Genomic DNA, 56285 nt, shown 5'->3' with positions numbered 1-56285 from the left:
ATAGATACTGCCTACGTTATTGACTGGCTCGCAACCAACCAACCGCATGTTGCTGTTACCATCGGCGAATCAAAACCGAAGTCGCCAGTGCCTAAAGGCCAGTTCGATATCATTTTTGTGCCGGTGGTCGGCTTTGACAGAGAAAACTTTCGTCTGGGAATGGGTGGCGGCTGGTACGACCGCTGGCTTGCGACTCAGCCACAAGCCCAAAAAATCGGTCTAGCCTACGCCTGGGCAGAGCTCGGAGTTCTCCCCCACGAACCTCACGACGTAGAGTTGGATCTAGTTGTAAGCGGTGAAGAAGCTATTGTTGCTGACGCCACTTCTCGATGAGCGCAGCTGTTGATGAATCATAGCTAGTCGTTGTTCCCTCGCTCAAGTGCGAGGCGATATCTTTAGCCAGGACTTTGCCGAGTTCGACCCCCCATTGATCGAAACTGTCTATACCCCATATGGCACCTTGCACAAAAATCTTGTGTTCATAGAGGGAGATTAGTTGGCCAAGTGAGTTGGGTGTCAGTTTTGGAATCAGTATGGTGTTACTGGGGCGATTGCCGGAGAAGGTTTTGTGTGGCACAAGCTCTGCTGGTACTCCCTCGGCGCGGACTTCATCGGCAGTTTTACCGAAAGCAAGTGCCTGAGCCTGCGCGAACATATTTGCCATTAGTTTATGGTGGTGTGTGCCGCGGCCATCGGGGTCGTTCAGTGACTTAGCGAAGCCAATAAAATCGCAAGGGATGAGCCTCGTTCCTTGATGGATAAGCTGATAAAATGCGTGCTGGCCGTTTGTGCCTGGTTCTCCCCATATGATGGGACCTGTTACGTAAGTGACGGGGCTGCCGTCTTTGCGCGTGCTTTTGCCATTACTTTCCATATTGCCTTGTTGGAAATAGGCTGGGAAGCGGTATAGATACTGGTCGTATGGCAGAATGGCTTCCGTTTCTGCCCCATGAAAGTTAGTATTCCATATGCCTATCATCGCAAGAATGACCGGGAGGTTTTGCTCGAGCGGTGCCGTTCGAAAGTGTTCATCCATAGTATAAAAACCACGCAGCAGGTCGTCGAAGTTATCTGGACCAATGGCGAGCATAATACTGAGGCCAATAGCGCTTGTTAGGCTGTAGCGGCCGCCAACCCAGTCCCAAAACTCAAACATGTTGGCAGGGTCTATACCAAATTTCTTGACTTCATCAGTGTTGGTGCTTAGTGCCACAAAATGCTTCTGCACTGCATCGCTGCTGCCGAGTTTTTCTACCAGCCAGCCGCGAGCGCTCGCAGCATTTGTCATTGTTTCGTCAGTGGTGAAAGTTTTGCTGGCAATAATGAAAAGTGTTTCTGCTGGGTCGAGCCCTTGTAGTGTTTGTTCTATGTGTGTTCCGTCTATGTTTGAAACAAAATGCATATGAAGGTTGCTATCGCTGTAAAATTTCAGCGCCTCGGTGACCATAACGGGGCCAAGGTCTGAGCCACCTATACCGATATTTACTATATGGCGAATGCGTTTGCCGGTGTGTCCTTTCCATTCACCGCTTCGAACCGCCACGCTAAACTCTCTCATATGTTGAAGAACGCGGCGGATTTCTGGCATGACATCTTGGCCGTCGACGTACACGGGGACGTTTGATTGGTTGCGGAGCGCGGTGTGCAGGACGGCACGATTCTCTGTGGTATTGATTTTCTCGCTGGCGAACATGGCATCACGCAGCTCCTCTACCTGGCATTGCTGCGCTAGCTCAAAAAGCATGGTCATCGTATGGTCGGTAACGTAGTTTTTGGAGTAATCTAGATAGATATCTCCAGCTTGTTTGGCGAGTCGCTGGCCGCGCGTCGGGTCTGCTGTAAACAGCACGCGTAGGCTGTCCTGGAGGCCTGCATACTGTTCAGTCAGCTTCTGCCAAGCGGCTGTTTTGGTTGGATCTTGAGAATTGGTCATGCTTACTACTATAACCTCAGTTTGGCATAAGTTCCACCGATAATCCTTATTTTTTCCACAATGGGCAAAGCAAACGAGCGAAGCCTCCATGGGCGGCGAGCTTTACAACTCAGCGTTTAATCTGTGCTCGGGTTACTACTGGGTTGCTTGCTTAACAGCGGCGATGTCAGCGGCAAATTGTGCCTTGAGGGCGCCCAGACCATCAAAATCCAGTGGGGGTCGGATGAAGCGACCGAGTTGGAATGAGAGCGTTTGGCCGTAGATATCCTGGTTAAAGTCTAGGATATGAATTTCCAAAACCCGTTTTGTTTCGTGCAGCACAATTCTTGGCCCCAGGTAAAGTGCGCCCCTGTAAAACTGCGATCCCAGGTGAACGGAGCAGGCGTAAACACCTTCTTGCTCGACATGCTTTAAAATGTCAGCGTCAAAATTAGCCGTAGGGAACCCCAGCGTCCGACCATATTGGTTGCCGCGCAAAACAATGCCGGAATAGTTATCGGGCTGCTTCATACTAGGTACGATTGACAATATACCCCTTGGCGGCAAGGAGTTCGGCCATGAGGATGGCACCACCGGCCGCACCGCGAACGGTGTTGTGTGCGAGGGCGACAAACTGCCAGTCATGCTCGCTAATCTGGCGGAGGCGACCCATACTGACGCCCATGCCGTTTTCGTAATCGCGGTCGAGTTTTGTTTGTGGTCGGCTAGTATCCTCGAAGTACTGGATGAGCTGTTTTGGCGCTGAAGGCAGGCCGAGCGCAGTCAGGGGACTGCGAAACTTTGTTACGGCTTTGACAATGTCTTCTTTCGTAGGCGAACCATCGAAAACTACTTGAACTGATGCCATGTGGCCATCGCTAACTGGGACACGGATACATGTCGCATTAATCACCGGGCTTGTGGCAAGCTCAATCTTATCCTTCGTTAACGAGCCCCAAATTTTCATTGGTTCTTTCTCGGACTTTTCTTCTTCGCCCCCAATGAAGGGAATGACGTTGTCTACCATATCTGGCCACGTTGCAAAGGTCTTGCCAGCACCGGAAATGGCCTGGAGGCTAGTGACACCGACTCCTACTGGCTGGAACGAGCTAAGCGCGGTTAAGACAGTTACATAGGACTGAATGGAGCAGTTTGGCTTAACGGCAATGAAGCCGGTTGACCAGGCGTGGTTTTTCCGCTGAGCGTCTATCAGTGCAGCGTGCTCGGGATTGACCTCTGGCATTATCATCGGTACGTCATGCGTCCAACGGTGGGCGGAGTTGTTTGAGATGACCGCCACTCCTGCTGCTGCGTAGGCTACCTCTATGCGCCGAATGTCTTCTTTTTCCATGTCGAGTGCGCAAAAAACGACATCGACGGCTTGGGTAATTTGTAAAATATCGGCTTCAACTGCAAGTACTTCCAGCTCGGCAATCTCTGTTGGGATAGAAGTGCTCATAGCCCAACGATTGCCGACGGCTTCGCTGTAGGTCCTTCCGGCAGAACGTGGTGAGGCTGCGACGGTCGTCACATGGAACCACGGGTGATTTTCGAGTAGGGAAATAAACCGTTGACCCACCATACCGGTTGCGCCGAGCACGGCTGCTCGGTAAGTATTCATGAGTGATCTCCTTTCTGGCTACCGTACAGCTCATCGTGAATACACTGCAAGGCTACGGCGTCGTCTGTATCACGTACAACCATGGTTATGTTTAGCTCGGATGACCCCTGAGCAATGGCAATGACATTCACGCCGCCACGACCTAGTGCACTAAAAATATGTCCTGCCATACCCATGTGGTGCCGCATGCCCGTACCAACAACTGCTATCAGTGATACGCCTGTCTGGTATTCTACAAAATCTATCCGCTTAGCCCGAACTTCGGTGGCAAATGTTTGGCGCAATGCGCGAGTCGCAGCTTTACCGGCCGATTTTTCAACGACGAGCGTAATGTTGTTTTCTGAAGATGCCTGCGATATAAACAGTATGTTTACCCGTGCAGCGGCAAGAGTGTCGAATACCCTTGCAGCAGTCCCATAGACGCCACGCATACCTTTTCCCTGTATGGTAATCATGGCTAGGTTCTTCATGAGTGAAACGGCTTTGGCGCCAGTTGTATCTTGGTCGCCAGCTGGCGTGATTTGCGTGCCCGGGTGGCTTGGGTTCATGGTATTTTTTATAACAATGGGTATGCCGAGTTCGGCTGTTGGGGTCATGGTGCGTGGGTGGATAACTTTTGCTCCAAAGTAGGAGAGTTCGGAGGCTTCTTCGTAGGACATACGTTCTATGGAGCGAGCATCCGGCACCGTGCGTGGGTCGCTTGTCATGACGCCATCGACATCAGTCCAGATCCAGACTTCCTCAGCGTCTAAGCAGTAGCCTAAGATGGTTGCCGAAAAATCGGAACCACCCCGCCCAAGTGTGGTGGTGACACCGTCGCGTGTTGCGCCTATAAAACCCGTCACGACGGGGACAGTCCCGGCTTCAATAAGAGGCAACAACAGCTTCTGCGCTTTCTTTTTGGATGGTAGTAGTTGAGGCTGTGCATCATTGAAGTTATCGTCTGTTAGCAAAAAATCGGTCGCGTTTACGGCTACCGCTGGGACACCTTGGTTATTAAGCGCCGCTGCAACCAAGTGAATAGACAGGCGCTCACCAAAAGATAGTATTAGGTCGCGTCCGCGTGGCGTGAGCTCCCCTAGGGCGGTCACGCTTTTTAGTATGTTGCCGAGTATGACGATTTTTGAATTAATAATTTCTCGCAGATCTGCTTCGGCCGATGGTTCAAGCTCCAGCCCGGTGATAGCTTCATCGTGTGCGGCCTTGAGAGCAGCTAGTTTTGTTGCAATGACGCGCTTGCGGTTACCTGTTACCGCGAGCCGAGCCATGTCTTCAAGCTGATTCGTGATTTGTGTCATTGCAGAAGTAACAACGGCGGGATGGCGATCCCGGTACCGAGCGACTAGTTTTGCCACTTCTCGAATACGTTCAGCACTCCCCACAGAAGTACCGCCAAACTTCATCACGATCATTGGTCGGCTCCAGCGCGGCTGAGTCGAACATAGTCATCTATCATGGCATTTACAGTTGGTTGTACTCCCGCGCCTGGACCGGTCACTGTGTATATACCGTCGCTGAGGTTTGGGCCAAGACCAATCACCAGACCGTTTCCAGCTGCGCTGAGTGGTGCAAAACTAGCAAAAAGCGGGTTGTCACTGAGTGCGCGAAAACCAGCGACCAATTTCCAACTATCGATGACCTTTTCAAAACCGCCGAAACGCTCAACTTTTTGCGGAGCGTTCGCTACTGGGTAGAATGAAACGATGAAGCGGTGAGGCTCAGTAGCGGAAACAGCGGCGTTGATATCTTCGTCGGAAAGGGAAAACGCAAGATCGTCTGAGCTGATTACACTCTCGCCAAGTTTCAAGAAGTTATAAATGATGGACATTTTTTTTGGAATATCTCCCTCAGCCTCACCGCGGAGCACCGCTTGCGGTGAGTCGGCGCCCGGTTCTGCGAACCCTGCAGCGACGGCGTTAGAAACGGCTTCCTCAAGTGGCAACGGCGTGCCAGCTACAGGCGCAACCTCACTCATTATGGCAGTGAGTGTACCGTTGAGAACGGCATGCATTTCGGTAATATTTGCCTGGTCTATGTTGTACTGTTCGGCGAGTCGAAGCATACGCGTACCGCCACCCACGCTTGCGGTGATGCCAAATCGGCTGAAGTTGTCTGAGGCGATTTTGAGATCTGAGAAGAAATGTGAGAGGGCTGCTTTTTCGGCAGTCACGGCAAGCTTGCCTTTTTGCAGTATGGTCGATGTGTAGCCATGGGCTAGTTTGCCATCACCTCCAGAGGGTATGGCCAAAAAAAGCACATCTGGTAAATCCGCGTCTGCAAACACTAGGGAAGGGTTGAGCACGCCGTCGGCGTCCATTATGCCGTTTGCTTCTACAATCATTGCCGGTCGCGGTTGCAGGCCGAGTCTTTTTGCCACATGCGGTTGTCCAATCTGGCGTTCGAGCTCACGGCCAATGTTTCCTTGTCCAATTAAACCCCACGTCCTGACGGATTCTGACATTTTCTCTCCTCTCTAAAACTGATACTTACTTTATATTAGCAAATGGCTAGCGTCTGTACTACAATCAAGCCTATGAATCAACAATATGCCTCTAAGAATATTATCATTGTCGAGGATAACACGGCGCTTGCTGAAATATACAAAACTCGACTCGAGCTGCTGGGTTACACCTGTTATGTCGCCTACAATGGCATAACCGGCCTATATTTTATACAGAAAGAAATGCCTGACCTAGTTTTACTAGATCTTATGATCCCTGATATATCCGGCGGACAGGTGCTAGCAACTATGCGTGCCAGCGAATGGGGTAAAAATATCCCCGTCTATGTCATATCGAATCTCAATGAAACGGAAGCACCCAAAGACTTACGCGACCTTGGTATTTCCGGCTACAGCGTGAAGGCGATGATGACGGAAGACACTGTCGACAAAATAGTAAACAGTATCCTTCGCCCCGAAGTTCAGCCGGTACCTCCAAGCCCAACAGATGTACCGCCAGCTGGCTCAACGCTGGCCGATGTCCCCTTTCACGAAGCCCCGCAAGTTTAAGCGGCAAGCTCCTCTTCTAATTCTCCCCAAAGCGTTTCCAACTCCGACAGCTCAACAAGCCCTTTTTCCATAAGGAGGCGTATAGCCGGCTTAGCGTATCGATTGTACTTTAGCACACTTCTATAGAGCTCCTCAGATTGTTTCTCGTCAAGGTCTACGACGTACTGCATTCCATCACTGGATGGTGTTCTTGCGTCGTATATATTATCGCCAGTGTAGCCGATTCTATTTAACATACGACCAACAAAGAAGGGGATAACTTGTTTTACTACCATCAACTTGTCGTGTTTTTCGGCCGATAGCGGAGCTACATCGAGCTTAAGTTGACCCCACGAACCAAGCATCTGGCTAGCTAGCTGACCTGTTTGACTAGTAACAAATATTTTATGGCCATCAAAAGAGTTTTGAGCGCTCTGTGGTCCGAAAAGGTGATGAACATGTAGCAGTTCTTCGTAGCCATCAAGATGTTTTTTGAACAGTTTTTCCGGGTATTCTTTGACTGAGCACATTTCAACTAGTAGTGGCTTCTGTGCTTTCTTTGTTAATTCTGGCTTAAGACGTCTTATGAGGCCACTAAGCGCAGCCACAGGAACGGCGAGGATAAGAGCATCACTTTGCTCGGCTAACTCTGCTAGGCTGGCTGGTCTAACAATACCACCTAGTCCTTTAATAGCATCTTGGCTTGGGTCGTAACCGATAACTTCTTGATAATCACCTAGCATCTTTTGACATATGAAGCGCCCCATTGCTCCTAAGCCGATAACGCCTACAGTTTCTATTTGCGGTAAATGTTCTGCCATACGGTTTCCTTTTCCTTTGCATATAAAAACCGCCTCTTGCGTGAGGCGGTTGTGGTTATTCTGGTTGTTTCTTATGTGCGCAACGAGCTATAAACCGCCTCGGGGGAGTCGGAATAATAATATGCTGCATTGTTTGCGCATTTGCTCATGATCGAAAGAATAACACAATAAATATATACGATCAAGAACACTTTGCTTACTTGTTGTAAAGTGACTTATGCGCAGTTGGCTAAAAAGCATACTATGCAATGATTTTGTTTTATAAATTAACAGGGGTAAATATGTATGTTATATAAATCACAACGGCAAAACTGCCTAAATTGTTTGTGCAGAAAAAACGTATGATATAATAACTATTAGTGTTTTGAGGTGCGTTGCGAGAGGCCTCAAGCCGTTGAAAACAGTGTGAAGTTTTGAGAGGTATGAATAAACCAGCAGTTGCTGGTTTATTTTTCAGGTCGTATTATGACAAGGCACCGCACTTGCAACGTCCTCTAAGGTGTAGAAATCGTACATTTTCGAGTATAATCATGACATATTGGGGATTGGCCAAGCGGTAAGGCACTGGGTTCTGGTCCCAGGATCGGGGGTTCGAATCCCTCATCCCCAGCCATGTTTATTGCGATAAATGATGGACTCTGGTTAATTGTGGGTGACTTTTTACGATATGCGGAGTGCGTTTAGCTCATCTATCTGGAACAAATAAACCAAGCATATGTCTTGCACGGTATACTGCTTTGTATGCTTCAACTGTGTCGCCGTATTTGAGTAAAAGAATTGCTTTTTCAATCTCACCTTTAGCCTCAGCCTCTTTTTCATGCCCTGCAAGATCACTGGCTAAATGTTGGTTGGTATCATCTAATCCTGTTTGGACTACTTTGTCAGTTAGAATCATACGACCATGCTCCTTCTTACTATAATGTGCTGATTATACCATCTCTAGTGAGACCACACCCGTGATGTGGAATTGTCGGTTTTCCTGGAATACATCCACTAGCCCCAGCCAATATAATCACACTGTATAGATGGTATGTTTTAGGCAATTTGAAAAAAATCACATCACTGTATACTCCGCGACATGTTGATATGAGCAAGGTGAGTATCAGTAAAAACGCCAGGTAATCACCGCAATATGCGGGTATTCGAGACTAAAATACGCCACCTTTGCGGTGTTGTGGTAAAATTAGGGCACGTATGAAACTACAGAAACGACAAAGTGACCTACTGAATGTTCTGTTTATGCTGCCAGCGAGCACGGCAAAAGTATTAGAGATGATGACAGAAATAGGCTTCGCTGTATCTGACGATACGATCCAGCGAGATGTTAAAGCTCTGACGGTAGCAGGCCTAGTAGCCAGCGAAGGTGCTGGCCCTAGTCGCCAACATTCTCTTACAACACTAGGACGGCTTCATATAGAACGTTCGGCAGATGCAATCGATGCGTATTTAAGAGACGATGCAAGGCAGTCGGTTCGTTATCTGCTTGACGCACCAGAAATGACTGCGCGATACATCGGCGAGGGCGTTTTTGGTAATGCCGAAAGGATGATCGTAACAAAGTATCAACATTTTCTGGAATCTCTGGACAGCACCCTGTTAGCAAGATGGCGCCAGAAATGGCTTATAGAGTTTGCTTGGAAATCTAGCTCCATCGAAGGCAATACATACTCGGAGCTAGAGACAGAAACATTATTGCTAGACAGGGTAGAAGCTGCTGGCAAAACTCACCAAGAAGCCGTGATGATTGTAAACCATCAAAAAGCCTATGACTTCATACTTGGGAACAGGGAAAGCTTCAAAACAATATCACGCCCGCTGATACTCAGGCTCCATGAGCTACTAGTCCAAGATCTCGATGTATCGTATGGCTTGCGTACAGCAGCCGTTCGTATTAGCGGATCAAAATACATCCCCCTTACTCACAGTGCGCAAATCGACGAGAACTTCGATAAGGTAATCAGCGCCGTCAACTCCATGGAACAACCACTCGATAAGGCACTTGCAATTTTACTGCTTATATCCTATCTGCAGCCTTTTGCCGACGGCAATAAAAGAACCGCACGGGTGCTCGCAAACGCAATTCTTGAAAGCAACGAATATCCACCGATCACCCTTGGCAGTATCGAGCCGACACGCTACCGACGTGCTTGTATCGCGTTCTATGAGATGAACGACATAAGTCTCATGAAACAAATCGTCAAAGATTCGTACGGAGTGCTTCTTGATATAGAGTAAACTAGCCGGTTGCTTCATTCCCTTAAGGTTCTGCAACAGTAACTTTACCCTTGAAGTGGATGAAGCCCAATTTCTTTGGTTTCTGACAATTGAGCACGAAATCTGAAAATAAAGGGTTCAAAGCGTCGGACTTACCCCCAGCCATGCAAAAAGACTGGTCTTCTTGACCCGGCTTTTTGCATATTAGAGATTATGGGCTCGAATTTCTGACCTTAAGGATCGGGGTGAGAATTGCCGGTGGCAATTCGCAAGGGAGTCAACTCTTGCAAACTAGTTTTGCAAAGAAGTTGCGACAGGCCTGCTGAAAGTAGGTCGAATCCCTCATCCCCAGCCAGTTTTGTTTTATTAATCACAGACGCATTAACGCAGCCGGAGTATACTGAGTTTATGAAATACTTTGTAAAAAACATTGGAAAGCTAACCACCGAAAATTCAGATTACCGTCGTGTAATCCACACCACGCATTACACACAGCTAGTTCTTATGAGCCTACCTCCTGGCACAGAAATTGGTAATGAGATTCACGGACTCGATCAATTTATAAGGGTCGAGAGTGGTAAAGCGAAAGTTGTGTTAAACAACGGTGAAAATGAATATGAGCTGAAGGATGATTGGGCGATTATTATTCCAGCAGGCACCTACCACAATGTTACCAATACGGGCGATGTCGAGCTAAAACTTTACACGCTTTATTCGCCACCCAATCACCTTAAGGACACTATTCAGCCTACGAAGGCCGATGAAGTTGAAGATAAATTTGACGGCAAAACAACGGCATAGGATCTATGAATTATTCCGAACAAAGTGTGGAATAGTTCTATCCCTCATCCCTAGCCAAGCATAAGTATTATGTTATTAATCGCTATATGTAACCGCTCACTACCTCTTGCCTCATCAAAGCATTCGGGCTAAACTTTAGTTTAGGACGAATCAAAACAAACACATATGACTCGAAAACTTTCAGACGATGTTATTACCGCACGGATGGTAGAGCTCCGTAACCTTCGGAAGCTACATGCGCATGATCGCATACAGATCGCCGAATTGAAAGCTGAGAACAAGGAGCTCCGCCAGCTGCTCAACCAAGCACTTGAGCAAAACAAGACTCAGGCAATTCAGATAGCAGAGCTTCAAACCATGGTATTTGGCAAGAAGAAACGGCCACCGACTGGAACGGCAGTTCCAGTGCAGCCCGAGATCCAGAAATTGCCCCGCACCAAAGCCTCCTACCGTCGGCCAATTCCACCCGCTACAGCCATTATGAATGAGGTAGTCATCCCCTACCTGAACTCTGTCTCTGCGGTGGCGAGTTAAGAAACGTCACAACCCATGATCGCTATGAAGAGGATATCCCTTCGCCTGAATTAACTCCAAACTACTCTTCACGCCTCGTGACAAAGTATCTCGTGCAGCGTGGTGTTTGTGCCGCTTGCGGCAAAGCCACCAGTGGCAAAGCACTTGGCGGCCAAGTGGTGACGCTTGGGCCTAATTCCAAGCTGCTTATCTGTCACCTGATCAGCGCACTCGGTATGAGCTATACACAGGTAACACAGTTGCTACATAGTTTGTACGGCCTTGCCGTATCTGACGGAGAAGTAGCCAGTATCCTTCAGAAACAACACGAGCGGTGGCGTCAGGCTCTTGGCCAACTCAAAGCTGACATTCGCGCCGCACCAGCCATCCATGTTGATGAAACGCCGTGGGCAATCCAACAGAATGACGGCTATGGCTACGCATGGTGCCTTAGCGATGCCAGCAGTGAAAAGGTTTGCTATTCACTAGAGAACAGTCGTGGTGTAACCCACGCCCGTAATCTCATTGGTGAACAGTTTACGGGTGTCCGTATTTCTGATGACTACGCCGTATACCGTAGTCTCCCCGGACAGCAACAGCTATGCTGGGCTCACTTGTACCGTTGCATTCGGGATCTGCGCTACAACGACAACCTACCCGAAGAACAGTTACCTGACGTAACTTGGTGGTACGAGCAGTTCGCGAGTATCTACCAGGATCTGAGACAATGCCTCGCAAAAACCTATGATCCTGCAGCCAGGACAAAGCAAAGCAATGTGTTTTGGCAACGGCTTCAACCGTTATTGCAGACTAATGCCACCGAGCCAGTAAAACTCACCAAGCTGAAAGCTCAGCTTACCAGAGCAGGACAAGCAAAGTTGTTTGCCTGTCTCATCTACAACACGCCCTGTGACAATAACCGAGCTGAACGCGACCTAAGGCAACTTGTACTAAAGCGCAAACGCTCTTTCGGTAGCCAAACAGAAAAGGGTGCCCGAGCACTCGCTACCATCTTATCTTTGTGCACCACTACGTGGCGCACTAACCCTACGGGTTACTTTAAGGCACTTGCTACTTTGGGGTAGTGAGCAGCTACCGCTATATTAGTTGACCTGACCCGTACTTTTATGTTATTATCATCTAATGTTTATTAGAAAATCAATTGCAGAATCTCCTGGTCGACGACTAGCTACACCTAGAAATGCAGCAGTACTTGCATCAAGTTTATTACTATCAGGGGCGCTGGCTTCATGCAGCAGCTCATCCGAAAGCCCACAAATGACTGCTATCTCAGAGTATAAGCATCCGTTCTTCACTGCTAACGGTAATAAGTTATACCTGAATATCAGTGCTACTGGAGCAAGGGTGTTGAGTATTATCACATCAAATCATGAAGTTGAAGGTAGCGCAACTCTTACTACTGAACATAAAATCGGACCGTTTACAGTAAACAATCAATGGACTGAAGACATCTCCGGCACACAGCAAGTGGTCATGATTAGTGAGAAAGGCAATGTTAATCCCTCATTTGCTTCATTATTCTGCGACAAAGATCATAATATTGTCGCCGACAAAACGACATTCGTATATCAGGGCGAAATAATAGCAATACCTGATATGATTATCGGCGATAATTGTTCCAGACAGTTGCTTTCAGTTAATAGCATCGATGTAGCTACAAACAGTTACCCAGTCACTTCCTAACAAAAGTTCGAAGTACGTCTACGACGGGCAGCTTAATAAGAAATACATATTGAGTTTACCAATAAAGTTCTAGACCTGGTATCTCAAGTCAAGCTTTAGGTGGGTGGTACGGAGTATCACTACTCCATACTGCGTAAGCAGTGTTGAGAATCTTTCTAGCCACCACAATGGTGGCGGCTTTGTTGCGTTTGCCCTCAGCTCGTTTCTTGTTGAATGCAACTTTGTACTGGTTGTCGTAGCGCTGAGCCACACTCGCCGCAATGTAGAGGTTACGCCGTAAATACGGCGAGCCTCGTTTCGTGAGTTTGGTATTGCGCTGCAAACTGTAGCCACTCTGCCGGACGCGTGGGTCGAGGCCGGCAAATGCCACTAGTGCCTTCGGCCCATGAAATCTAGTAATATCTCCAATCTCAGCAATCAGGGTAGTGGCAATGGTTTCACCAATGCCCGGGATCGTCATGAGTAGTTGGTGGAGATGGTCATCAGTCGTACTTCTGGCTCTCGTTCGGAAGACGGCTACCGCCGTCTCCAAGCGTACCTGGCAGTCATGTAGTTCCTCTAGTAACGCAGTCTCCTCCGGTAATCTGGTGGCAAGTCGTTGCTGCGTGAGGTCTAGTATCTGGGAAAATCTCGTCAAGCGCATGCTAGTACGCAGGATTGGTTTGTTGGGATGGAACAAATCTTCAGTGACACGAGTTCCTTCACCTTGTTGAGCGAGCTTAGCAATGACCCAGGCGTCAGACGGATCGGTCTTCATCTTCCGGACGGTAGCGCGGGTAAATTGCTTAGTAATAATCGGGTTAAGCAGGCGAAATGGGATACCCAGATCAAGGCACACCCGGGCGAGTGTTAGGTGGTATTCAGCGGTTGACTCACTAGCTACCAGAAGCCGTCGGTAGCGGCTCCGCAGGTCCGCCAGGACAGTAGTAATTGCTGCCTGGTTGTTTCGTATCTCAAAGCGTTCTTTTACGTTCGTACTGGCATCTATCCGGGCGCCGAATAAACTGTCTTTACCTACGTCAAAACCGACTACTTGCATAGTAATCCTCCTACAGTGTTACGTTCATCTGTTAAAGAAAGAAGAGAAAAGGAAAAGAGAAGAAAGCGGAGATGCATTGCAGTCCCCTCCGGCGTTGGCGTACAATAGGCTTGTGTGTTATTTGAGTAGCATCACTCAACCTGGTATAGATTGACACACCAACAGAGGAGACCAGACGCTAGAACAGTGGATGAAATGGCTGTCGCCATTTCTCCAAACTTCATCAGGCTGGATCTCCTCTTTTAGTTTAGACCCGTAGGTCTAGGGGGTATGATACAAACTTCGTCACAGATACCCAGTCAAGAAGAAACACCCTACGGCTGCAGGGTGTTTCTTCTTGACTCTGCGACTGTTGGGATACGAGGCTCCGAAGTTTTGCGGAGCAAAACGTATTGGGAGGTTCGGCGTAGCGCAGTGTAGAAAAATGAGCTTGTTCATTTTGCAAACAAGTGGAGAAGGTTTTAGCCGCTATCCCTCATCCCCAGCCAGGATATAAGTACTTGAATCCTACACGCTCCTTCGCTACTAGCTCGGAACTTTGATACAATAACCTAAATGAAAAAAATAGAAACAATTCAAATAACGAGGCAACAGTCGTATGCGCTCAGTGCACAAATGATACTGTTCTTGTTCATTGGCGCTGCAATTTTTCAAGGTATAGTGGGTGAGACGTCGCAGAGCTTTGGTTTTGAGGCTCTAGCCGTTTACCTGATTACTCTAGTTATTCATGAGCTACTACATGGCCTCGGGTTTTTACTGGGTGGCGCTTGGCCAAGGTTTGGGATTGGTATTGCGGGCATTATACCTGTCGCCTATGCAACTTCAGACCAAAAATTACCTGTCAAAAATATGCTCCTTGTAGCATATTTACCCTTCGTGGTACTATCGGTAGTCTTTATCGTCTTAAGCATATTATTTCCTGCTTACCAGAATCTTTTTATGATTGGTTTTCTCGGAAACTTCGCTGGTGCCGTTGGTGATATATGGATAGCATCTAAATTATGGAAATATTTGAAATTCAAAGATGTACTGATTCTAGATACTAAAATTGGTACGGAAGTATTCTCAAGTAATGCCACTGCTGCAAAGACCGGCAGAGAGTCTACTGAAAAATCAAAACAACGGAGTTCGTTCATGATAACTGCGCTCATAGGGGCTGGGGTCATAATAATGGTTCAGGCTATTATCCCACTTGTAATGGTTTCGAGTGGCTTCGAAGGCTCGTATCAACTTGGGTCGGATAATTTTTATCTCTTCAAAGTTAGTACCGAGTCAGCAGTGCGAAGCGCTGAACTTAATATACTGCCTGCACTAATCGGCGGAGTCATCGTCGGCATAACGTACGTTCTGAGAAATGCTGTTGGCCATCGAATGCACGTACCGTAGACTATTTGCGTGAAAGTGAATGGTCGTAAGCATGTACTTGAATCTCGATGTCGACTTCGTTCATTTCACGCAAACATAGCGCCTCGGCCTCCACGCCGATCAGGGTTCTATAATCATCCCTCATCCCCAGTCATGCAAAAAGCCTGGTCTTCTTGAGCCGGCTTTTTGCATATTTGAGATTGAATTTTTCTAACCTCAAGTCAATCTTCTGGTGAGAGGGTGCAGCTAACCGCGTAGCTGCGGGCTTGCCGAAGCAAGGCCGAACCCCTCATCCCCAGAAAATATATGACTGATTGAACAGGTAACAATCCAGAAGGGTTTAATCCCAAATAATTATCTACTATATTTCGAATTCATCTTTGGTTGCTGTTCTTTTAAATCCGACACAGCTTGCTTGGCAACCTCAGCAACTTGACTTGTTTTTTCACTTGTCTGTTCGACTTTATCCTTTGCTTTGTCCATGACGTTGCCCATTTTATCACGGCTCTTATCTAAGACATCCAAGGCTTTTTGTTTAATTTTGGTTCTAGTTTCTTGACCACCTCTAGGTGCTAATAATAAGCCCGTTGCTATTCCCATAAATGATCCTAGAAAAAATATTCCAAGCCCATTAAAAGCACCTGTATTATGACATCCGTATGCTTTTGTCATATTGTCTAAGTCTTGTAATTTAGCCATAGTGTTAACCTTTCATAATTAAATATTTGCGCCAGGAGAATGGACCTTATCTACATCAAGACTCGGTTAGCCCTTTTGGTTCAACTCCGTGTATGAACTGTAAAATATTTACATGTTCAAAATATGATTTAGAGGTAGTGTAAGAGTTTAGTCTTTACTGTCCTGTCCCGTTAGCTTCTGATACACTTCCTGCCGCTCCAACACCGGTACCGCTAGCATTAGTTTCGCTTGCAGCATTTGTTCCTGTAACCGGTTGGTTGTCCGCACTAGATTGTTGACTTGATTGTGTAGCCTTATTTTCTGCAACACCCGCCCTCTTATCTGCCTTCATTGCCCAGCCAGTAGCAATCATTGCGAGTAATATTGCTACAACAGCTAAAGTTTTTGCTACGTTATCACTTTTTGTTGGATTATCATCGTAAGCATCGTCCATAATATTATCCCTTCGTTAATTTATATGACAGTCTAAAGTATGTGCTGTATCATCCTTTGTGTCTGTGCGCGTGGTCACGTAAACAGCGTCCAAATAGATTTGAATGTCTTTTTTATACCTTAGCTTGATATTTGAATAACCTGTTTACATCACATTTAGTCGCCTAGTTGATTCTAAAATCAGCAAATTAAACATAGGCCGCAAGATCAGCGCAAATATTTTCGCAATTTGACGAATACTTAGCCGAGCGACAACTGATTGTATTAAAAAAAATAGTGGCGCATACTCAAGGCTATACTAAGATTTTTAGTTGAAGGAGGAGCTTATGAACCGTTTTTCTATAGGTAGTCTCATCTATATTATTATTGGAATTATCCTAGCAAGTAATCGAGGATACCTTGCGAGTCTAGGATCAGTACCGGATATTCTTTCAGCTTTACTCGCAATTTTTCTCTGGCCGCTGCTCTTACTCGGAGTGAATTTAAATATTACGTTCTAGACCCAGACTGTCAGCCAAGCATTATCATGACAAAGAACTTCTGTAGGGAAGTTTATTTATGAAGTACGAAAGAGCCGTTGCATAGCTGAATATATGGATATAAGCTTATTGCAGAAAGGTGTGCATGATAAATAAACTTTGGCACCAACAAAATAAACTACCACGAAATGCTACAAAAGCTGAACGGGTTAAATGGCATTTGGTACACCAGAAGCAGTGTGGCTGTCGGCCAATACCAAAAAGTTTGGAGGTTCTGTCGTGAATAAAACTGACTATAAGAAAGAGCTGAAGCATTTGTTTAGTGGAAAAGTCGGTAAACCGGTTGCTGTACAAGTCCCAAAGATGAACTTTATTATGATTGATGGCAAAGGCGACCCAAACATCAGCCAGGAATATATTGACGCTATCCAAAGCCTTTATCCTGTTGCCTATACAATTAAATTCATTAGTAAGCTCAAGTACGGCAATGATTTTGGGGTCATGCCTCTTGAGGGGCTATGGTGGACTGAAAATATGGCAGATTTTAGCCCAACTGACAAAAGTAACTGGCTGTGGACGGCAATGATTATGCAACCCGATGTGATTACTGAAGACATATACAACCAAGCGGTTCAACAAGTAAGAGAGAAGAAGTCTCCCAGATCATTAGATAAAGTGCGTTTTGAGTCTTACGACGAAGGACGTGCTGCACAAGTGATGTACGTGGGTCCCTATGCTTATGAAGGGCCAACCATTCAAGAATTACACCAGTTCATAAGTGATCAAGGTGGGAAGCTTGAAGATACTAACAAACATCACCACGAGATTTACTTAGGTGATGCGCGGCGGACAGCCCCTGAAAAGCTTAAAACCATTATCCGACAACCCTTTTAGTTACAAAACCAGTCCTAGCAATGCCGACGATCTCAGGCCAACCATAATCGGTATATATTATGTTAAGATATAGCCATGGATTTAAATAATTTACGGTGGTACGACTACATAATATTGTTAGTATTTTTTGGAATTACAGGCATATTTGTATTTCAGTTTGTAATGGGTCTCTTTATGGTAGGAGATGACAAAAGCGGATTCATGGGACTAGCCCTCATACTAGGGTTTCCTGTGACTTTGGTTTCTGCTTTTGTAATAATTAAGGTAGCCATAGCATTTTTAAAAAGGCGGTAGTTTCTACAGATTCAGATTTGGATATCAACGTTGCGAACTAAGTCAACTAACGGCAGCCAACCATATGCATAGTTAAGGACTTCTTTGGAAGTTCTTTTTAGTGATAAAGTAAGGGCAACATGCAAACTTATAAGTATTACATCCTTTACGCATTACTCATTCTTATAGTGGGATTAGTGATATTAACGCTAAAATGGCCCCAAGGAATAAATAAAACATTTAGCCAGCATGCTGCTGCTCAAAACGCGACAATCTTTTACTACATTGTATTGTTTCTGCTAGCTTTGCCGATTCTTTACCTATTTTTCTATAAATATTTTGTGCCGCATTATCAGCTTTCCAACGTAGTCCTCTACTTAGTAGCATCTTCCACACTTGCCCAAATTGCCTGTACATTCGTTCCAGAAACAGGCGGAGTAAAAACATTGATACATCAGCTATTCGCTAGGGTATCGGGAGCACTACTAATAGCCGTTATCGTATGTTCAATAGTAGCCTCTACTATTTCGTCATTTGACAAAATCATTATGGGAGCATGTCTTGCGATCATGCTGCTCATTTTAGGCCTAGTGATAGTTTGGAAAAGATCACCGCTACCACAGCTCTTGTTACAGGCAGCATATTATGGAGTCTTTTTTGGTGCAATTATATTCGCTACCTTTTAGGATGCACTTTCTCTGGAGCGAGTCAGAATGGTTCTTATGACGTCTATGATCTAAGGCTAAGTATGAACCATAGAAAAGTTTTCTTTGGGAGGTCTTTTGTCTGTTAGGATATATACATGAACGAAGTCATTCTAAAAACAAATACATTTGTCGTTGAGGTGCCAGAAAACCCATTTGTAGATCGTAATGACGGTGGGCATTTACGGATTATGTCCAAGATCAGAATCAAAGATCGTACTGAGTTAAATATTGAACAAACAATGGAATATGCCCTACTTTCAGAAGTTGTTGGTAAGGCACTTGAAAATGCAATGGGCGAACAAGGCATACAAATTGGTAACGTAAACTGGCAAGAGATGGGTAACTGGAGTGTGTTTAAGCCTGAAGGCCTTACACTTCATATGCACGTGTTTGGCAGGGCAATAAATGCCAAGACGCAGAAGTATGGTGAAGCCGTTAAACTACCATTTCGAGATACCGGCTTCTATGATGGTTTTCAAAAACTAAATCAGGAAGATGTTTCTAAAATCAAAAAACATATGACCGACTTACTTATGACAGAAAAATATCATTCCCTGCAATAATCTAAATATTTTTTAGCGTAAAACACGTTTGGCAGCATACTAATTTCTTCCAATAATACAGCCAGTATGCCCAGCCAAGCAGTTATTGGCCCCTGTTTGAGTTTGACATAAGGATAATGATTATGATAAAATTTGTATTGAAGCAAGCGTCTCTTAACGGTGAGTCCAGGTGGGATACAAAAATGAAAAGGAAAACGATGAAAAAGTTAATAAAAATCGGGTTTTTATCACTTGGATTGTCAATTCTAACTGCTTCACCTTTAGCCATCGCAGCAACTTCGCCTTCGCTCGGCATAACTGATGGGTTTACAGTACTATCAGGTACATATACAAATACGACCTCAGGGACGACGATAAGTGGTGATTTGGGATACACTACCCCTCCTGCTACCCCTCCGACAGTAAACGGCACTACACACGTGGCCGATTCTACTTATAACCAAGAAGGGATAGACCAAGGCACTGCACTTAGCGCGTTAAATAGCCAGCCTTGTACTTTTACATTTGCCCCAGGTGCTATTGACCTTGCTTCGGATGTTACTCATGGAGCAGCAGGAGTTTATGTTCCTGGTGTTTACTGCATATCTGGTGCTGCATCTATCGGTGGCGGCGGCACCATTACGCTGTCAGGTGCAGGCACATATATATTTAGAATGACAGGCGCTTTCAATACATCAGCGAATTCAGTTGTGGCACAGGCTAGCGGTGCTTCAGCATGTAATGTATGGTGGACCCCCGGAGCGGCAACTACACTCGGAGCAAATTCTACATTCAGCGGTAATGTAATTGACGCATCAGGAATCACAATTGGTAATCTGGTGATATGGACTGGTCGGGCTTTAGCTTTCGGCGGAACTGTTTCGACAGACGCAGATACTATAAGCAGCACCGCATGTACAAGTTCGAACCCAGCTGGTAACTCCTCCTCAGCTGCCCCTAGGACGCCGGGTTTGCCCAACACAGGTTTAAGCCAACCAGCTTATCCAAGCATAGTTAAAGGCGCTTTTTATACTGGAATATTTTTATCCCTAACTGGCTTAATAATCAAACGAACTATACGAAAACCAGCTTAAACTCTTCCCGCATAATGAGTTATAAGTACATCTGCGGTTCCAAAAGGAAGAGACAGCCTAGATACAGCGTATTTATTATTGGCCCAATGGTGATATCTGGTACTTATCTAATATCTAACTATTTTTATAATTCAAGTGATACGCATGTGCAGGAACCAGTTCATGCGGTTGCAGCAAGTATACCTGCAACTGCGAATAAAACTAGTATTAATTACTCGCTTCCTACTCGGTTACAAATTCCAAAAATACAAGTAGACTCTCAGGTTAAGTATGTCGGTCTGACAAAAAATGGAATTATGGATATGCCTGCAAACGTCTATGACTTAGGGTGGTATAAACATGGAGTTCTGCCGGGCAACGAGGGGACTGCTGTAATCGCTGGACATCTGGATGGACTGCGTGGTCAGCCAGGCGTATTTAGTAATCTTAACAAACTTGCTAAAGGCGATAGTATTATTGTCATAGAAAGCAACGGCCTTTCTGTCACCTTCGTTGTTAGCGAGATACGTCATTATCCTGAAAATGCTCAGCCTGATGAGGTATTTAATAGCACGAGTGGTTCACATTTAAATCTTATTACCTGTGCCGGTAATTGGGATAGCACTGGGTTAAGTTTTGAGCAGCGCTTAGTAGTTTTTGCAGATAAAGCTCCCTAGCACTTACCACTCAAAATCGATGATAAACGATTCTAGCGCGGAGGTTTATTAAACGCCTGTTTAACAAACTAAAAAAACCATTATCTTAAATTTACAGGTATATGTTCCAGATATTTATCTCCAGCCAACGAGTTATTGGCCCTTGTTGTTGACTCGTAGTTGACTTTAAGTTAAACTAGAGATATGAAAACAATTGGCGCAAAAGAATTACGCATCAATCTAGATAAAATCCTTGACCAGGTTGCTAATGGTGAAGAAATTCTCGTAAGTCACCGGCTCAAGAAACACCCCATTCGGTTAAGCGCAGTCTATTCGCGTAGCCCAAGTACATCTAACGAGAGGCACGCTGGTCTGAATGCATTTGACGCAGCTTCAAAAAAGTCTAATCCATTTGACCGAAAGTCCTCATTAAAGGACCTCTACACTAAATCCATTAGTAAAAAGTACTTGGGCAAATAGATGTACTTAGACGCAAACATTCTGCTAGAAATACTGCTAAGTCGGCCAAATGAAAAAAGTGCTCGGAAATTGCTTGAAGAGCAAAGCGGAGAGATTTTCATATCTGCCCTTACAGCACATATCGTTACCCATTTTGGCAGATCAATCGTTGAGCTGCCAATACTGCGCTCATTTTTGGCCGACTATACATTACTAAGCTTAGAAGCAAGCGATTTTGAGTGGGCTTTTGCAAATGCACGAGACAATGACTTTGAAGACGCTCTCCAGCTGGCAGTCGCCATTCGTAACGGCTGTGAAGTGTTTGTTACATTTGACAAGAAACTAGCGAATTTATATAAAGACCTCATCCAGATAAAAGTTAGGCTTTTGATTTAGGATTCGAAACCAACCCCAGCAGCCAAGTTTGTGTAACATTACCATGCGTTTTTTGTTTCTTAATTTTAAGGCCACCTATTATAGCCCAACCAATTGTTTTAAACTGTATGCATGAGCATTGATGTAAAACTCAAGCGGTCGCTTAGCCTGCCAGTCGTTGCGCTGTATGGGCTGGGCAACATCCTTGGCGCCGGAATATACGTACTTGTTGGAAAGGTAGCCGACTATTCGGGGGCTAGTACAACACTAGCATTCCTGATAGCAATGGTCACAGCAGCATTTACCGCATTTTCATACATGGAACTAGCTGGTCGCTACCCTGTAAGCGCCAGCGTCTCGGTGTATTTGCATAAAGCCTTCGGCAAGCGCTGGCTGTCTGTATTGATAGGCTTAGCAATGGTTGCTGGTGGTATTGCTTCGGCTGCCGCCCTGTCGCAAGGCTTTGCTGGATATCTAAGTTCATTTGTCGCTGTTCCTACAGTTGTGGCAAGTGTTGGCCTGCTGGTTCTTTTAGGCGCAATTGCAATCAAAGGAATCGGCGAATCTGCCAAAACTGCCGCCATATTCACGGTAATAGAGGTTTTAGGACTACTACTAATTATATGGTTTGGTAGAAGCGCTTTTGGCCAAGCAGATCTAAACAGTGCGTTTACGATTGATCCAGCCGTAGGTCTCAGCGGGGTGGTTGCAGGTGCTTTTTTGGCGTTTTACGCATTCATCGGTTTTGAAGACATGGTCAATGTGGCCGAAGAAGCTAAAAACCCACGGCGCACTATGCCACTAGCTATACTAATTGCCATTGCTACGTCTATGCTACTTTATCTGCTGGTGGTGATTGTATCCACAACCCTGGTAAAACCCGCCGAATTGGCTGATAGCAGCGCTCCATTAACACTAGTTTTTGAACGAAGCGGGGCAACAAGTGTATGGATATTAACTCTTATTGGTATGGTGGCAACCATTAATGGTGTGATTGTCCAGATTATAATGGGCTCACGAATTTTGTATGGTCTAGCGAATCAAGGCTGGATTACTAGTCGACTGGCACAAGTACACAAGAAAAACAAAACACCGGTCACGGCAACTCTTGTTGTGGTCGGGATTATGATAGCCGGTACGATTTTGCTCCCGTTGGTTTCTTTGGCTCAACTGACTAGCTTGTTGGTCTTAAGCATATTTACATTAGTTAATGTGTCGCTAGTAGTCATTAAACGTCGAGGCGACAAGCATCAGGGGTATATTACTGTGCCTTCTTTCGTTCCATATGTTGGCGCGGCACTGTGCATCTGCACGATTGCTTACCAGCTGTTTAACTGGTCTAACTGAGTAGCGGAATTATAAGCTTGGCCAATATACATACCTGAGGTGCTTGCCAAAGATACCAGGCGCTACATAATTGCTAAAAAACCTAACGCGTAAGCAAAAGGTCTTATGGTACATTGAACATTTGAAATTTTGTACTTGCAGAAAACCTACCCCAAATATCCAACGACTAATCGATGAATTTAAGAACCAAAAAAATCGTACCAGACCTATATGCTTACGGCTCCGGGAACTATACCTGCTATAAATTTTGGCGTAAGTGTTACGTCATAACTTTTGTTATAGTTGATCTATGAATTTGAGTAAGAAATATATTCCAATTTATAAACGAGCGCCAGTGACTGCGAGTACCGCAGAATTTCTAGCCACAGTATATGGAGCGTCAAGTATTGATGGTTATGCCATGTCTCTTCCTTGTTCTGCAGAAATCCTTGATGTTGGTGCTGGAAACTCTGAACTGGGGCAAGTTATTACAAAGTTAAGGCCAGACATAGTTTGGACGAATCTAGATGTTAGCTATACGGTAGATGAGCTTACTCACTTGAGACGCAAAGCTCCAAGTAACTTAAAGTATAAAAGTGGCGATGTTCTTAATATAAATGATCTACCCAAACCACAATATGACATAATCTATGCATTTTGGATATTGCCCCATATTGGGCTTGAGGATCCTGCTTTGATAAAAGTAGGGATAATTAACATGCTAAAACTGCTCAAGAGTGGTCGATCTAGCAAGCTTATAATTGGCCCACTCATGAATAAAAGATCCAGTGTATGTTCTACTCGCTACCTTACTACTGAGCTTCGAAAAAATGTAAGTAGAAGAAAGCTTAACGAAGCGATTAAAGATTCCAGCGTACCCAGAGACAAAGTCGCATATCTAAGAGCGATGAATCGGGCTGGTCTTACAACGCTTAGAAACGAACAGCGAACTGGTCAAAAGCCCACTAAGCTTGGCTTATGGGACTATAAACATCGGGAGTATGTAAAAGCATTTACACTGAGAGGTCTGCTTTTGATGACTCGTTTCAGGATGTATTTAGCTATTGAAAAAGCTAAAACTGTAAAAGATTAGTCCGCAAGAAATAACATTCCAACCTGATGTATAACATAGCCCAGAAAAACAGCTGGAGTAACTCCAGCTGTTTAAGCCCACCCAACCCTGAAAGCCTTGCTCTCGCTCGTTAGCGCCCTTAGGCGCTAATAGCCGCGCTTACACTGAGCCAGGGGTACACTAAGTTGTAAAGTGGGACATTCTAACATTTGCTATACTTCAAGTGTGATTACAGTTAATTTTCTGACTAGTGTTTACGTGGTACTCGCTTTATTATTTAGCCTACTTACTGCATTTATTTTTGGTAATGAAGGCTACGAAGCATTTGTCACTATTGCTATTGCTCTAGGATTGTTAATCTCGTGGCAGTTAATACATTTAGCAAAACTAATATTTCAAAGTAAGGATTGGGTAATTGTAAAGCTTGTAGGAATCACTTCACTCGTATTTTTTTGGTTTGTTTCAGTTGCTACTATTGCTCTTGCAATCTCTAAAGACGCTTTCGGCTCAGGTGTACACACACCGTCCATAAACTGGGCTGTCGTGCTTGTCGGAACGCTACCGTTTTTAGTGCCTCGCATCAGTGCTTACAGGTTGAACGCTAACACGAAGAACACAATTATAGGAATACTGGCCTCCTTATACTCCATTATTGTGCTTTATGTGGCGGTGATCGGATATTACGATACCGATGCTAGCTATAGAAGTGTCATACTTGTGCTAGCCTTGCAGCTACAATATTTGATGAGCTTTGTCATCACCAGATCCAATTATTTGAACCAATCACACGCTTACGCTGTTAGTCTAACGCGGCGGCTAAAGATTATTGATAGCGAGAAAGGCCAGTATTTAATACTATTTATCGTCGGTCTGCCTTTTATTTTGCCTCTGGCAACTGTCTTGCTAATAATCTCTTTGAGTTAGATTCGATCTATCATTGGTAACGCTGTGCAGCCCCAGAAACAACTCGGTAAACCTTTAGTGCCAACAAATGCTACTTATTTTGATGCTTGGATCGAATTCCAGGATGTGGAGCGGTGCGTGAGGAGCGAGCCAAATATAATGGTAGGTTATGTATTAATCGATTTACCTATGTAGTTTCATTAGAAACGTACAGTGACATGATTCATTCTTACGCCTGAAGCTTTAGCTGAAGGTAAATAGTATAGAGCATGTCAGACTTGTAAATTTTATAAGATTATTCAGAACCGATGACATATATTCCGTCGCCACACCGAAGACTTGCTATACTGTTAATGAATATGAACCGGAAACGCCTAACAGTGCTACTATCAGTTGTCGCCATCTTGGGAATTGCATGGACCGTGTACTATAATCGTCATGCGCTGTTTCCAAGCGAACAGATGATAGCGCTGCGTCAACTCGAATCGGGCCTTGATTTACCAAAACCACAATACAGAGCTGAGGCCGATACTGGTCGCTATCAAGATTACAAAGGGGCTTGGCACTATGAGCGGCATATTGCGCTTAACTTTTCAGACCCGACCGTAGTCAGTACCCTACGCGAACGATTGCTGGAGAATTCATGGGTAGAGTATCCCGTTAATATCTCTGATAGTACAGAAACGTATTTTAAATTTCGTAAAGGCGAAGGTGATAAGTTAATGTGCATCAGGGGTTCCATAACGTCTGACAATACTGACGGAACGCCCGTCTACGTCTCCCTGGATGCATCGGGTGAGCTTGGTTGTGAGCCCATATAAGTACAAAAGCGCCCGTTCTTTGTATCTTTCAAAATGATTCCTTAAAGAAAACATATTCTGGCTTTTTGATATCATAGATATATGAAAATCATTAAACGTCCTGCTTCGGAAGTCGCGAAAGAAGACGCACACGGTGGCAGCGGTTCTCGTAGAGTCTATGCATCAACCGAACACCTGAGCAGTCCTCACCTTGAGATGGTGACGCATGGCTACCTCCCTGCGGGCAATTCTTTTGATTGGCATGAACACGAAGATATTGAAGAAATCATGATTGTGGTAAAAGGTTGCGGTGAAGTACATGATGAGGATGGTGTTTATACCTATGAACCAGGAGATGTCTTTATATATCCTGCAAACACCCAGCATATGATTTATAATTCGAGCAACGATGAGCACGAGATGATTTTTGTACGCGTTAAAACCTAGCAGGGCAGTTATTTCCGGGCAGTTTCACGTCGCACCAGGGTGAGTAGTAACAGCTAAGTAAGCCCTTGCAGCCAACAATTCGTTCGTTTAGAGGCCATAAAATTTGACGCACAAATCTGAGATTCGCCGCGCATGGTACTATTAATATATGAAAAAATATATTGCAATTGCCAGTATTGCACTGGTAGTTGTATGTGCATCAGTCGCCTTTTTGTTTATCGTGAATAATCCTCGAGTAAGTACAGGTACGATCTCGTCACAATATAATCCAAAATATGCAGATGCAATCGAAATGCAGAAACCTGAGTTTTGTCATGAAATAAACTACGCTCTCCAAAGCGGGCCAACTGACGCAATCGATAAACTGTACGGCGATGAGGCAGTGAAATTATGTGAACGGCAGGCAACAACAGGTGGTATTGGTTGTGAATGCAACGAAGCATCGGTGCTCAATGATATGCGTAAAAAATGGTAAAAATCCATACAATTAATTGAATCTTATGATTCAATTCTTAACAAACTAGCCGGGGCACTGAAATCTCAGTATTGTTGCTGTGGCATGCAGGTCGCCTGTTGCGGGGGCTGGATGATACAATTTACATAAAGAATAGCCGTGGGTCGGTAAGGCTACAAAGTCTCCATAAAAATTACTCTGCTTAAAATATCATAAGTGGCAGCTCGCTCGAGCTCAACGGCGCATGCTGATTGCCCAATTATGGGGTAGAGGTAATAGTAATCGCCAACCTTCCAAACAGTCTGCGAGCCTGCTGCCCGCAGCTTATCGTACCTTTCTTTGGTGGTACCAATCGCATCCCCGCCGCTACTGCGCCATATTTCATCGCCGGTGCCGCGCCCGACTCTTACTTCCTGTCCTTTACATACAGAATCTAGAGTCTTGGAACCAAAAACTGCAACGTTGCCCTCAACTTTATAATACATATCACCAACGTAATTTTGCGGGATCTTCACGCCCCACTCTTTAATTATAAGATATTCGTTACTAATAGCCGGGTTGGTTTTTCTTTGAATTTCTTTGTTCTCAGCTGAAAGGCGAGCGATTTCTGCTGTTTGCCGGTCATTCTGCACCTTCGTCGCCCTGCTACTAGAAACAAACAGCATGACGGTAGCCACCAGCATAAATACGAGTGCAAGTAAAATACCCAAGCCGTAACGGCTGCGCTTAACTATCTTTTCACTCATTACAGGTTTACTCTGGCGTTCATCATTTTGTGCTGACTCTGTTTGGTTTTGCATATTCATACAATTACTATATCGAGTGTGCTTGGATAGGTTCTTTTCATGTTTTGAGTATATATCACCATATCGACGAATACGAGCTTTTAAAACACCTTTTTTGCGGTGCGATTATGTTATTATTTTTGATAAGTGATGAAGCAAACATACAAGATTAAAAATAAATTATTATACACGGGTATGTTGATAGTTTTTGCTGCCAGTTACGCGCTACGTTTTACGCAAATCCCGTATGTATCGGTGCACATTACGAACTTCGCAATAACTGGAGGTTTCCTTTGTTTATCGATATTCCCAGATTTGCTAAAACGCAAACTGACAAAATTTTCACTCCTCACAGCTCTTGCTTTTTGGCTGTTAGTAAATATTGTCGTTGAAACAGCCATTAAGCTCGACACGCTTCGACTTCTAGGTGTCGATTTTATTAACTTCAATACACCAGATTTGCTTGATGCGCTGTATGGAATTATCGCTGTAGCGGTTTTCGGATATGTGACTATTAATCATTGTACTGCCAAGACAAAAAAGCAAGTCTAGAATCCTACACTGCCTCACTCAGGGGGCTTCTGGTTTTAATAGCAATATTTTCGACAACCTCGTACTGCGACCCAGAGAATTATTAAACAGCATATCGTCTAACATAATCGCGCAATAATTGAGCATTTTTTGTTATAGTTAGCTTAATGATCGAAGTCAGAACTGAAGAATATAATAATCACAATATAGCCGTATCTCATCACGATGCAAAATCTAAGAGTATTGTCATTTTCTGTCACGGATACCGAGGGACGGCGGTTGGTCCTAGATGTTTTTTTGTACGAGCAGCTCAAAAATTTGAAGAAGCAGGCATATCCAGTATTCGCTTTGACCAGTACGGTAGCGGTAATTCTGATGGTGATTTTTTCAACTCAAACTTTGATGATTGGCTTGCTACTACTAAAGCCATCGCAAATAATTATTTGAACAAAGGCTACAAGGTCGCATTATTTGGTCAAAGTATGGGTGGGTCAACTGTCATTTCAGTCGGCTCTGAGCTTTCTGAGCTGACGGCAGTTGTTGCTTGGGTGCCTGATCCAAATATTGAAGAATTTATATACCCAGAAAGTGGCTACATAGAAGAAGGTGGCCAGAGGGTGCAAGCAGCTTTTTGGCAACAAGCACATGATGCGAGAGTCGCTGATAAATTGGTCAGGCTGAAAGCACCTGCATTTATTGTTCAGTGTACTGACGACGAATATGTAGATACGGCGAACCGAAAAGCAATCTCGGACAATGCCCAACCCAACCATAAGGTGGTGGATTATGTGGGCTATAATCATAGTAGTTGGACATATGACCAAGCAGAAGAAATAATCACAAAAAGCACTGACTTTGTTATTGAATTATTTAACCAATAGATTAGCCGATATGCGACAGGTTTTTTTATATAGATTAAGGTTAGTGATATACTTTTGTCATGAAGGTTACTATCAAGTTAACGGCAATTTTCTTTGCTATATTCATCATTCTTTTTTCACTCTCGCCGATGGTATCTACTTTTGAAGCAATTCCAAATTGTAATGAAAGTTCCGATAAATATAACGGCATCACTGATACAATCAGCGAATCAGGTAATTGCGCTCGACAGACAAGAAGTATTGCTGTTTTTCCAGTGTACAGAACCGTCGTATGTGAAATATGGCATCAACCGGGCTGTGCGCCAAATACTTTAAGTCCAGGATGGTATGACAATCTTATCAACCCGGTAAACGCCATAATAATATTGCTGCTTGCAACAGTATCATATAGGTTAACATCTGATATTGAAAAAAGGCCCCGGCGGGGAGCACCGCTTCCTGGGGCAAACAAAAAATAGTCAGGAATAACTCTTGCCCGTCCGGCTATACAAGAACAGAGTTCTCCTAGCCGGAACTGTTCACCCGTACACTAGGGTGACAGACTATGAGCCCATTGTCTGAGTTAATAAGATAAGCAGCGTTTCGAGCTTATGGCGTACACTATGTTAAGGATTGATTACCGATAATAATGGTTCAGTCGGCCTAAAATGGCATGTCCTTTTTTGGGTGGATATATAGAACATCTACGACCGCTATTTATGTATTTAGTACAGTTCTTAGCGTAGTAAAGGTGGTGGGTAATATGGGCACAGGGCATATGCGCCTCCTTCATATGATTTAGTTGTTACAAACCATGTTGTACAGACGGAGAGTGAATATATCCTTTTTTGTTTGAAGTCTTGAGTGTAGCAGTTTAGGGGTAGTTGTAGGTTTAATAGCTAACAACATGCCGCTTATGGTACAATACTGCTACAGCAACATCGAGAAATAGAACAGATTGGACATAACTGCACCGTGAGTCGATTACCTACGTCTGGCGGTGATGATGGTCTATGGGGAGATATTCTCAATGATTTTCTTTTGGTTGAGCATAATGCTGACGGCACGTTAAAACAAACCGGTTCACTTGCAACAAAAGCCGACAACACGACTACTGTCCACACTACCGGCAACCAAGCAGTGGGCGGCACGAAAACTTTTATCTTTTCCCCTATTGTTCCAGTACCAACACTACCCAACCATGCCGCCAGCAAAGCATATGTCGACGGCGCTTCTACAAGCGTTCCAGACGCTTCTCCAACCACTAAGGGTATCGTTCAGCTAGCTGGTGACTTAGACGGTACCGCTACTTTGCCGACCGTTCCAGGCTTAGCCAATAAGGCAGACACCAGTACAGTCAACACTGCACTTGCAACAAAAGCCGACAACACGACTACTGTCCACACTACCGGAAATGAAGTAGTGGTCGGCACCAAAACTTTTACCATCTCCCCAATTGTTCCAGTACCAACACTACCCAACCATGCCGCCAGCAAAGCATATGTCGACGGCGCTACTGCAAGCGTTCCAGACGCTTCTCCAACCACTAAGGGTATTGTTCAGCTTACCGGTGACTTAGGTGGCACCGCTACTTCGCCCACCGTTCCAGGCTTAGCTAATAAGGCAGACACCAGTACAGTCAACGCCGCGCTTGCCGGCAAAGAACCAACTATTACTGCTGGTACTACTGGTCAGTATTGGCGTGGTGACAAAACCTGGCAAGCACTAGACAAAACTGCCGTTGGGCTTGCAAATGTAGACAATACCAGCGACGCAGACAAACCTGTGTCGACAGCGACACAAACAGCGCTAAATAGCACAGTACCAACAACCAGGCAGATTATTACTGGTACTGGTTTAACAGGTGGTGGCGACTTATCTGCCGACCGCACGCTAACAGTTACTTACGGTACGGGTGTTGGCACGGCTGCCGAAGGTAACGACAGCCGTATAGTAGGCGCCGAGCAAACGATCAACAAGGCTGCTGCAAACGGCTATGCATCGCTAGACAGCGGCACAAAGGTGCCAATCTCCCAAATACCAACTGTGGCACTAACGCGCACATACCCCTTTTCGTATTCGGGCACGTTGGTAGTAGTATCGGGTACGCACAGGCTTTACAACGACTCGGGTACAACGTGGACTATTCGCAGCGTGCGTGCTAGTGTTGGCACAGCACCTACCGGTTCGTCAATACTTATTGACATCAATAGCAACGGGTCAACGATTTTTAGCACTCAAGGCAATCGGCCCACTATTGCAACTAGTGCTAATACTTCGGGTAAAGTAACTAATATGGACATAACAACAGTTGCCGACGGGGCCTACATAACGGTCGATATAGACCAAATAGGTAGCACGGTAGCCGGCAGTAATTTAACAGTACAAGTGGAGGTAATGTAATGGCATTATTATTTATAGATAGTTTTGACGCAGGTGATGTTGCTTTAAAATGGAATCTTAGCGGTTCTGTATCCACGAACGCTACTACACGTTTTGGAACCGGGTTGTCTATTACGAGTGGCTTCGTCTCTGTTGCATCTAGGCTTATTTCCGCATCGGCTCAGGTTACTTGCGGTTTTGCTATGCGGACTAATATTGTTAGCACCAATGGCTCTGGTGTAGCGCTATACGGCGATAATGGCGCGACAAACCATATTACAGTTAATCGAGAAGTCACAACAGGCTTACTGCAAATTAGGAGAGGGGGTGTCAGTGGCACCGTTTTAGCGACAGGTACGACACCTCTGGCTCTTAATGCATGGTATTTTATTGAAGTTCAGGCAACTATTGCCGACGCCGGTGGTGTCGTAAAAGTGCGGTTAAACGGTGCAGGTACCGACGAAGTCACCTACACTGGCGACACAAAAAACGCTGGAACAAACACTACTATTGATATGGTGGCATTCGTAAACTCGAATAGTACTACCGTCTTTTTTGACGATGTATATATTTTAAATTCTACCGGTAGCACCAACAATACCTTTTTAGGCGATGTGCGTGTGCATGTGTTGACACCAAACGGCAATGGCACCTACTCTCAACTTACCGGTTCGGACGCCGACCAAGTCAATAACTACCAGTTGGTAGACGAACTTCCGTACTCTAGTGCAGACTACACCGGCTCTGCCACCACAGGGGAACGTGATACATATGCACTTGCCAATCTACCGTCCGGAGTCACACAAGTGTTTGGTGTACAAAACAACATAATTGCAGCTAAAAGTGACGCGACGGCCGCAAGTGCAAAATCGGCGCTATATACTGGCGGTAGTTTGTATTATGGAGCGACGCGAGTCCTTTCGGTATCTTATCTGTCATATTGCGATATGTTCGAAACAAACCCGAACACAACAGTTGCCCGGGCTGCAGCCGATGTTGACAGTTTAGAATCCGGCATGGAAGTGGCCTAAAAGTTTCATATGGCAGCTGCCCGAGATGCAATAACTTACGTAGAAGTGCTGGACTCACTCGGTGCTTCGGTTGTACGCAACGCTACGTCTTATATAGAAGTACTCGACAAACCGATTACTGCCGTTCGCAACGCTACAACCTACGTAGAAGTACTGACTGTAGCTACACTCCAGCCGGGTTTTATCGGGTGGGGTTTGCCAATTGTAAACGGCTAGCCTAGACAGCTCTAACAAACCAAAGTATTTTATCCTTAAGGTTCAACCCTTAGCAATGACTCACTCACCGTACCTTAGTGCGGCTCCTTACGTTCTTCGATGAGAAAAAGCACATGAGTTTTAAAGTACAAAATGCGTGTGATTTCGAAATATGTTGATGCTCACGACCTGATACAATAACCGCATGACATTAAAACGCAAACTCTATTTGACCAGTGTGATTTCTTTGACTATTGCTATCCTTAGTCAAATATATATTGAGTCTCCAATGTTCGAAAACTACGATGATGGAGCTGCAGGCTGGGATAAGTTAGGTACTGCAGTTTGGACTACAGTTATAGTCACTCTGCCTGCCGCCGCAATCGCCGTCGGCGCATTTTTAGCGGCAGTAATCATGAGCGTCAGGCAAAGAAAAAAAAACATTAGTGAAGCCCAATCATTTAGTCAGGCTGTTTTTCGTCTTGCCCAAGACGGTAAGCTTAGACTTAGAGGCTCACTGACCCCAGTACGTTATCTCATTGCACGGTTCGGTCGATTTAGCGGGATTTCTAATCTATAACATACCAGCATTTTTAGCTAGGAAAAAGTTATTTAAGTTTAAGTTTTAAGCTAAACAATGCCCATAAAAAATTCATTGCTCCGACAAAGAGACCCATGCCTACTGTCCCAATAATAAACTCTGAGATGGATGGGTTTAAGCTCCTTGGAAAATGATCCATGACGTAGATTAGAAAAATATTTAAAAAAACCATTCCTACTGCAAATATTACTATATCGATGGTTCTTGGAGAGGTTCTTTTCATGTTGTTAGTATATATCACCGTATCGGTGAATACGAGATGTTGATATCACAGTTGCAAGCAGGGGCCGTATATATTGCCGAAGCTTCACTCAAGTTCGTTTCTGATAGTGGGCAGTTTTGATATGGACTGAATTCTGATATTAAAGTTTAGACTGCTATCTGGCTGCTTACTTTTGAGGAGTATGGAAAAATTGCGATATAGCCATGTATCTCTTATGCCTTTTGTTCGAGAGTAGAGAGGTCAACATCCATGTCAGCCATCTTATTAACAATTAGTTTCTTGGCATCAGCAATACCCTTGTTGTATATTTCCGGTCCTAGATTTTCAGTAACAATATCGACAATTTCCTGAGCAGCAATGACGCCAAATGTTGATACGTCATCAAGTTCTTGAATTCTAGTGATAACCTCATTCAGCAGCTTGCGTTGAAGCTCTTCATTTTCAGTATCCCATTTCCGAAGCATATATAGATTATACACGCACGGGGCTGTTACCCGGCGAAAGAACTCTCGCGGTATCAGACTCACCAGAAGCATCCATTGGCCACGTTTGCTCGTCTATCGAGCTACGGGCCATCTGCTCAAAGTGAATTACCTTCTGACTTGCTCGTGGATGAGCTCGCCCTTTTTAAAACCGTTGTTTACGCCCAGTTCGGAACGATTATTCAATATCTCGTTTTCGGAATCCAACGATTGCTAGAAAACCGCTTATCAGAAACACGCAAACCAAATACACTACGAGACCACGCGGCGTTTTGCCAGAAAGCGCATCAAGCGGTGTGAAATAGTGGTAGGGCATAAACTTTACAGGTACCTCAAGCCAATCTGTTAGGCTGCTCAGGCTTGCCAGAAGATAGCCGCCAAACGCGAGAGTTACCGCAAAGGCGGTGGCAGCGCGCTTGGTAAGTCGGCTGGCTGCGTGCAAAGTGAGGGCAATTAAGCCAAACGAAAAACAAAAAAGGGTGGTATATGCTGTTGCCGAAAACAGACGACTAGCGCCCACATTTAGCTCAAAAATAGGGCAGAGGAGTAGTATCGTAGTGAAGGTCAGCATGGTTACAGTGGTAAATTCGAGGCAGAAAGCAATAATTTTGGCGATCAGTAACCGCGCTCGACTGATTGGACGGGCAAGTAGCAGCTCAAGGGTGTGGGTCTGTTCTTCGCGTCCAAGCAGCCCGGCTCCGCGAGTGATGGCTAGAATCATCCAGATGAGGGGGAGTGTCGCATAGAAAAGTTGAGAGTTTAAAAATTGCAGTGGATCGCCCACGTCTATATTGTTGGCACCGCCAGTTTTAAGCCCGCGCAGTTCGGGCGGCAGAGTGTTTATGACCTTGTTCATTTCGGCAGCTTGGTCACGGATGGAGGGGAAGAGGGCAAGTATAACTGCTGTCATGATTACCGATGCGAATGTCCACCAAAAAATTGCTTTACGCCGCTGCCTCAGCTCCCAAACAATCACGTCTTTCATGCGCCGTCTCCATAATACCCGAGAAATTCGTCTTCTAAATCAATCTGTTGCGTTGTCATGCCCGTAATGTTGCAGGTTGCAAGCACCCGTAGCGCTTCGGCAATTGTTTTCTTGGGCTGCACAATGGCAATGTGCCCTTCGGTAGATATTAGTTTAATAGCTCGATTTGACTTTAGTTTCTCGGCGTCTTTTGGGTGCGCCAAAACTACTCGGAATGTCGTTACCGCTAGATTATTGTCATCCTTAATGCTTTGCTCGCGTATTAGTTTACCATGTTTAATAATACCAACGCGGTCGCACATCCGTTGCACTTCGGCTAAGTTGTGGCTGCTCACAAACACAGCTGCGCCTCGTGTCGCGGCTTCACGTACACACTCGTAAAATACTTCTTGCATGAGCGGATCAAGCCCGCTGGTTGGTTCGTCTAGTATGAGAACATCAGGCTCATGCATGAGCGCTTGTATTACCCCTATCTTTTGTCGGTTGCCCTTACTGAGCTGGTCGATACGCTTTTCTGGCTCGGCCTCAAACCGGCGAATAAGATCGTTAAGATAGTCCATTTTCACCTGGGATTGCAGTTTCATCAGATACGCAAACATTTCATTTCCTGTGACACGAGGCCAAAGAGCAACATCTCCAGCTAGGTAGCCAACATGTTTTTTGACCCTCACGCTACCGCTGACAACATCTAGCCCCATTATCTTCGCGCCGCCTTTGGTCGGCTGGATAAAATTCATGAGTAGTCGTATGGCCGTAGACTTGCCCGCGCCATTTGCACCCAAAAACCCGTACACTTCACCCGGCTTTACCTGAAGTCTTAGCGCATCGAGCGCAGGAGTTGTTGTGCCCGGATAAAGTTTGGTTAAATTTTGTATGTCGATACTGACAGTCATTAGCTTCTAGTATACTACGTTTTATGAGACAAATTATTTTGGCCAGTGGTTCACCGCGGCGTAAAGAATTAATGGAGAAAATGGGGTTAAACTTTGTCATAATCCCCAGCGAGTTTGACGAATACTTGGATGAATCTAGATCGGTCGAAGAAATTGCCATGGAGCTTGGCCTCGGCAAAGCCCGCTCCGTAGCAGCAATATACCCAGAAGCAATCGTGATTGGCTGTGACACTATTGTGACCGTTGGTGATGTTCAGCTTGGTAAGCCAACAGACATCGAAGACGCTCGCCGAATGTGGCGGTTGATTACCTCGGCGCCAAATAAAGTCACGTCCTCGCTGGCAGTCATTTGTAGGGCCGAAAACTACGAAAAAGTGACCTATGACAACGCCTGGGTCTACTTAAAGCCGTACAATCAAACGCTCGTGGAGGCCTATCTTGCCATGGGTGACTATGTTGACAAAGCCGGTGCCTACGGCATCCAGCACATCAGTACTATGCTTGACCACATCGAAGGTTCTGAGGACACCATACTTGGTCTCCCAGTAAAAATGCTAGCCGAAATACTACAAAAGAATTTTGGTAGCCTGGAAGGGTAAGCTGTTACAATTATTTATATGACAAAAACGGGCAAGCTCCTATTCCTTAGCCAGTTTGTACTGGCGGCTGCAATTGTGGTTTGCACTATCATTTTGCCGCAATTTTTATTTAGTCGCGACCAGGGTGGCATAAGTAACTACGGGGTGCACCGCGAAACAATCTGGCCGTTTACAATCGGCTTTATAGGCTGTGGGCTACTAGTTTGTGCGGCGGCGCTGAGTTTGCCGGTAGCCACCGCTCATCGTGCAGGACTCCGTACAACACTCCTTCTAGTGGGTGGCCTGACTTTGCTTGTCGCATTCTCTACTTACACGTACAAAGTTAATCGTTTTTTTGATCTTGTACATGTGTACAGCGCCGTTTTACTTTTTGTAGCGGAAGTACCGCTGGCGTTATGGTTTGCGCTTCGGCTAACAAAAACTACTACTGCCAGATGGTTGCTTGGCCTGTTTATCACGGGATTCATACTTTCTGGCTTGACCTATTTTGGGCTTATACACGTCTTGTTTATGGCTGAAACAATGACAACCTTTAGCTTTGGCGTCCTCATGATACTAGCCGTCGAATCGGTTAGTATCCCTACGAACTGAGCTAGGACTTGACTTGTGCTGCGCAGAACCCCAAACCATCGTTTGTTGACGTGAGAAAACGTGCCGAGGTTATTTTGAGCCAGAAAACAAATTGATATCCCTGAGCTCGGGGGGTAAAAAGCCGCTGGGGTGTTTGAAGCCGGCCTCCCATTTGGCACCCTTGCCGTAGCCGAGGTCTTTCATAAGTTTTGTTGGCGCATTGCGCAGGCCGAGCGGGATGGGTAAGTCAGGGTGCTCGCTGGCGGCTATTTTGGCTTTGCTCCACGCGTCGTAGGTTTCGCGCGACTTTGGCGATTTGGCAAGTACGACTGCTACGTGACTGAGGTTTATTTCTGCTTCTGGTAAGCCAATTCGTTCCACCGCCAAAAAACACGACACGGCGAGATTGAGAGCGGCTGGTGCAGCCAGGCCTATATCTTCGCTGGCAAAAATCACCATGCGTCGGGCAATAAACTTTGGGTCTTCACCGGCCTGAATCATTCGTGCTAAATAATAGAGCGTGGCGGTGGGGTCGCTTCCCCGCATACTTTTTATGAAAGCTGAAATAACGTTGTAGTGTGTTTCGCCTTTTTTGTCGTAGCCTGGCAGCTTAGTTTGCGCTGCCGTCTCAACCAGTTCTGATGTAATTGTTTTACCAAGTGCCAGGCGCTGCGCAAGCTCAAGATTGCCAAGGGCCACGCGGGCATCACCGCCACTCAAATCTGCTAAAAGTTCGACAGATTTCTTGGGCAAAACTTTGGCATTTAACTTCATCAATTTCGCGCTTCTCTGTAAAATTGCAATTATTTCACTTCGACTAAGTGGCTCGAGCACGAGTACCCGGGCGCGGGAAAGCAGGGGGTTTATGATTTCAAAGCTTGGGTTTTCGGTGGTTGCGCCAATGAGAGTAATAACGCCGGACTCAACATGTGGCAGAAAAGCGTCCTGCTGAGCTTTGTTAAAGCGGTGTATTTCGTCAACAAATAAAATCGTTTGCAGACCAAGTCGCTGGTTCTGACCAGCGCGGTCGATTACCTTGACAACATCGGCCTTGCCACTTGTCACGGCACTAATCTCGACAAATTCAGCACCCGTTTCGGTTGCAATAATTCGCGCTAGGGTCGTTTTGCCCGTGCCAGGCGGACCCCACAGGATGAGACTGGTCGGTTCTTTGTTCTCTATAATCTGTCGGATGATTTTCTGAGCACCAACCAAATGGACTTGCCCAATAACATCATCGAGCTTACTAGGTCTCATCCTCTCCGCCAACGGCCTTGTATCCATAGCTACAGTATACCGGCCTACAGGTCACGAGTCACGGTTTCAATCGAGTGAAGCAAGACTACCCTAAATAGAAGTCAGAGATGGGATAAAAGCGCAAAAAGACCCTTATTACGTGTGGGCAAGGGCGGTTACAGTGAAGATTTGGTGTACAGGTCGCCGTTTGATAGGGTGGCGGTGACCGTAAAAGTTGTGCATTCACTGGCGATTTCGCATGTTTTGCCGCTGGCAGTTTTGGGCTGATATGAATAGCGATTTGTGCCCGGCGTATTGCTAATCCGATTGTCGACGCCTTCAGGGTCTATGAGGTTGGTTGTATCGAGACCTTTCATGTTGGTAGTTCGCCAAGTGGTATTGTTGATTTCTGCCAAAGTCGGGTAATAGCCGTTCTGGGCGTAGCTGGCCTCAATATACGACCGGACAGCGTTTATGTCTGACTTGCGCTGAGCATCGTTTGCATTGTCTTGAATGCTACTGGAAGATGAGCTGTTCGTTGAATCTGACGGATACGATGATGAGTCGAAGGTATCAAAATACCTTCCACCGTACGAAGAGACTTCGTACGTAAAGCATTTATTGCCTTTGCCGTGCTTATACGGGTCGGCCTCAACATCGCTATTGTAGCTACTACTGTATGCTGTGTACGAAGACTCGGTATCTTTCGTCGTGTCTGTCTTAAATGTAGCACAAAGTTTGTATGACTCCTGGCTAGGGCTATATTTGTAATCATCAAGTCGGTCTTTTGTGTCATCAATGTTCTTCAAATCGCTTAGGGTTTTTGGCAGGCTGTTGCGGGAAGAATTATAAGTGTCAATGCTTGAATGGAGAGTAGCGATGTCCTGGCTTTTTTGCTGGTCTGACGCTTTAGCTTTTTGCTGGCTAATGGTAGGAATTTGCAGACCAATTGCGACAATACTGACAACACTGAGCACAATGACAAGCAGTTTTTGCTGAGATGAGAGAGGCATATTATTTAGCCCCCTGCTTACGATACTCTTTACCAATCACGAAAACGGCAAACCCAATCAGGGCAGTGTTGAGCACTGAAGCAATCACAAGCTGCCACACCGGATCCCCTTGTGTTGCGCTAGTCAAAAGTGACAGGTTGTCATTTCCGTCTACCATTCGCGATACTATTTGATACACAAGTCCTGACAAGTTACCGATTATAGTCATAATCTGTACAACAATAAAGACACCCAAAAAGCCTTTGCGCCAGCGATGTGTCACGACTGCCGGTGACTCTGTCTCATATGATTTTGTTCTAAGGTAAAGCATGATAAAAAACGGTAAGCCAACAATCACGGATGACAGAGAGGAAACTAGTTCAAAGTTACTGAAATCGTACAAGTTAAAGTCATCTCCCGTTGATTTTTCAGCCGAGATAAGGCTATCGATGCCAATGTTTAGTAGGTTTGTCAGCGCAAAAAGCAACGCCGTTAAAACCACGAGCATGACAAAGTATTCGGGGAGGTAGGCATATGACTTCAGCCAGCCTCTTTTCTCTGGAAGCTCTTGGATACTGAGAATTGTGGCGTTGCCTGACGATGATGTCATCGGGTCGCTGCTGGTAGCCGATGCGTTAGATGTTGTTTCGGTTGGGGTGATTACGCCCTCATTTGAGCTTTCCGTCTGAAACGGTGCTGGTTGTTCTGTTAAAGTTGCTGGTTCATTTTTTTCTTTATCCATAGCATGTCCTGCTTATACTTAATATATACAAGCAAGTATACTCTACAACAATTACAACCAGAACAAGCCGCGGATAGAATCCTGGGTCGGTGTAAGCAGCTTTGACAGCTCTGGCGGCATGCAGACTGACTGGTGCGAAATGCGTGAGAGCTCGCGGTTGCAGCGCAAAGACAGCTGGTGTGTACAGCTGTCTTTGCTTGACTCTAGTAGGTTATCTCTAGCAGTCGTAGGCTCGCTCTACCACCAATGGTTGGCTTGCCAAAAACTGTAGGCACCTTCCCAGCCGCCGTATCGGCGTGCCGCATACCCTTCAAAATATGCATCTTGGCAGGCGTAGTCAGCGCCACACTGCGCGCGGAGTACACCGTTGCAATCTTGCCCAAGCCCATAGCAGCCGGTAGGGTTTGTGGCATTTGGGTTATTGCCACTTTCGCGTGAGTAAATGTACGCTTTTGCGGCGTTTGCACTCACCGGATAGCTGCCGGCAGGTGCGGTTTGACGATAGGTCGTCGTTGTGCCGCGGTAGGCCTGCGTGGGTTTTGGGGCGACCACGACGGGTTGCGGCAAGGGGCGTTCGGCCAGGACTTCGTCGGCTCCAGGGATTCTGATTTGATCACCCGGGTTAATTACATCGGGATTAACGATGCCCGTGTTTGCGTTGAACAGTCGCACCCAGGTTGTGCCGTTTGCTTCGGCAATTTTGCTCAAACTATCGCCCGGCTGGACTGCTGCTATCACCGGCGCAGGAGCTGCTGGTTCAGCCGGCTTCACTTCAGTTGGCTGTTTTTCCTCTGTAGTTTTTACTTCGTTTGGCTTTTCGACTTCCAGTGAAGCAAGCTGCACCTTTTCAATGAATTTTTCTTTTGGTACATATCCCAGCGTTTGAGCTGAGACGCGTGGCATGGCTACACCACAGATTACGGTCGCAAGGGCGACCGCTGATATAACGGTTTTACGCATAACATTCCCTCCTTAGCGCAAGCTTGAGTACATCCCGGCGAATTGATATTGAAAAGCCAGGGCAAGCTGCTAGTGCCTCAAAACTCCACCAAAAAGTTTTGCCGCACGTAGCGAATAGGCTAGTACATAAGCATTTCGCAAGTCAAGCAAAATATAAGCTGCGGCTCGTTGTTTCCAGAGGCCATTGTGACGTTACTTTATTTACAACAAAACGTTGTTTTAAACACATCGAGTACATGATTTCAGAGGTTTATTTTTTTGTACGTTTAAGTCGGCGCGCGAGTGCTTGCGCGCGGTCTGATTCGTCTTCTATCTCATGTCCTAGTATTTCTTCAAGCAAGTCTTCTATAGTGACTATTCCGACTATCCTGTCATCTTTTTCAACAGGAATTAGGTGCGTCTGTGCAGAAATAAATTTGCGGAACATTGTATCAAGTGCGGTACCTGAACCAACCGTTTGGGTTGGGTGTAGTACCAGCTCGTCGACGCGTGGCGGGTGCTCGTCGAAGTCGATATCTACTAATTCTTTGACTAGGATAACGCCAAAGCAAATGGTTTTACCGGTATTAAAAACGGGTATCCGGCTATGCCCATTTTCTTTGATTTCGTCTATCAGGCGGTCATTAATAACACTGAACGGTTTCAGAGAATATACCTTTGCAATCGGGGTCATAATGCTGCCAACTTTCTTTTCACTAAGCTGGAGGGCGCCTTTGATGATTTCTACCTCATCTTCGTCAAGTTCGCTTTCTTTTGCCCCAAGATGCTCGGCGACCAGCAGCCCAAGCTCGTGTCGCGTGTGTAAATCGTGAGTGGCATGTTTGAACATGTTGTCTAGGAGCAGCTGAAGCGGTTTTGCGAGTGGATAGGTGATGATAATCATGAGCCGTAGCAGCCAGGTCAACCTGCCGCACCAGAGGATGGCATTTTGAGCAAACAGTGCCTGCGGCATAATTTCAGCAAAGATGGTGAGCGCGAGGGTGCTGATGACGACAGCCCAGATGCCACTCAGTTTTGAATCGAGTACGAGCGGTGTCAGAGAGGCGGCGGCAACGTTGGTGAGTAAAATGGCGGCCAGAGTGAGGTGCGCGTTTTTTCGCAAAGGAATTAGCCACTTGGCGTACATGCTCCCCAGCTTGGCTTTTCGCTTGAGGTCGGCAAGGTTTAGCGACATAAACGCCACATTGAGCCCTGAGCAAATCGCGGCAATCCCAACGAGAATCATTACTTCAATAACGAGTATTAGTATGTCCACAACGTGAAACAGTATAGCGTACGACCACCCCTGTTGCAAACCGCTTTAGGCTTGTTAACTAAAATAGTCTATTCTATGGGCATGTCTGAAACTGGTATCAGTGCCCAAAGTATTTACGGATTTCCTACAGATATTTGGCCGCCGTTCTATGGTTTGATGCAAGCATACCAACACTGCGATGCTATTGAGCGTCTGACTGCGCGAGCGGTATTTGATGACCTTATGAGTTTTGTATCCCAACCCGACCCTAATTCGGTTATTCCGTTTGTCTCAGGTTATAGTGATGCTACCAGCAGTGTAGTAAGCTCTAGTGGAGAGATTCGAGCAGCACAGGCAGCACTTGCGGTAATTTTTGAAAAGGTAATGCCAGCAGTTATTGGTGTAACCGTCCGGTATACACCACGCCCACAAGACGCCCCAGTTGTCGAACCGAACGTCAACCGCGCAATTAGCCCGCAAGACGCCCCCCGCTTAGTGTCAAATGTTTGGCTGTCCCCAAAAGAAGGTATATTGTCGGTACCAGAAGAAATTCCTGCGGTTCAGCTTGATGAGAACCAGTTAACTGGACGGATAACGGCTATCAACGTTCGGCTTGGAACCGTAGGCCTGACACGCACCGAGGGTACCGAGCTTAACCTCAGACAGCGTCAGATCAACGTATTGCTTTTTCGTGAGCAAAATAAATTTGGAAGTAATGATCGGCGTACAATAGTCAATACAGGCAGGTTGTATCCTGTAGATGAGCAGGATGACTCTCGGAGACGCCGTCCCCGGCGGTGGTCATCAGGATTATTTGGGTTTCTCAGCGGAATAAACAGCGAAAAAACCGAAAATACCGAAAACAGCGATTGGATTCAGATGACAATTGATGAAGAAAGACGACGGCTGCAAGTGAACGGCTTTTTACCTCGTTATGTTTTGTGATATAATTACAACGTAAGGGCGCTAAAGACGGCGCTTTATTTTATGGCTACAACACAAGACCCGAGTAAAATTCGAAACATTGCAATTATTGCGCACGTTGACCACGGCAAAACGACGTTGGTAGACGGGCTTATGAAACAAAGCCACACTTTTCGTGATAACCAAGCAGAAATGAGCCAGGAACTCATTATGGACAGTGGTGACCAAGAGCGGGAGCGTGGCATTACCATCACAGCGAAAATAACTGCAGTCCAGCATGACGATTACCGTATAAATATTGTCGATACGCCTGGACACGCGGATTTCTCTGGAGAAGTAGAACGGACGCTAAACATGGCTGACGGCTGCCTGCTAATTGTTGATGCCCAAGAAGGGCCAATGCCACAAACGAAATTTGTACTGGAAAAGGCACTCGAGGCCGAGCTGAAACCAATAGTAGTGCTCAACAAAATAGACAAGGCAGGTTCTCGCATCGCTGAAGTAGAAGACGAACTGGCCGACTTGTTTCTCGAGCTTGCCGTACACGAAGACCAGCTGCATTACCCGGTATACTACGCTATTGGGCGAGAGGGTAAGGCGTGGGCAACACCGCCAATCGATTCAAGTGAAAAAGCTGACCTTTCATCTTTGTTTGACGCCATTATTAAAAATATTCCGCCACCGGCAGTTGAACTCGACAAACCATTTCAAATGCTGGTAACAGCGCTAGCGTGGGATAATTTTAAGGGCAAATACTCCATTGGCCGGATTACACGTGGTCGGGTAAAAGCAGGCGATCAGGTAGCCTTGTGCCAGAAAGATGGTTCTATCAAGAAGTCCAAGGTCGACTTGGTTTTCATGAGCCGCGGGGTCACAAAATATGAGGTGCCAGAAGGCGTCGCCGGCGACATTGTCCAGCTTACTGGCATAAGTGAAGCGCAAATTGGCGAAACTTTGGCCGATGCTGAGCAGCCAGAAGCGCTGCCAACCATTGAAGTTGAGGCACCAACGCTGCGAATTTACCTTGGCCCAAACACTAGTCCGTTTAAGGGTCTCGAGGGCGAGTTTAATACCTCTAGGCAAATTAGCGAGCGATTGGCAAAAGAACTGGAATCAAATGTTGGCCTACAGGTAAGCGATGACGGGATTGGCTTTACGGTAGCGGGACGCGGCGAGTTACATTTGGGCGTACTGATAGAAACTATGCGCCGAGAAGGCTACGAATTTGAAGTCGGCCGCCCACAGGTTGTTACTCACGTCGAGGACGGTAAAGAAGTTGAACCTATTGAAGAAGTCATCATCGAAGTACCAGCCGAGCAGGTTGGTACGGTGCAAATGGAGCTTGGTCAACGTCGTGCGATGCTCAAAGAGCAATTCATGAGTCCCAGTAAGGGTGTTACCAAGCTTGTCTACACAATGCCTACACGCGCACTTTTGGGTATGCGAAACATACTACTGACCAACACAAAAGGCACTATTGTTATGAACACCCTCGTGACTGGTTATGCCCCAATTGGCCAGTCACTGGAGCAACTCCGCAACGGCGTACTGATCGCCTACGAAACTGGTACAACTATGCCCTATAGCCTCGAAACAGCCGAAGCGCGTGGCACGCTTTTTGTGGGACCAGCTATGAAGGTGTATGCTGGCCAAATTATTGGCCTCAACACCCGCCGCGAAGATATGGAAATGAATGTCTGTAAAGCAAAGCACCTAACCAACATGCGCTCGACATCGTCCGATGGTGTAGTCCAACTGACGCCTCCAACGGTATTTAGCCTAGAGCAGTGCCTCGACTTTATAGAAAATGACGAGCTGCTTGAAGTCACTCCTCAAAACCTCCGCCTACGCAAAAAAGAACTCGACCCCAACAAGCGCAAACGCCTGAAATGACCGTTTATGCTTTAAGGACGCACAATGCCAAAATTCAGAACTGCCTTAGCATAGGGATCAATAGGCACGAGTTTAACCTGGGATTTATCTGAGCCTGTCACAATAAGGTTACCAGGCCTTAGCCCCATTCGATTTATTGCTGGGGCACGGTAATAAATGTCTGCCTCAACTTTTTCTACTGCTACTCCGCTTTCACGAAGAGCCTTTCCGACCAAAGTCTGGGTTGCCTTAGGGGGGGCGCTTCTAACTCAGTAGCACCAGAGCCTTCTATAAATTCACTTATCATAACTGTCCGGATCCTGTCGCCCTGAGAGGAAGATTTATTGGGCTTAAAAATGAGCAATGGTGTAGCTGGGTTGAATTCAAAAGATTGGTCTTCGTGTTGAATGGTATTTGCACCTCCTTTTCGCAGCGCCTCGATACCTTGCGATAGTGAAACGAGAGCTTTTGTCGCCGCAAAGCCTATGTGCCTGTCAACCTCTCCTGGATTACGCGAGCGCTTACATGCCAGTTTCGTTTCGGCTATGGTGAGAGTTGAGACGATTCCCCAGCTGCCCGATCCTACTTGGGCAGATGCCGCGAGATTGCCAGTAATTACTTCAAACAGTGGAAAAATGTTGTCGAGGAGTAATTGTTTTCGAGTGGGGTCAACACACATTGTTCCGCCCGCCCCCCCAATCTCAGCAATTTTATACATTGGCCATGGATTTTCACCGTTTGCCGTCATATGCATTGATCGCCGTAAGTCAAGGATTTTCATTTACAGTATTGCGCCCTGGGTGGCGCCGTGGTTGGTTTGGGCGTCGTAAAGTTCATTGGCCGTGTCAAGCATAGCGACGTAGCTGTCGATAACTGTTTGCACCTGCGAAGTCATGGCGTTACAGTCAATCGAGCCGAGATTTTGGAGCGCAACAGTGAGGCGGGTGGCGTAGTTGGTGTCAATTGCCGCGTGACCGTCTTCATGTGTTTTGAGTGCATGAGCGTAACTATCCCAGGCGGAAGCTACCTCTGGTGAAATGGCATTCCCAGGTGAAAAAGCTGGCATAAGCTGGTTGACGTGGAGGCCGACCTTGACATCAGTTATGCTACAAAAACCGTTCGTCACAGTCGGTGTATATGCCCAGTTGAGTTGGTACGCCGTAGCTGCGTGATACGCCCCGGCAGCTTTGCGCAGGGGGCAGTTTGTAACAGCCTTCCGCAACGAGCTGACACTTGAACCGTACACTGTGTAGTAGGTTGGTGCATCTATCTGCTGGGATAGGCCAGGCGCGGCCGAACCAAGCGCCACTGCAGCCGGCAATGCGTAGGCATACCCGGTGCATACCTGAGACGTTGCAATAGTTTTTTGCGAAAGAACGATAGTTGTTTGCGAAAGAGCTGGGCTTGTTTGAGCGGCTGCAGTAGGTTCGGCGGTTGCAGCGGTCGACCCACTGTCGGTTGATGATACAGTGGAAGGGAGAGGCACAACTTGTGCCTTTGCAATAGCAGCCAACTGCAGCACTGGTGAGTGGCTGCTAATTCGCAGAATATCTGTGTGTATGCAAAAAATCAGCAGGCACAGTATAAACAACTGAGAGTGTCTGTTAAAAAGGCGCATAAACCCGGCGACAGTCGCTAAGCGACGCCGAAAACTTAAAATCATTCCCATCTCCTCTGGCTGCACAGAGCAGTCAATAGAGTGTATTGTAACAATAAAAAGGTGCAATAGTCAATATAATGCTATGGTACAACCATTCCGTTTGTGGTACACTGCGGCTGTAAGATAAAACCGATATGATTACTATTTATTACAGCCGTGCTCGAGAGCGAGCGCTTCAAATACTTGAGCAGTCTCGTGCTGGGTCATGGGTGGCTGTTACTGCGCCGTCAGACGATGAGCTGAACATGCTTTCTGAAACGTACGGCCTTAACAAAGACAATCTTGAGGACGCTATTGATATATACGAAGCACCACGTGTCGAGACCGACCAAGGCGCGGTGTACATATATACACGTTATTGTCACCCCGAAGGTATTGAGATTGCGACCGAGCCGCTGCTTATCGTTTACACAAGCGACTATATTTTCACCGTTTCGCGCATAGAAACATCCATTCTCGACCGGCTAGTGCGTGATCAGCTTGAGTTTGTAACCACCCAAAAAGCCAAAACAGTGCTTTGGATGCTTGCAGAAATAAATACGTCCTACGAAAAACATTTAACAAAAGTTGCACGGCGGGTGCTACAAACGCGGGCAGATATGCGTCAGTCTCGGCTGAGCGCAAAAGAGTTTGTCCGCATTATAGAGCTCGAGGAAGACCTTAACGAGTTCCTGTCGGCTCTGCAGCCCCAAGCGCTCCTGTTCAGCGCATTGCTGGGGGGCAAATACCTTCGACTCTACGAAGATGACCGCGACATGATTGAGGACATAGAACGCAGCACGGGCGAGCTGATAGGGCAGGTGCAAGGACGGCTCCGTACGCTTATGAATATGCGGCAAGCCTACGATGCTATTGCGACAACAAACCTAAACGCTACTTTTAAACGCCTGACGTCTATTGCGATATTCCTGACCATACCGACTATTGTGGGTGGACTGTGGGGTATGAATGTGGCAGTGCCATTTGCAAGCAATTCACACGCATTTTTAATTGTGATTGGGATAGTGCTAGGACTTTCGACACTGGCTGTAATTATTTTTCGCCGCAATAAATGGCTTTAGCTCTTGGGCACTAACCCTGTATACTAGTGCTATATGAAACATTTACTACATGAACATTCAGCATTTCGCATATTTGGTTTTTCAGTTTTCGCAACGGTTGCAACATTAATAGGAATAACCTGGGGTCTCGGTTGGGGCGCGCTGTTTGTCACCATCATTCTTATGGTGGTTGAGCTGACATTTAGCTTCGACAATGCCATTATCAATGCCAAAATTCTCGAACGCATGAGTCCATTTTGGCAAATGCTGTTTTTGACAGTCGGTATTTTCATAGCCATTTTTGGTATGAGGGTAGTGTTCCCTATACTGATTGTGTCCATTACAGCCGACCTTGGCTGGAAAACAGTCCTTGATCTAGCGCTGAACAATCCCAAGGAGTATGCGCAGCATTTGGATGAAGCACATCCGACCATTTCTGCATTTGGTGGAGCATTTTTGCTCATGCTTGCTTTCCACTTTTTCTTCAGCGATGAGCGAAACACCATGTGGATTAAGCATATCGAGGGGCATCTAAAGCGCTTATCTCACTGGGCGTGGCCGTCGGTTGTGACTACGATATTGCTCTTTGGCGTTGCCATGTTGCCCATAAACTCACACGCCAGGACAACTTTTTTGGCGGGTGGTTTCGGTACGCTAACGTACTTACTTATACATGGTGCGATAAAAATAATTGAAAAATATCAGGGCGTTGATGCAAAAAAATCTGCCGTCAAACAAGTGGGGCTGGCAGCTTTTATGAGTTTTGTGTACCTGGAAATTCTCGACGCAAGCTTTAGCTTTGACGGTGTTATCGGTGCATTTGCCATCACCAGTAATGTCGTGCTGATTGCGGCGGGGCTAGGTATTGGGGCTATCTGGGTGCGTTCTATGACTGTTTTTATGGTACGGCGAGGGACACTAAAGAACTTTATCTATCTGGAACACGGCGCGCATTACACCGTACTTGTGCTGGCAATAATTATGCTCTTTAGCGCACTCTACCACATCCCGGAACTCATTCCTGGTCTGGCCGGCATAGGTATTATTGGCGCATCTATAGCCGCCTCTGTTCGCGTTCGCAAAAAGTTGGAGACCGGCGAAGTCAAGCAATGAGCCAAAAGCCGTTTTCGTATGTCGTTCATTCGCGGCTTAAGGGTGCGCTGGCTCGGACAGGTGTGATTCATACGCCGCATGGCGACATAAAAACGCCAGCGTTTGTGGTTGTTGGTACAAAAGCGAGCGTAAAAGCTATGACGCCTGAGCAAGTGCGGGGCACGGGTGCTCAGGCAATGCTTGCAAACGCCTACCACTTATATCTTCAGCCGGGACCAGACCTTATCGAAAAAGCAGGGGGGCTAGCAAAGTTCACGCACTGGGAAGGTCCAACATTTACCGATAGCGGTGGGTTTCAGGTTTTAAGTTTGGGTAGTGGCTTTAAAAAAACGCTTAGCATGGATGTTGAGGGTATCTCGGCCGATGATGTGATTGCGCCACGCAAGGAACGTCAGGCTTGGGTAGACACTGACGGCGTAAATTTCAAATCGTACCTCGATGGTTCGATGCACCGTTTTACGCCGGAACATTCTGTTCAAATTCAGCACGGAATTGGTGCAGATATTTGTTTTGCGTTTGATGAGCTCACGTCACTTATGGACACACGTGCTTACCAAGAAGAATCAATGCGTGAACGTACCCAACCGTGGGCGCAACGGAGCTTACGTGAAATGCAGCGCTTGCGCAAAAACCACCCCGTACGACCGTATCAGGCTGTGTTCGGCGTACTTCAGGGAGCAAATTACGAAGATTTACGCCGAGAAACTGCCACGTGGATGGCCGAGCGAGAATTTGACGGCTACGGTATTGGCGGTGCTATCGAAAAGCAGAAGCTAGGTGAAATTGTGCAATGGTGTAACGAAATCTTGCCAGAAGACCGACCAAAACACATGCTTGGTATAAGTGAACCTGATGATATGTTTGCTGCCGTTGAGCACGGTGTCGACACTTTTGATTGTGTTTCGCCGACCCGCGTCGGACGTAACGGTGCGTTTTACACATTTGAGGGACGGAAAAACATTCGAGGTGCCATGTATAAACAGGACTTTACGCCACTGCTTGCAGACTGCCTCTGTTACACATGCCAAAATTTCACCAGAGCGTATGTGCAACACTTGTTCCGCGCAAAAGAACTTTTGGCCAATACCCTCATGTCCATACACAACGAGCATTTCATTGTTGGCCTAGTTGACAACATGCGGGCAAGTATAGAAGACGGCAGCTTCTACGCTTTTCGCGACAGCTGGCTCGCCCAGTATTACCACGGTCGAAAATAACCTGTTTTTCGCACCATCTATCAGTGCGTGACTGGTTGCGCCGCAGGCGTTAGGCAAGCGAGAGCGAAGCCTTTGGGAACGGTGAGTTTCGCCCGCTTAGCCTGTTTCGGGTTAAGGAGCTAGTCGTCGAGCTGAACGCTAAGGGGGTTAAAGTTAGTTTGCTTGTCGTAATGATCGGTCTGTTCGCGGGTTTTTAGCCAACCTATCACGCGGTAGGTTACAGGAAGCATGAGTGTTTCTACGGTGATTTTGAAAGCTATACCTACAAGTATGTAATTCACCATTTGCGCACCAGTGATGAGACCGTAAAATGCCACCATGCAGAAAATGGTAGTATCTATCGCCTCGCCCAGAATTGTTGAGGCAACAAGTCGTTGCCACAGGTGTTTGCCTTTGGCACGAATTTTCATTTTGGCCAGTATGAACGAATTTACAAACTCACCTACTAGGTATGCAAGGAGGCTAGCCGCCACTATCCGTGGGACAAATCCAAACACCGCGTTAAACTCCGCCACATTTGGCGCGCCGTCTACAGCAGGCATGTGCTGCACAATGCCAAGAACAGCTATCATGAGTAATAGCCAAGTGAAGCTTACCCAGATGGCTCGACGTGTGTGCTTGTAGCCGTACACCTCAGTCATAACGTCGCCCAAAATGTAAGCAAGCGGAAAAAGAATGGCGCCGCCATCGGTGATTATTGGGCCAATGGCAACCAGCTTCATTGCTCCCAAATTAGAAATAATCAACGTCGCCACGCTTGCCGCCACAAACAAATCATAGTATCTGTAATTGCGCATTTTTTGCATAAAAAGCACTCCTCAAAAAGGGTTGTTGTTCCATACTGAGTGCCACTCCCTCGCCCGACCGTTACATCAGCCCCGCGAGCTTTCGTACTTGAAAGTAAGTATAGTCGGATATTGGATTCTGAGAAAGTCTTGAACCTACACACAAAACATTGTAAATTAGGTAAATAGGAGTTTATCTGTGGCAAAAGAATTATATGAGGTAGTAAAACATATAGACGTAGTCTCAAGTGCGGCTCTGCGCTGCGAAGGATTAGTGGGGTTATTAGCTGTGGCTGCAGGCTTCGGTAGTAAACCGAAGGCTGGGTGGGCTCGCTCTGAAGGGATTGATGTATCGGTCTTATTAAAACCTGTGATGACTACTTTTTGTCAAATAGATCTGAGATGTGCTCTACCTGAATGGTTACCTGCACGAAAATCATCACTAGAACATTTAGCAGCAACAGCAGCCGCGTTTGCTGGAGACGATGAGTCAAAAAGACGATTTTACAAGGAACAATATGATCGCTTTGACGGTGTTGCAAGACCATTCTATATAGCATATGGTCATGCTCTTGGAGGGACTGTAACAGCAGAAACAGTAAGCAGCGCAAACCAAGCGATCGATTTACTTTTTTTGGAGCCTAATAGTCTGCGAGACCTTAGAGGCAGAGAATTTACAGAAGTACGTGATAAAATGGCGACTACGCTTGCAAATGCACGGACCCTTATACTGGCTCCAGAAGGTATAAGTAATCTTTCCTAGGTGATGGCCGCTTGGCCGAGTGTGATGATGTGTTTTTTGCGGTAGGTGTCGAAGGCGGCTTTTTCGCTGCCGTTTTTGCGGATGAAGGCGCTCATTTTTTCGCTGCCAATAAAGTGAGGTAGCATGACGTAGGATGCGCCGTGCTCGTATAGGTCGGCTGCATTGTCGTAGTTCGTTGCGTGGCAAATAAATATGCCATCTGGGTTGTGTTTCAGATAGAACTTTAAAAGTTCACGGTTGGTTGTGTGACCCGGCAGTATGCTGGCGACCATCTCACCTTTACCGACGCCGAGCTCGCCCAGTAACTCGTAATCTGTTGCGTCGCCGTAAACGTGGTTAATATGTTGCCGCTCAAGTGTTTCGATTACCTCTGGGTCATAGTCCACGACAACGTACCGCTTTCGCATGTCCCTGAAGGTGTTGACAAATTCGTGACCGCCTTTGTGATACCCAAACAAAAACAATTTGTAGTCTGGCGTTTTGTCTTTTTCGTGCAAGACATTTCGTTTCTCAAACACACTCAAAAAGCGTGCAAATATACGGTATAGCTCATCATCATACTGCATAAGATAGGTTGAAATGCCAATTGTAATGAATGTTGTGATCGTCAAAATGCCCACTGCTCGTTCGCTAGCAAAGCCATCTGCGGCCGCCAGCGTCAGCATGATAATCGAAAACTCACTGGTCTGTGAAAGGTGTGAGCCTACTTTGAAACCTGTCTGCTTTGTGTAGCCAAGTAACCCAAGACTTGTCGAAACACTAAATGGTTTGACAACAATGGCGATAACCGAAAAAAGCAGAGCTGGCAAAATAGCATCAGATAGGTTTCCAAGCGTTAATGTTCCTCCTAGACTTATAAAAAAGAGGAGCAAAAAGAAATCCCGAAGTGGCTTAAGCCGTGTGCTAATTTCTTGAGCGTAGGGAAGCGAGGCAAGGGAAACGCCCGCAAAAAGCGCCCCAACTTCCATAGAAAAACCGCTCATTTCAAACACTGCCGCAACGCTAAATGCCCACGCGAGGGCAAAGGTAAACAAAAACTCTTGGTTGCTCGCAAAAAATTTGACCAGCCGGGACAGAATAAACCAACCAGTAAAAGTGAGCACTCCGCCGAGCAGCAAGCCTTTCCCTAAAAGTCCGTACAGCGCTTCAGCACCTCCTCCAGTGTTTGCCGCCGCGATAAACACCAGCATGACGGTCGCAGCAATATCTTCTACAAGCAATACACCTATGGCAATCTGACCGTACAGTCGGTGCTGTTCTCGTTTGTCTATGAGCGACTTGACAACAACGATGGTGCTGCTAAACACGAGTGCAAGACCAACAAGAGCCGACTCAAGTGGTTCCATGCCAAGGAAATGACCGACACCGTAACCCGCCGTGCCAACAAAAAACACGTTTAAGAAAAAAACCAGGAAGACTGGCTTACCGGTACTGCGTATGACGGCAACATTTAGCCCAAGTCCTACGATAAAAAGCAGTAATGCAATGCCAATCTGGCTAAACGACTCAAATGCTTCGTGGTTATGTATAAGGTCAAACAGCGAGGGACCACAAATGATACCGGAAAGAATGTAGCCAATAATAAGCGGCTGACGCAGTAGGCGCATAATGATGGAAATTCCGGCAGCAACAGCGAGCACGGCAGCCAGTTGTAAAAATATGGTTGATTCCATTAATGTATATTGTGACATGGCGCTTATGTATCGCGCAACCTGGCACACATAATGTCCAACCTCAGTTCAACATAACTGCCACTGGCTTTTCCTATTTTTCCATCAAAATGAGCGGAGCAAACCAGCTTTTTGGATATTTCCGTAAAGCTGAAGGGAGGCAAATGTCCCCCGCCCGGTGTGACGTTTTTACGCCGAACTAAGGTTAGTTATGTATACTAACTGATATGCAGCGGCACCGTGTTTTTATTCGAAGTAGCGCTTCGCGCGGGTTATTTGACTTATTTTTAGTTTCCGCCGTTACCAGCATACTACTACTGCGTTTTTACTTGCACGTAACAGGATACCCGATTGTTGGCGGGACCAAATACCACATTGCACATGTACTTTGGGGCGGGGTAATAATGCTTATCGCGTTTATGCTCAACATTGCGTTCTTAGGTAGGGCTATTCAGCGGGTCGTAGCGTTTACGGCAGGTGTTGGGTTCGGAGTATTTATTGACGAAATTGGTAAACTAATTACTCGGGACAACGACTATTTTTATCGGCCAGCGGTGGGCATTATATATGCAATTTTTGTTGCGCTTTATCTTACGATTTCGTTCCTGACTCGTACGCGCAAACTGACAAGCGAAGAATACCAACTTAGTGCCTTGCGCCAGCTTGAAGAAGCCGTCCACCAGGACATGGATATCCGCGAACGTGCTGCCACACGAAAACTGCTCGAGCAAGCAGACCAACAGGCAATTCTGACTATAAAGCTTACTCAGCTGCTTAGGGCATTGCCCGTCTCTCCAACGCATAAACAGGGTTTTTATACCCGTCAGAGGCGTCGGTTTACGAGAGCCTATGCGCGCCTGTGGAAACGACGCTCATCTTCAATACTCGTTAGATGGTTTTTTGTGCTTGAAACGCTAGCCTTTGTTTTTGCGATCGTTGGAGCAATGTATGCCAATCTTAGTGATGTGCGCGATTTTTTTGCGGGCAAGGCAGACTACGGCCACAGCCTAGTAATTGGCCAGCTTGTAACGACACTCGTTTCAGCGGCATGTATTGTGGTGGGTTTGGTCTGGCTTGGTCGCTCACGGCTGCGCGCATTTGAGTGGTTTCGCCGCGCCACATTAATAAATTTGTTACTTACCCAATTTTTTGAGTTCAGCCGTGTAGAGTTTGGGGCGTTGCCTGGCTTTATGTTCAACTTGCTCTTATTGGCAGTGATCAATATGGCCATAGCCGAAGAAATCCGTCACCAGGACACTGCGGAAAAAAACAAACTTGCCACAGTAGCAATTACTCAAGTATAGTATTCCAAACAATCAATGTACTGATGTGGTGGCAGTACTCTTCCCAAGTGAAACTATAAGGAGATCCCATGCCATCCCCGATGGAATCATACCCGAAGCTTGACGAGCTAGCACGGCAGCCCAGTTTCGGGCAAGTTATTTGGAGCGATGTTTTTCCTGAGCTTGTGAGGCAGAATGGTAATGGGCAACTTGAAAAAATGTGGTGGCGATATACCGACACGGACGCGGTAATTAGCTCACGACTTGGGAACGGGGGTAATGTGGGAATGCTGGAGGTACCGATTGGATATGTTCCGTGGGAAAGTATTGGCCTACTGCAGCTGGATGATCGTGCGGCTAAACGCAAGCTTCCCGGAAGTATTATTGCCATCGCAAATCGCGCGCCTAGGGGCAACAAACAAACAAAAGATGGTGCCAATGGCGAGTGCTACAGGGTTGCCACGACAGCGTCGGGCCTCATCGTGTTTGCGTCACATCTTGGCGCACTGGCTGATCTTGCAATGGAAGGTAGAATAACCTCACTCTACGAGATACCAGGAAAAAATAGTATATATGACGAGCATGAACAATTTCGCTCGGCTGTTGTCGCGCAAATGCTTGGGCATACCGATGAGCTACAACTCGTTTATGATCGGCGGTCCAAAAATAACGACGGAGCACCTATTGAGCAGGAGGCACAGGACAGTATTGCCTACGTTGATAAGTTCGGTAATATTATTGGGCGGGCAGCGGATATTGCCAATGTTATACGGTTGGAAATCGGGAAAATGGCTACGCTACAGATAGAACAGAACGGAATACAGTACGAGATACCTGTGCGGCGAGGCGTTGATTTGCGCTCAGCACCCGAAGGAGAAATCATGGTTTATCCCAACATGTCAGATGGGGGTTCGCAAAAAAAACGCGGACCCGGGATATACGAAATCATTGCACGAGTAAATGACGAACCCAGCGTGTCATTAAAAACGGCGATATTTTTGCTTCAAAAACACATGGGTGGCACAGAAATCGATCCGTTTAAGTGTTCGGTTCGATTGTTTGCGTAAGCACCTTTGCGACGAGCTTGCCGTAGCGAGTGGTGAGGTCGTGTGTGTTTAGGAAAGAATGCAGGCGGACATTGTTGTTATTGGCGAGCAGTGCCACATTACTACTCACCACAACTTGATCAAGTGTGCCGTAGCAAACATCGACTGGGATAGTAAGTTGCTGTACATCTTTTAAAACAGTTTGTTTCTCAATACATTCTTTAAGGGTACGCATAAACGGCAGCCATGTGTCCGGGTTACGGATAACGCTTTTGGGCAGGGGGGCAATGTACGAGAGGCGTTTAAACGACTCGGGATTTATACGCGGGTCGTCGCGCAGAAATTTGTACATATTTAAAAGTAGGCCGGTAAGCTTGCGAGCTGATTTGCTTTTAATTTGAGTCAGCGGTGGGTATACGGGTGGGCTGAGCAGCAGCAGACGGTTGATATTTGTTTCATGCTGCGTGGCATAACGGGCGGCTAAAAATGAACCAAGTGAATGGCCAATCAGTAAAAACTGCCCTCTCAGGTGAAGTTTATTCATTGTATGGTAGAGCGAGCGCATGTGATCTTCCATGGTATAACCGAGCCATTGTGGCTTCGGTGACTTCCCGAACCCGAGTAAATCTATAGTCGTACAGTGGTAGTTTGACTCGAGGTAAGTTAAGACTTTTCGCCAATCATCCCCACTGGCAGCGATGCCGTGGAGCAAGACAATAGACGGTTTCGTTTTGTCTCCGCTGCGTTCCGCATGCAGCCGGTAAGGCCGGCCAAGCATGCCGTGCAAAAAATAGTCAAACATCATTCCAGCATACGCCGGAACCGTAATGATGTAAAATATGCATTTGATAGCTGTCAGTAATTTTCGTCACAGACTTATTTGCTCCTCTCGCCTATAGTTATGTTTGGAAATTGATTTTCCACGAAAAAGGCCGAAAGTACCGGCCTTTTTAAGTTGTGGGTATACTTGTAGTAATGAAACCAAATCAGGTAATACTTTATGAACCGCAAGAATCAGACGCCGAAGCCGTGTGGTCTTTT

Annotated in this window: 65 protein-coding genes and 1 tRNA gene (2 of these 66 only partly in view); 41 read left to right on the top strand and 25 right to left on the bottom strand. The window is 46.2% G+C overall.

Going from position 1 to position 56285, the window contains the following annotated elements:
• Positions 1-333, top strand: partial view of a hypothetical protein gene (locus IPL85_05985; GenBank protein QQS19784.1) — the 3' portion only. Its footprint begins 174 nt before the window's first position; the window shows 333 of its 507 coding nt (coding positions 175-507); its start codon lies off the left edge, out of view; the stop codon is at positions 331-333.
• Here the strand turns inward: IPL85_05985 and pgi are convergent.
• The 5 genes from pgi to IPL85_05960 all read right to left on the bottom strand — a co-directional run bounded on the left by pgi (position 305) and on the right by IPL85_05960 (position 5994).
• Positions 305-1933 carry a glucose-6-phosphate isomerase gene (gene pgi / locus IPL85_05980; protein QQS19783.1) on the bottom strand — a complete coding sequence of 543 codons (1629 nt, stop codon included), beginning with the start codon at positions 1931-1933 and terminating at the stop codon, positions 305-307. The two genes, IPL85_05985 and pgi, sit on opposite strands and share 29 nt — an antisense overlap.
• Before the next feature lie 135 nt (positions 1934-2068).
• Positions 2069-2443: a riboflavin kinase gene (locus tag IPL85_05975; GenBank protein ID QQS19782.1), complete on the bottom strand. Its 375-nt coding sequence runs from the start codon at positions 2441-2443 to the stop codon at positions 2069-2071.
• Position 2444: 1 nt separating this feature from the next.
• Positions 2445-3533: an aspartate-semialdehyde dehydrogenase gene (asd, locus tag IPL85_05970; GenBank protein ID QQS19781.1), complete on the bottom strand. Its 1089-nt coding sequence runs from the start codon at positions 3531-3533 to the stop codon at positions 2445-2447.
• Positions 3530-4939 (bottom strand): aspartate kinase, encoded by a 1410-nt coding sequence (locus IPL85_05965; protein ID QQS19780.1) that lies wholly within the window; start codon positions 4937-4939, stop codon positions 3530-3532. Before IPL85_05965 ends, asd begins: the two co-directional genes overlap by 4 nt.
• 2 nt (positions 4940-4941) lie before the next feature.
• Positions 4942-5994, bottom strand: coding sequence for a hypothetical protein (locus IPL85_05960; protein QQS19779.1), 1053 nt, complete (start codon positions 5992-5994; stop codon positions 4942-4944).
• Positions 5995-6066: 72 nt separating this feature from the next.
• Here IPL85_05960 and IPL85_05955 point away from each other — a divergent pair, with 72 nt between their 5' ends.
• The gene (locus tag IPL85_05955) at positions 6067-6543 is read left to right on the top strand and encodes a response regulator (GenBank protein QQS19778.1); all 477 of its coding nucleotides are present in this window, start codon (positions 6067-6069) and stop codon (positions 6541-6543) included.
• On the opposite strand, the gene IPL85_05950 is transcribed toward IPL85_05955, so the two are convergent.
• Positions 6540-7343, bottom strand: a complete 804-nt coding sequence (locus tag IPL85_05950) for a prephenate dehydrogenase (protein ID QQS19777.1) — start codon at positions 7341-7343, stop codon at positions 6540-6542. The two genes, IPL85_05955 and IPL85_05950, sit on opposite strands and share 4 nt — an antisense overlap.
• Positions 7344-7882: 539 nt before the next feature.
• On the opposite strand from IPL85_05950, the gene IPL85_05945 reads away from it, so the two are divergent.
• Positions 7883-7956 (top strand) — tRNA-Gln (locus IPL85_05945).
• A 72-nt stretch (positions 7957-8028) separates the two neighbouring features.
• Here the strand turns inward: IPL85_05945 and IPL85_05940 are convergent.
• Positions 8029-8238 carry a hypothetical protein gene (locus IPL85_05940; protein ID QQS19776.1) on the bottom strand — a complete coding sequence of 70 codons (210 nt, stop codon included), beginning with the start codon at positions 8236-8238 and terminating at the stop codon, positions 8029-8031.
• Positions 8239-8537: 299 nt separating this feature from the next.
• Here IPL85_05940 and IPL85_05935 point away from each other — a divergent pair, with 299 nt between their 5' ends.
• The 5 genes from IPL85_05935 (at position 8538) to IPL85_05915 (ending at position 12575) form a co-directional block, all read left to right on the top strand.
• On the top strand, positions 8538-9578 hold the full coding sequence (locus IPL85_05935) for a Fic family protein (protein QQS19775.1): 1041 nt from the start codon (positions 8538-8540) through the stop codon (positions 9576-9578).
• A gap of 387 nt (positions 9579-9965) precedes the next feature.
• Positions 9966-10358, top strand: coding sequence for a cupin domain-containing protein (locus IPL85_05930; GenBank protein ID QQS19774.1), 393 nt, complete (start codon positions 9966-9968; stop codon positions 10356-10358).
• A 165-nt stretch (positions 10359-10523) separates the two neighbouring features.
• Positions 10524-10892 (top strand): hypothetical protein, encoded by a 369-nt coding sequence (locus IPL85_05925; GenBank protein ID QQS19773.1) that lies wholly within the window; start codon positions 10524-10526, stop codon positions 10890-10892.
• Positions 10893-10969: 77 nt separating this feature from the next.
• Complete coding sequence (locus tag IPL85_05920; GenBank protein QQS19772.1) at positions 10970-11956, top strand: transposase; 987 nt, start codon at positions 10970-10972, stop codon at positions 11954-11956.
• Positions 11957-12014: 58 nt separating this feature from the next.
• Complete coding sequence (locus tag IPL85_05915) at positions 12015-12575, top strand: hypothetical protein (protein ID QQS19771.1); 561 nt, start codon at positions 12015-12017, stop codon at positions 12573-12575.
• An 88-nt stretch (positions 12576-12663) separates the two neighbouring features.
• On the opposite strand, the gene IPL85_05910 is transcribed toward IPL85_05915, so the two are convergent.
• Positions 12664-13614 carry a transposase gene (locus tag IPL85_05910; protein ID QQS19770.1) on the bottom strand — a complete coding sequence of 317 codons (951 nt, stop codon included), beginning with the start codon at positions 13612-13614 and terminating at the stop codon, positions 12664-12666.
• 555 nt (positions 13615-14169) lie between these two features.
• Here IPL85_05910 and IPL85_05905 point away from each other — a divergent pair.
• On the top strand, positions 14170-15000 hold the full coding sequence (locus IPL85_05905) for a DUF3267 domain-containing protein (protein ID QQS19769.1): 831 nt from the start codon (positions 14170-14172) through the stop codon (positions 14998-15000).
• A 333-nt stretch (positions 15001-15333) separates the two neighbouring features.
• Here IPL85_05905 and IPL85_05900 read toward each other — a convergent pair whose 3' ends face one another.
• Both IPL85_05900 and IPL85_05895 read right to left on the bottom strand, forming a co-directional pair.
• Positions 15334-15678, bottom strand: coding sequence for a YtxH domain-containing protein (locus tag IPL85_05900; protein QQS19768.1), 345 nt, complete (start codon positions 15676-15678; stop codon positions 15334-15336).
• A 154-nt stretch (positions 15679-15832) separates the two neighbouring features.
• On the bottom strand, positions 15833-16111 hold the full coding sequence (locus tag IPL85_05895; GenBank protein ID QQS19767.1) for a hypothetical protein: 279 nt from the start codon (positions 16109-16111) through the stop codon (positions 15833-15835).
• A 757-nt stretch (positions 16112-16868) separates the two neighbouring features.
• On the opposite strand from IPL85_05895, the gene IPL85_05890 reads away from it, so the two are divergent.
• The 14 genes from IPL85_05890 to IPL85_05825 all read left to right on the top strand — a co-directional run bounded on the left by IPL85_05890 (position 16869) and on the right by IPL85_05825 (position 26591).
• Entirely contained in the window at positions 16869-17483 is a 615-nt protein-coding gene (locus IPL85_05890) for a GyrI-like domain-containing protein (protein QQS20450.1), read from the top strand.
• Between the two features lie 75 nt (positions 17484-17558).
• The gene (locus IPL85_05885; GenBank protein QQS19766.1) at positions 17559-17777 is read left to right on the top strand and encodes a hypothetical protein; all 219 of its coding nucleotides are present in this window, start codon (positions 17559-17561) and stop codon (positions 17775-17777) included.
• 176 nt (positions 17778-17953) lie between these two features.
• Positions 17954-18442, top strand: coding sequence for a hypothetical protein (locus IPL85_05880; protein ID QQS19765.1), 489 nt, complete (start codon positions 17954-17956; stop codon positions 18440-18442).
• Between the two features lie 116 nt (positions 18443-18558).
• Complete coding sequence (locus tag IPL85_05875) at positions 18559-19026, top strand: hypothetical protein (protein QQS19764.1); 468 nt, start codon at positions 18559-18561, stop codon at positions 19024-19026.
• A 122-nt stretch (positions 19027-19148) separates the two neighbouring features.
• Positions 19149-20099, top strand: coding sequence for a DUF3494 domain-containing protein (locus IPL85_05870; protein ID QQS19763.1), 951 nt, complete (start codon positions 19149-19151; stop codon positions 20097-20099).
• 86 nt (positions 20100-20185) lie between these two features.
• Positions 20186-20755 carry a class F sortase gene (locus IPL85_05865; GenBank protein QQS19762.1) on the top strand — a complete coding sequence of 190 codons (570 nt, stop codon included), beginning with the start codon at positions 20186-20188 and terminating at the stop codon, positions 20753-20755.
• 183 nt (positions 20756-20938) lie between these two features.
• The gene (locus IPL85_05860) at positions 20939-21214 is read left to right on the top strand and encodes a hypothetical protein (protein ID QQS19761.1); all 276 of its coding nucleotides are present in this window, start codon (positions 20939-20941) and stop codon (positions 21212-21214) included.
• Positions 21215-21589, top strand: a complete 375-nt coding sequence (locus IPL85_05855; protein QQS19760.1) for a PIN domain-containing protein — start codon at positions 21215-21217, stop codon at positions 21587-21589.
• A gap of 111 nt (positions 21590-21700) precedes the next feature.
• Positions 21701-22915, top strand: coding sequence for an amino acid permease (locus tag IPL85_05850; GenBank protein ID QQS19759.1), 1215 nt, complete (start codon positions 21701-21703; stop codon positions 22913-22915).
• A gap of 289 nt (positions 22916-23204) precedes the next feature.
• Entirely contained in the window at positions 23205-23987 is a 783-nt protein-coding gene (locus IPL85_05845; GenBank protein QQS19758.1) for a class I SAM-dependent methyltransferase, read from the top strand.
• 204 nt (positions 23988-24191) lie between these two features.
• On the top strand, positions 24192-24890 hold the full coding sequence (locus IPL85_05840) for a hypothetical protein (GenBank protein QQS19757.1): 699 nt from the start codon (positions 24192-24194) through the stop codon (positions 24888-24890).
• 338 nt (positions 24891-25228) lie between these two features.
• Positions 25229-25690, top strand: a complete 462-nt coding sequence (locus tag IPL85_05835) for a hypothetical protein (protein ID QQS19756.1) — start codon at positions 25229-25231, stop codon at positions 25688-25690.
• A gap of 81 nt (positions 25691-25771) precedes the next feature.
• On the top strand, positions 25772-26116 hold the full coding sequence (locus tag IPL85_05830; protein QQS19755.1) for a cupin domain-containing protein: 345 nt from the start codon (positions 25772-25774) through the stop codon (positions 26114-26116).
• A 148-nt stretch (positions 26117-26264) separates the two neighbouring features.
• The gene (locus IPL85_05825) at positions 26265-26591 is read left to right on the top strand and encodes a hypothetical protein (protein QQS19754.1); all 327 of its coding nucleotides are present in this window, start codon (positions 26265-26267) and stop codon (positions 26589-26591) included.
• A gap of 152 nt (positions 26592-26743) precedes the next feature.
• Here the strand turns inward: IPL85_05825 and IPL85_05820 are convergent, their stop codons facing one another.
• Positions 26744-27376 (bottom strand): hypothetical protein, encoded by a 633-nt coding sequence (locus IPL85_05820; protein QQS19753.1) that lies wholly within the window; start codon positions 27374-27376, stop codon positions 26744-26746.
• Positions 27377-27505: 129 nt separating this feature from the next.
• On the opposite strand from IPL85_05820, the gene IPL85_05815 reads away from it, so the two are divergent.
• The 7 genes from IPL85_05815 (at position 27506) to IPL85_05785 (ending at position 32934) form a co-directional block, all read left to right on the top strand.
• Positions 27506-27907 carry a hypothetical protein gene (locus IPL85_05815; protein QQS19752.1) on the top strand — a complete coding sequence of 134 codons (402 nt, stop codon included), beginning with the start codon at positions 27506-27508 and terminating at the stop codon, positions 27905-27907.
• A gap of 146 nt (positions 27908-28053) precedes the next feature.
• Positions 28054-28767 (top strand): alpha/beta fold hydrolase, encoded by a 714-nt coding sequence (locus IPL85_05810; protein QQS19751.1) that lies wholly within the window; start codon positions 28054-28056, stop codon positions 28765-28767.
• Between the two features lie 59 nt (positions 28768-28826).
• Positions 28827-29225, top strand: a complete 399-nt coding sequence (locus IPL85_05805) for a hypothetical protein (protein QQS19750.1) — start codon at positions 28827-28829, stop codon at positions 29223-29225.
• A 496-nt stretch (positions 29226-29721) separates the two neighbouring features.
• Positions 29722-31149, top strand: a complete 1428-nt coding sequence (locus IPL85_05800) for a hypothetical protein (GenBank protein ID QQS20454.1) — start codon at positions 29722-29724, stop codon at positions 31147-31149.
• On the top strand, positions 31149-32159 hold the full coding sequence (locus tag IPL85_05795) for a hypothetical protein (GenBank protein QQS19749.1): 1011 nt from the start codon (positions 31149-31151) through the stop codon (positions 32157-32159). Before IPL85_05800 ends, IPL85_05795 begins: the two co-directional genes overlap by 1 nt.
• Positions 32160-32168: 9 nt before the next feature.
• The gene (locus tag IPL85_05790) at positions 32169-32375 is read left to right on the top strand and encodes a hypothetical protein (GenBank protein QQS19748.1); all 207 of its coding nucleotides are present in this window, start codon (positions 32169-32171) and stop codon (positions 32373-32375) included.
• A 184-nt stretch (positions 32376-32559) separates the two neighbouring features.
• A complete protein-coding gene (locus IPL85_05785; protein ID QQS19747.1) occupies positions 32560-32934 on the top strand; it encodes a hypothetical protein in 375 nt (124 codons plus the stop codon).
• 28 nt (positions 32935-32962) lie between these two features.
• Here the strand turns inward: IPL85_05785 and IPL85_05780 are convergent, their stop codons facing one another.
• The 4 genes from IPL85_05780 to IPL85_05765 form a co-directional block, all read right to left on the bottom strand.
• Entirely contained in the window at positions 32963-33178 is a 216-nt protein-coding gene (locus IPL85_05780; protein ID QQS19746.1) for a hypothetical protein, read from the bottom strand.
• Between the two features lie 212 nt (positions 33179-33390).
• Positions 33391-33642, bottom strand: a complete 252-nt coding sequence (locus IPL85_05775; protein ID QQS19745.1) for a DUF2164 family protein — start codon at positions 33640-33642, stop codon at positions 33391-33393.
• 196 nt (positions 33643-33838) lie between these two features.
• Entirely contained in the window at positions 33839-34645 is an 807-nt protein-coding gene (locus tag IPL85_05770) for an ABC transporter permease subunit (protein QQS19744.1), read from the bottom strand.
• Positions 34642-35538: an ABC transporter ATP-binding protein gene (locus IPL85_05765; protein ID QQS19743.1), complete on the bottom strand. Its 897-nt coding sequence runs from the start codon at positions 35536-35538 to the stop codon at positions 34642-34644. The genes IPL85_05770 and IPL85_05765 overlap by 4 nt, the downstream gene beginning before the upstream one ends.
• A gap of 23 nt (positions 35539-35561) precedes the next feature.
• On the opposite strand from IPL85_05765, the gene maf reads away from it, so the two are divergent.
• Both maf and IPL85_05755 read left to right on the top strand, forming a co-directional pair.
• Positions 35562-36137, top strand: coding sequence for a septum formation protein Maf (gene maf / locus IPL85_05760; GenBank protein ID QQS19742.1), 576 nt, complete (start codon positions 35562-35564; stop codon positions 36135-36137).
• Positions 36138-36155: 18 nt separating this feature from the next.
• Entirely contained in the window at positions 36156-36728 is a 573-nt protein-coding gene (locus IPL85_05755) for a hypothetical protein (GenBank protein ID QQS19741.1), read from the top strand.
• Positions 36729-36797: 69 nt separating this feature from the next.
• Here the strand turns inward: IPL85_05755 and IPL85_05750 are convergent, their stop codons facing one another.
• The 5 genes from IPL85_05750 to IPL85_05730 all read right to left on the bottom strand — a co-directional run bounded on the left by IPL85_05750 (position 36798) and on the right by IPL85_05730 (position 41892).
• On the bottom strand, positions 36798-37991 hold the full coding sequence (locus tag IPL85_05750) for a replication-associated recombination protein A (protein ID QQS19740.1): 1194 nt from the start codon (positions 37989-37991) through the stop codon (positions 36798-36800).
• Between the two features lie 128 nt (positions 37992-38119).
• Positions 38120-38956: a hypothetical protein gene (locus tag IPL85_05745; protein ID QQS19739.1), complete on the bottom strand. Its 837-nt coding sequence runs from the start codon at positions 38954-38956 to the stop codon at positions 38120-38122.
• Between the two features lies 1 nt (position 38957).
• Positions 38958-39677 carry a hypothetical protein gene (locus IPL85_05740; GenBank protein QQS19738.1) on the bottom strand — a complete coding sequence of 240 codons (720 nt, stop codon included), beginning with the start codon at positions 39675-39677 and terminating at the stop codon, positions 38958-38960.
• A gap of 237 nt (positions 39678-39914) precedes the next feature.
• The gene (locus IPL85_05735) at positions 39915-40637 is read right to left on the bottom strand and encodes a LysM peptidoglycan-binding domain-containing protein (GenBank protein QQS19737.1); all 723 of its coding nucleotides are present in this window, start codon (positions 40635-40637) and stop codon (positions 39915-39917) included.
• A 250-nt stretch (positions 40638-40887) separates the two neighbouring features.
• The gene (locus IPL85_05730; GenBank protein ID QQS19736.1) at positions 40888-41892 is read right to left on the bottom strand and encodes a DUF21 domain-containing protein; all 1005 of its coding nucleotides are present in this window, start codon (positions 41890-41892) and stop codon (positions 40888-40890) included.
• Positions 41893-41973: 81 nt separating this feature from the next.
• Between IPL85_05730 and IPL85_05725 the strand changes: the two genes are divergently transcribed.
• On the top strand, positions 41974-42816 hold the full coding sequence (locus IPL85_05725; GenBank protein QQS19735.1) for a hypothetical protein: 843 nt from the start codon (positions 41974-41976) through the stop codon (positions 42814-42816).
• 42 nt (positions 42817-42858) lie between these two features.
• Positions 42859-44688: a translational GTPase TypA gene (typA, locus tag IPL85_05720; GenBank protein ID QQS19734.1), complete on the top strand. Its 1830-nt coding sequence runs from the start codon at positions 42859-42861 to the stop codon at positions 44686-44688.
• A 181-nt stretch (positions 44689-44869) separates the two neighbouring features.
• Here typA and IPL85_05715 read toward each other — a convergent pair whose 3' ends face one another.
• Positions 44870-45448, bottom strand: coding sequence for a hypothetical protein (locus tag IPL85_05715; protein QQS19733.1), 579 nt, complete (start codon positions 45446-45448; stop codon positions 44870-44872).
• A complete protein-coding gene (locus IPL85_05710; protein ID QQS19732.1) occupies positions 45449-46330 on the bottom strand; it encodes a DUF922 domain-containing protein in 882 nt (293 codons plus the stop codon).
• Between the two features lie 131 nt (positions 46331-46461).
• On the opposite strand from IPL85_05710, the gene IPL85_05705 reads away from it, so the two are divergent.
• The 3 genes from IPL85_05705 to tgt are packed head-to-tail and all read left to right on the top strand — an operon-like array spanning position 46462 to position 49697.
• The gene (locus tag IPL85_05705) at positions 46462-47388 is read left to right on the top strand and encodes a magnesium transporter CorA family protein (GenBank protein QQS19731.1); all 927 of its coding nucleotides are present in this window, start codon (positions 46462-46464) and stop codon (positions 47386-47388) included.
• A gap of 33 nt (positions 47389-47421) precedes the next feature.
• The gene (locus tag IPL85_05700; GenBank protein ID QQS19730.1) at positions 47422-48480 is read left to right on the top strand and encodes a DUF475 domain-containing protein; all 1059 of its coding nucleotides are present in this window, start codon (positions 47422-47424) and stop codon (positions 48478-48480) included.
• Positions 48477-49697, top strand: a complete 1221-nt coding sequence (tgt, locus tag IPL85_05695; protein QQS19729.1) for a tRNA guanosine(34) transglycosylase Tgt — start codon at positions 48477-48479, stop codon at positions 49695-49697. Before IPL85_05700 ends, tgt begins: the two co-directional genes overlap by 4 nt.
• Before the next feature lie 119 nt (positions 49698-49816).
• Here the strand turns inward: tgt and IPL85_05690 are convergent, their stop codons facing one another.
• Entirely contained in the window at positions 49817-50503 is a 687-nt protein-coding gene (locus IPL85_05690; GenBank protein ID QQS19728.1) for a queuosine precursor transporter, read from the bottom strand.
• A 178-nt stretch (positions 50504-50681) separates the two neighbouring features.
• Between IPL85_05690 and IPL85_05685 the strand changes: the two genes are divergently transcribed.
• Positions 50682-51245, top strand: a complete 564-nt coding sequence (locus IPL85_05685) for a hypothetical protein (protein ID QQS19727.1) — start codon at positions 50682-50684, stop codon at positions 51243-51245.
• On the opposite strand, the gene IPL85_05680 is transcribed toward IPL85_05685, so the two are convergent.
• The gene (locus tag IPL85_05680; protein ID QQS19726.1) at positions 51242-52918 is read right to left on the bottom strand and encodes a cation:proton antiporter; all 1677 of its coding nucleotides are present in this window, start codon (positions 52916-52918) and stop codon (positions 51242-51244) included. The genes IPL85_05685 and IPL85_05680 overlap by 4 nt on opposite strands.
• A 224-nt stretch (positions 52919-53142) precedes the next feature.
• Between IPL85_05680 and IPL85_05675 the strand changes: the two genes are divergently transcribed.
• Positions 53143-54219 (top strand): hypothetical protein, encoded by a 1077-nt coding sequence (locus IPL85_05675; GenBank protein ID QQS19725.1) that lies wholly within the window; start codon positions 53143-53145, stop codon positions 54217-54219.
• Between the two features lie 68 nt (positions 54220-54287).
• A complete protein-coding gene (locus tag IPL85_05670; protein ID QQS19724.1) occupies positions 54288-55265 on the top strand; it encodes a hypothetical protein in 978 nt (325 codons plus the stop codon).
• Here IPL85_05670 and IPL85_05665 read toward each other — a convergent pair.
• A complete protein-coding gene (locus IPL85_05665) occupies positions 55237-56049 on the bottom strand; it encodes an alpha/beta hydrolase (GenBank protein QQS19723.1) in 813 nt (270 codons plus the stop codon). The two genes, IPL85_05670 and IPL85_05665, sit on opposite strands and share 29 nt — an antisense overlap.
• A gap of 170 nt (positions 56050-56219) precedes the next feature.
• Between IPL85_05665 and IPL85_05660 the strand changes: the two genes are divergently transcribed.
• Positions 56220-56285 carry the 5' portion of a GNAT family N-acetyltransferase gene (locus IPL85_05660; GenBank protein ID QQS19722.1) on the top strand. Its footprint extends 462 nt past the window's final position, so 66 of the gene's 528 nt are visible here — the first part of the coding sequence; the start codon lies at positions 56220-56222; the stop codon falls past the right edge of the window.

This window comes from Candidatus Saccharibacteria bacterium, assembly GCA_016699955.1.
Classification (GTDB): Bacteria; Patescibacteriota; Saccharimonadia; order Saccharimonadales; family UBA4665; genus JAGXIT01.
This window is presented reverse-complemented; position numbering and strand designations above follow the sequence as displayed.

Coding starts and splice junctions, on each gene's coding strand:
- IPL85_05775 (QQS19745.1), bottom strand. CDS start 33,642: ATGCTTCGGAAATGGGATACTGAAAATGAAGAGCTTCAACGCAAGCTG.
- IPL85_05790 (QQS19748.1), top strand. CDS start 32,169: ATGGCAGCTGCCCGAGATGCAATAACTTACGTAGAAGTGCTGGACTCA.
- IPL85_05795 (QQS19749.1), top strand. CDS start 31,149: ATGGCATTATTATTTATAGATAGTTTTGACGCAGGTGATGTTGCTTTA.
- IPL85_05935 (QQS19775.1), top strand. CDS start 8,538: ATGAAACTACAGAAACGACAAAGTGACCTACTGAATGTTCTGTTTATG.
- IPL85_05725 (QQS19735.1), top strand. CDS start 41,974: ATGTCTGAAACTGGTATCAGTGCCCAAAGTATTTACGGATTTCCTACA.
- IPL85_05870 (QQS19763.1), top strand. CDS start 19,149: ATGATAAAATTTGTATTGAAGCAAGCGTCTCTTAACGGTGAGTCCAGG.
- IPL85_05960 (QQS19779.1), bottom strand. CDS start 5,994: ATGTCAGAATCCGTCAGGACGTGGGGTTTAATTGGACAAGGAAACATT.
- IPL85_05670 (QQS19724.1), top strand. CDS start 54,288: ATGCCATCCCCGATGGAATCATACCCGAAGCTTGACGAGCTAGCACGG.
- IPL85_05770 (QQS19744.1), bottom strand. CDS start 34,645: ATGAAAGACGTGATTGTTTGGGAGCTGAGGCAGCGGCGTAAAGCAATT.
- IPL85_05815 (QQS19752.1), top strand. CDS start 27,506: ATGAAGCAAACATACAAGATTAAAAATAAATTATTATACACGGGTATG.
- IPL85_05805 (QQS19750.1), top strand. CDS start 28,827: ATGAAGGTTACTATCAAGTTAACGGCAATTTTCTTTGCTATATTCATC.
- IPL85_05700 (QQS19730.1), top strand. CDS start 47,422: ATGAAACATTTACTACATGAACATTCAGCATTTCGCATATTTGGTTTT.
- IPL85_05745 (QQS19739.1), bottom strand. CDS start 38,956: ATGCCTCTCTCATCTCAGCAAAAACTGCTTGTCATTGTGCTCAGTGTT.
- IPL85_05915 (QQS19771.1), top strand. CDS start 12,015: ATGTTTATTAGAAAATCAATTGCAGAATCTCCTGGTCGACGACTAGCT.
- maf (QQS19742.1), top strand. CDS start 35,562: ATGAGACAAATTATTTTGGCCAGTGGTTCACCGCGGCGTAAAGAATTA.
- IPL85_05875 (QQS19764.1), top strand. CDS start 18,559: ATGAACGAAGTCATTCTAAAAACAAATACATTTGTCGTTGAGGTGCCA.
- IPL85_05925 (QQS19773.1), top strand. CDS start 10,524: ATGACTCGAAAACTTTCAGACGATGTTATTACCGCACGGATGGTAGAG.
- IPL85_05850 (QQS19759.1), top strand. CDS start 21,701: ATGAGCATTGATGTAAAACTCAAGCGGTCGCTTAGCCTGCCAGTCGTT.
- IPL85_05750 (QQS19740.1), bottom strand. CDS start 37,991: ATGGATACAAGGCCGTTGGCGGAGAGGATGAGACCTAGTAAGCTCGAT.
- IPL85_05680 (QQS19726.1), bottom strand. CDS start 52,918: ATGGAATCAACCATATTTTTACAACTGGCTGCCGTGCTCGCTGTTGCT.
- tgt (QQS19729.1), top strand. CDS start 48,477: ATGAGCCAAAAGCCGTTTTCGTATGTCGTTCATTCGCGGCTTAAGGGT.
- IPL85_05740 (QQS19738.1), bottom strand. CDS start 39,677: ATGGATAAAGAAAAAAATGAACCAGCAACTTTAACAGAACAACCAGCA.
- IPL85_05780 (QQS19746.1), bottom strand. CDS start 33,178: ATGAAAAGAACCTCTCCAAGAACCATCGATATAGTAATATTTGCAGTA.
- IPL85_05785 (QQS19747.1), top strand. CDS start 32,560: ATGACATTAAAACGCAAACTCTATTTGACCAGTGTGATTTCTTTGACT.
- IPL85_05900 (QQS19768.1), bottom strand. CDS start 15,678: ATGGCTAAATTACAAGACTTAGACAATATGACAAAAGCATACGGATGT.
- IPL85_05810 (QQS19751.1), top strand. CDS start 28,054: ATGATCGAAGTCAGAACTGAAGAATATAATAATCACAATATAGCCGTA.
- asd (QQS19781.1), bottom strand. CDS start 3,533: ATGAATACTTACCGAGCAGCCGTGCTCGGCGCAACCGGTATGGTGGGT.
- IPL85_05865 (QQS19762.1), top strand. CDS start 20,186: ATGGTGATATCTGGTACTTATCTAATATCTAACTATTTTTATAATTCA.
- IPL85_05820 (QQS19753.1), bottom strand. CDS start 27,376: ATGAATATGCAAAACCAAACAGAGTCAGCACAAAATGATGAACGCCAG.
- IPL85_05715 (QQS19733.1), bottom strand. CDS start 45,448: ATGAAAATCCTTGACTTACGGCGATCAATGCATATGACGGCAAACGGT.
- IPL85_05885 (QQS19766.1), top strand. CDS start 17,559: ATGGATTTAAATAATTTACGGTGGTACGACTACATAATATTGTTAGTA.
- IPL85_05950 (QQS19777.1), bottom strand. CDS start 7,343: ATGGCAGAACATTTACCGCAAATAGAAACTGTAGGCGTTATCGGCTTA.
- IPL85_05755 (QQS19741.1), top strand. CDS start 36,156: ATGACAAAAACGGGCAAGCTCCTATTCCTTAGCCAGTTTGTACTGGCG.
- IPL85_05665 (QQS19723.1), bottom strand. CDS start 56,049: ATGATGTTTGACTATTTTTTGCACGGCATGCTTGGCCGGCCTTACCGG.
- IPL85_05825 (QQS19754.1), top strand. CDS start 26,265: ATGAAAAAATATATTGCAATTGCCAGTATTGCACTGGTAGTTGTATGT.
- IPL85_05940 (QQS19776.1), bottom strand. CDS start 8,238: ATGATTCTAACTGACAAAGTAGTCCAAACAGGATTAGATGATACCAAC.
- IPL85_05845 (QQS19758.1), top strand. CDS start 23,205: ATGAATTTGAGTAAGAAATATATTCCAATTTATAAACGAGCGCCAGTG.
- IPL85_05895 (QQS19767.1), bottom strand. CDS start 16,111: ATGGACGATGCTTACGATGATAATCCAACAAAAAGTGATAACGTAGCA.
- IPL85_05930 (QQS19774.1), top strand. CDS start 9,966: ATGAAATACTTTGTAAAAAACATTGGAAAGCTAACCACCGAAAATTCA.
- IPL85_05705 (QQS19731.1), top strand. CDS start 46,462: ATGATTACTATTTATTACAGCCGTGCTCGAGAGCGAGCGCTTCAAATA.
- IPL85_05955 (QQS19778.1), top strand. CDS start 6,067: ATGAATCAACAATATGCCTCTAAGAATATTATCATTGTCGAGGATAAC.
- IPL85_05975 (QQS19782.1), bottom strand. CDS start 2,443: ATGAAGCAGCCCGATAACTATTCCGGCATTGTTTTGCGCGGCAACCAA.
- IPL85_05710 (QQS19732.1), bottom strand. CDS start 46,330: ATGATTTTAAGTTTTCGGCGTCGCTTAGCGACTGTCGCCGGGTTTATG.
- IPL85_05690 (QQS19728.1), bottom strand. CDS start 50,503: ATGCAAAAAATGCGCAATTACAGATACTATGATTTGTTTGTGGCGGCA.
- IPL85_05735 (QQS19737.1), bottom strand. CDS start 40,637: ATGCGTAAAACCGTTATATCAGCGGTCGCCCTTGCGACCGTAATCTGT.
- IPL85_05765 (QQS19743.1), bottom strand. CDS start 35,538: ATGACTGTCAGTATCGACATACAAAATTTAACCAAACTTTATCCGGGC.
- IPL85_05905 (QQS19769.1), top strand. CDS start 14,170: ATGAAAAAAATAGAAACAATTCAAATAACGAGGCAACAGTCGTATGCG.
- pgi (QQS19783.1), bottom strand. CDS start 1,933: ATGACCAATTCTCAAGATCCAACCAAAACAGCCGCTTGGCAGAAGCTG.
- IPL85_05830 (QQS19755.1), top strand. CDS start 25,772: ATGAAAATCATTAAACGTCCTGCTTCGGAAGTCGCGAAAGAAGACGCA.
- typA (QQS19734.1), top strand. CDS start 42,859: ATGGCTACAACACAAGACCCGAGTAAAATTCGAAACATTGCAATTATT.
- IPL85_05855 (QQS19760.1), top strand. CDS start 21,215: ATGTACTTAGACGCAAACATTCTGCTAGAAATACTGCTAAGTCGGCCA.
- IPL85_05910 (QQS19770.1), bottom strand. CDS start 13,614: ATGCAAGTAGTCGGTTTTGACGTAGGTAAAGACAGTTTATTCGGCGCC.
- IPL85_05860 (QQS19761.1), top strand. CDS start 20,939: ATGAAAACAATTGGCGCAAAAGAATTACGCATCAATCTAGATAAAATC.
- IPL85_05675 (QQS19725.1), top strand. CDS start 53,143: ATGCAGCGGCACCGTGTTTTTATTCGAAGTAGCGCTTCGCGCGGGTTA.
- IPL85_05835 (QQS19756.1), top strand. CDS start 25,229: ATGAACCGGAAACGCCTAACAGTGCTACTATCAGTTGTCGCCATCTTG.